This window comes from Bordetella genomosp. 8 (genome assembly GCF_002119685.1).
GTDB lineage: Bacteria > Pseudomonadota > Gammaproteobacteria > Burkholderiales > Burkholderiaceae_B > Bordetella_C.
On record NZ_CP021108.1, the window covers coordinates 4,326,005 to 4,382,757 of the forward strand.

A 56,753-nucleotide genomic window follows, 5' to 3' on the forward strand; every position below is an offset into this window, starting at 1 on the left:
AGACTACGACGAACGTTTTCAGGCCCAGCCAGATCCAGCCGGGTATCCAGGTCAGCGGCGCCACGTCGATGGGCGACGTCCAGCCGCCCAGGAACATGATCGAAGCCAGGGCCGACAACAGGATCATGTTGGCGTACTCGCCCAGGAAGAACAGCGCGAAGGCCATGCCCGAATACTCGACCATGTGGCCCGCGACGATTTCCGATTCGCCTTCCACCACGTCGAACGGCGCGCGGTTGGTTTCCGCCACGGCCGACACCACGTAGATGACGAACAGCGGCAGCAGCGGCAGCCAGTTCCAGGACAGGAAGGTCAGGCCGTGGTCCGCGAACCAGCCACGCGTCTGGCCCAGCACGATTTCGCTCATGTTCAGGCTGCCGGACACCAGCAGCACCGTGACCAGGACGAAGCCGATGGCCAGCTCATACGACACCATCTGCGCCGACGCCCGCAGCGCCCCCAGGAAGGCGTACTTGGAGTTGGACGCCCAGCCTGCCACGATGACGCCGTACACGCCCACCGACGTGATGGCCATGATGTACAGCAGGCCGGCGTTGACGTTGGCCAGCACCACCTGCGGTCCGAAGGGCACCACCGCCCAGGCGGCGAGCGCGGGCATCAGCGTGACCACCGGCGCCAGGATGAACAGGATGCGGTTGGCCTCCGTCGGCACCACCACTTCCTTGGTGAGCAGCTTGAACACGTCCGCGAAGGGTTGCAGCAGGCCGCGGTAGCCCACGCGATTGGGGCCCCTGCGCACGTGCATGAAGCCGATCATCTTGCGTTCCCAGTACGTCAGGTAGGCCACGCACAGGATGATGGGGACCGCGATGACGACCACCTTGACCAGCGTCCAGATCACCAGCCAGGGAGTTGCGCCCAGCAGCGCCTGGCCCTGGCTTTCCAAAGTGTTGAGCCATTCCATCAGGCACGCTCCACGCTGATTTCACCGAATGCGCCACCCAGGGCGGCGGTTTGTTCGAAGCCGGCGGACACCCGCACGGCACGGTCGGCCACCGTTTCGTCCTGCACCGTTTCCAGCTCGACGATTCCGGTGGCGCTGCGCACGCGCACCTTGATGCCGGCGGTCAGCCCCAGGCTGGCCAGGGTCTGGCCGTTCATGCGCGCCGAAGGCGAACGCGAAGCGGGCGCGGCCTGCAGCGAGTGCGCGCGGCGCACGATCGCATCGGTACGGTAGATGGGCACGTCGGCGACGCGCTCCAGCCCGCCCAGCGTCGCGCCCACGCCCGGCGCGGCATTGACGCGGTTGGACAGGCGCCCTTCCACGCCGCCGGCCAGCACGCTGTCGCGCACCGATTCGGACGTTTCGTCTTCGAAGCCGGCGAGTTGCAGCACGTTGCCCAGCACGCGCAGCACCTTCCACCCGGGACGGGTCTGGCCGAACGGCACGACAGTACCCTTGAAGCTCTGCGCGGTGCCCTGCGCGTTGACGAAGGTGCCCGAGGTTTCGGTGAACGGCGCGACGGGCAGCATCACGTTGGCCCATTCCTGGGCGGCGGCGCGATACGGCGTCAGCGCGACGGCGAATTGCGCGTCGCGCAGCGCGGCCACGGCTTGCGGACCGTTGTCGGCGTCCAGCAGCGGCTCGGCGTGCAGCACGATATAGGCCTTGAGGGGATCCGCCAGCATGGCGGCGGCATTCTTCCCGCCCTTGCCCGGCACGGCGCCGGCCAAGTAGCCGCCCACCGTGTTGCCGCCAGCGGTCAGGAAGCCCAGGCGCGCGCCGAGCATGCCGGCGATGGCCTGCGCGTTGGCGGCGATCGTCGCGGCCTGCGGCGACGCCACGGCCATATTGCCCAGCAGGACCGCGGTCTGGCTGCCCGACGCCAGGCTGGCCGCGATGACCTTGGCCTGTTCGCCGGCCACCACGCCGCCGAATTCAGCGGGGACGTCCACGCCCTTGGCCTGGGCCAGCGCGACGGCGACTTCGGCCAGCGCGCGCGCCAGCGCCGACGGCGCGACGGTCAGCCGGCCGGTGACGGGCATCAGCGGATCGTCCGCCAGGCTGTCGACCAGCAGGACCTGCGCGCCGCGCTTGGCGGCCTGGCGCAGGCGTTGCGCCATCAGGGGATGATCCTTGCGCAGCACCGAACCGACGACCAGCACGCGGTCCAGCGTGTCGAGGTCGGACACCTGCATGCCCAGCCAGGGCGTGCCTTCCAGCGCGGCACCCAGCGCCGCATCGGTCTGACGCAGGCGGAAATCGATGTTTTCGGAACCCAGCGCGCGGACCAGGCGGCCCAGCAGCGCGTATTCCTCGGTGGTGGCGTATTCCGCCGCCAGCGCGCCGATCTGGCCGCCGCCGAAGTTGTCGCGCACGCGGGACAGGCCCTGCGCCACGGCTTGCAGCGCGTCGGCCCAGGAGGCGGCGCGCCATTCGCCGTCGGCGCCCTTGATCATGGGCGTTTCCAGGCGATCGTCGGCGTTCAGGCCTTCATACGAGAAGCGATCGCGATCGCTCAGCCAGCATTCGTTCAGCGCCTCGTTTTCGAAAGGCACTACGCGCATGACCTCGTCGCCCTTGACCTGCACCACCAGGTTGGCGCCCAGGCTGTCGTGCGGGCTGACCGAACGGCGGCGCGCCAGTTCCCAGGTACGGGCGCTGTAGCGGAACGGCCGCGACGTCAGCGCGCCCACCGGGCACAGGTCGATCATGTTGCCGGACAGCTCGGATTCCACCGAACGGCCGACGAAGGACGTGATCTCGGAGTGCTCGCCCCGGTTGATCATGCCCAGCTCCATCACGCCGGCGATTTCCTGGCCGAAGCGCACGCAGCGGGTGCAATGGATGCAGCGGCTCATTTCCTCGGCCGACACCAGCGGGCCCAGGTCCTTGTGGAAGACCACGCGCTTTTCTTCGTGATAGCGCGAAGCCGATCCGCCGTAGCCCACCGCCAGGTCCTGCAGCTGGCATTCGCCGCCCTGGTCGCAGATGGGGCAATCCAGCGGGTGGTTGATCAACAGGAATTCCATGACCGACTTCTGCGCGGCCTTGGCTTTTTCCGAGTTGGTGAAGACCACCATGCCGTTGGTCACGGGCGTGGCGCAGGCCGGCAGCGCCTTGGGCGCTTTCTCGACCTCGACCAGGCACATGCGGCAGTTGGCGGCGATGGAGAGTTTCTTGTGGTAGCAGAAATGCGGCACGTACTGCCCGAGCTTCTGGGCCGCATGCATCACCATGCTGCCCTCGGGCACTTCTACCTTGTTGCCGTCGACGGTTAGTTCAACCATTCTTTTTTCCTGACCTACAGATAGTGCGGGACCACGCACTTTTTGTGCTCGACGTGGTACGCGAATTCGTCGTGGAAATGCTTCAGGAAGCCGCGCACGGGCATCGCGGCCGCGTCGCCCAGCGCACAGATCGTGCGACCCATGATGTTGCCCGCCACACTGTCGAGCAGATCCAGGTCTTCCGGACGGCCTTCGCCATGCTCGATGCGGTTCACCATGCGATACAGCCAGCCCGTGCCTTCACGGCACGGCGTGCACTGGCCGCAGCTTTCCTCGAAGTAGAAATAGGACAGGCGCAGCAGCGACTTCACCATGCAGCGCGTTTCGTCCATGACGATCACGGCGCCCGAACCCAGCATGGAGCCGGCCTTGGCGATGGCGTCGTAGTCCATGGTGGTGTCCATCATGATGCTGGCGGGCAGCACCGGGGCGCTGGAGCCGCCGGGAATCACGGCCTTGAGCTTGCGGCCGCCGCGCATGCCGCCGGCCAGTTCCAGCAGCTTGGAGAACGGCGTGCCCATGGGGATCTCGTAATTGCCGGGACGCTCGACGTCGCCGGTGATCGAGAAGATCTTGGTGCCGCCGTTGTTCGGCTTGCCGATTTCCAGGTACTGCTGGCCGCTGTTGCGGATGATCCAGGGCACCGCCGCGAAGGTTTCGGTGTTGTTGATCGTCGTCGGCTTGCCGTACAGGCCGAAGCTGGCCGGGAACGGCGGCTTGAAGCGCGGCTGGCCCTTCTTGCCTTCCAGCGATTCCAGCAAGGCGGTTTCTTCGCCGCAGATGTAGGCGCCGTAGCCGTGGAAGGCATGCAGTTGGAAGTTGAATTCCGATCCAAGGATCTTGTCGCCCAGGAAGCCGGCGGCGCGCGCTTCTTCCAGGGCTTCCTCGAAGCGTTCGTACACTTCGAAGATTTCACCGTGGATATAGTTGTAGCCCACCGAGATGCCCATGGCGTAGGCCGCGATGGCCATGCCTTCGATCACGATATGCGGATTGAAGCGCAGGATGTCGCGATCCTTGAACGTGCCGGGCTCGCCCTCGTCCGAATTGCACACCAGGTACTTCTGGCCCGGGAACGTGCGCGGCATGAAGCTCCACTTCAGCCCAGTCGGAAAACCGGCGCCGCCGCGGCCGCGCAAGCCCGAAGCCTTGACCTCGGCGATGACTTCTTCCGGCTTCATGCCGGTCGTCAGGATCTTGCGCAGGGCCTCGTAGCCGCCGCGCTTGACGTATTCTTCCAGGCGCCAGTTCGCGCCATCCAGGTCGGCCAGGATCTGCGGCTGGAGATGGCGGCCATGCAGGCACATCGACTGCGACAGGTCGCGCAAGGGATCGGGGTCCAGCCCCTGGGCGAAATTGCGATAAAGGTCCGGCGCGTTCATGCCGTTTCTCCTTGCGCGCGCAGGCCGTCGATCAGCTCGTCCATCCGCGCTTCGGTCATGCGTACACACATGTGCTTGTTGTTCACCAGCAGCACCGGCGAGTCACCGCAGGCGCCCATGCATTCGCCTTCCACCAGGGTGAACATGCCGTCGGCGGTGGTGCCGCGGTAGTCGACACCGAGCTTGCGCTTCAGGTAGTCGCCCGCCTTGTCACCGTCGCGCAGCGCGCACGGCAGGTTGGTACAGACCGAGATCTTGTGCTTGCCGGTCCGCGCCACGTTGAACATGTTGTAGAAGGTGGCCACTTCCTGCACCGCGATGGGCGGCACCCCCAGATAGACGGCGACGTCTTCGATGATCTCGGTCGACAGCCAGCCTTTTTCGTCCTGCGCGATGGCGAGCGCGGCCATGATGGCCGACTGCTTCTGGTCGGCCGGGAACTTCGTGAGCTCCCGGTCGATTTTCTGGTAAGCCTGTTCGGAAAGCAGCATAGTTTGAATCCGGAATATGCAAGAGGCCCGTTCGGGTCTTCTTCAAGGTCGTGCGGCGTTCCCTAGCGGTCGATTTCGCCGAACACGATGTCCTGCGTGCCGATGACGGTCACGGCGTCGGCGATCATGTGTCCGCGGGTCATTTCGTCCAGCGACTGCAGATGGGCGAACCCGGGGGCGCGGATCTTCAGGCGGTACGGCTTGTTGGCGCCGTCGGATACCAGATAGATGCCGAATTCGCCCTTTGGATGTTCGACGGCCGCATAGGCTTCGCCGGGCGGCACATGGAAACCTTCGGTGAAGAGCTTGAAATGGTGGATCAGCTCTTCCATGTTGGTCTTCATGGCGGCACGCTTGGGCGGCGCGACCTTGTGGTTGTCGATCATCACCGGGCCGGGGTTGTTGCGCAGCCATTCCACGCATTGGCGGATGATGCGGTTGCTCTGCCGCATTTCGGCCACGCGGACCAGGTAGCGGTCGTAGCAGTCGCCGTTCACGCCGACCGGCACGTCGAAATCGAGCAGGTCGTAGACTTCGTAGGGCTGCGTCTTGCGCAGGTCCCAGGCGATGCCGGAACCGCGCAGCATCGGGCCGGTGAAACCCAGGGCCTTGGCGCGCTCGGGGGTCACCACGCCGATGCCGACCAGGCGCTGCTTCCAGATACGGTTGTCCGTCAGCAGCGTTTCGTATTCGTCGACGCAGGCCGGGAAGCGGTTGGTGAAGTCTTCGATGAAGTCCAGCAGCGAGCCCGAGCGCGCGTCGTTCATGGCGCGCACTTCGCGATCGCCGCGATACTTGCTGGATTCGCCGTAGTGCGGCATGGCGTCCGGCAGGTCGCGATAGACGCCGCCCGGACGGTAATAGGCGGCGTGCATGCGGGCGCCGGATACCGCTTCGTAGCAGTCCATCAGGTCTTCCCGCTCGCGGAACGCGTACAGGAAGACGGCCATCGCGCCGACGTCCAGCGCATGCGAACCCAGCGACATCAGGTGGTTCAGGATCCGCGTGATTTCATCGAACATGACGCGGATGTACTGCGCGCGCAGCGGCGCCTCGATGCCCAGCAGCTTTTCGATGGCCATGACGTAGGCGTGCTCGTTGCACATCATGGACACGTAGTCCAGGCGGTCCATGTAGGGCAGCGCCTGGATGAAGGTCTTGTGCTCCGCCAGCTTTTCGGTGGCGCGATGCAGCAGGCCGATGTGCGGATCGGCACGCTGGATGACTTCGCCGTCCAGTTCGAGCACCAGGCGCAGCACGCCGTGCGCGGCCGGGTGCTGGGGACCGAAGTTCAGGGTGTAGTTCTTGATTTCTGCCATGATCAGCGACCGGCTCCGTAAGTATCTTCGCGCACGACGCGCGGCGTGATTTCACGCGGATCGATAGTGACCGGCTGATAGATGACGCGGCGCTGCTCGGGGTCGTAGCGCATTTCCACATTGCCCGAGAGCGGGAAATCCTTGCGGAACGGATGGCCGATGAAACCGTAATCGGTCAGGATGCGGCGCAGGTCGGGATGGCCTTCGAACACGATGCCGTACAGGTCGAAGGCTTCGCGTTCGTACCAGCCCACCGCGGGCCAGCATTCGATCAGCGAGGCGACCATGGGGAAATCGTCGTCCGGCGCCCAGGTGCGCACGCGCAGGCGCCAGTTGTGGGCGATCGACAGCAGGTGGATCGCCACCGCGAAACGGCCGCGCTGGCTACGCGTGCCGCCGCGCTCATCGGCCGCCGGGCGCGTACCGTTGCCCCAGGTCAGGTAGTCGACGCCACAGAGGTCGATACAGGTTTCGAATTGCAGGCCGGCGTCGGTACGCAGGCGGTTGCACACCGACTCCCACTGGGCGGCCGGGACTTCCAGCGTCAGTTCGCCCAGCGCCTCGGTCAGCGCGATCGTTTCACCGAACGCGGCGTGCAGATTGGTTTTCAGGGTTTCGAGCCTGGTCATCATCTTCAACGATTAGGTAAGCCGTGGCACGCAATGCAGGCAGACGCCTGATCAACGCGCGATGGTGTTGGTCAGGCGAATCTTGTTCTGCATTTGCAGCAGACCGTAGACCAGCGCTTCGGCGGTGGGCGGACAGCCCGGGACGTAGACGTCCACCGGAACGATGCGATCGCAACCGCGCACTACGGAGTACGAATAATGGTAGTACCCGCCCCCGTTGGCGCAGGACCCCATGGACACGACCCAGCGCGGCTCCGGCATCTGGTCGTACACCTTGCGCAGCGCCGGCGCCATCTTGTTGCACAGCGTGCCGGCGACGATCATCAGATCGGACTGGCGGGGACTGGGGCGGAAGATGATGCCGAACTGGTCCAGGTCGTAGCGCGCGGCGCCGGCATGCATCATTTCCACGGCGCAACAGGCCAGACCGAAGGTCATGGGCCACATCGAACCGGTCTTGGCCCAGTTGATGAACTTGTCGGCGCTCGTGGTGATGAAGCCTTGCTTGTGTATGCCTTCTTCAATAGCCATTTTGATCTCTGGTGGCGTGGATGGGAGATGAGCAGGTAGGCATCATTCCCAATCGAGCGCGCCTTTCTTCCATTCGTAGATGAAACCCACCGTCAGGACCGCGAGGAAAATCATGACGGTCCAGAAGCCGACCAGACCGACAGTCCCGTGCGCGATGGCCCACGGAAACAGGAACGCGATCTCCAGGTCGAACAGGATGAAAAGGATGGCGACGAGGTAATAGCGCACGTCGAACTTCATGCGCGCGTCTTCGAAAGCCTCGAATCCGCATTCGTAGGGAGAGAGTTTCTCCGCGTAGGGACGCCGCGGCCCGAGCAACGAACCCGCTGTGATCAGCGCAAAACCGATCAACGTCGCCACAACGATGAATAGCAGAACGGGGAAATACTGTTGCAGGTTCATTTGGGGCGCGTCCGTGAAATGCTCAAACCTTAGGATTGTAGCATTTGCGCCGTTACTTCCCGCTGAACTCTGTAGCCGTAGGAGAGGAATAAAGGGGCGCGGAACGGAGCCGTGCGGCAAGGCTCGGCGGAGGAAACAAGCCTGAGAAAACAGACTGTCGCCGAGCCGCTAACGATAGCAAAAAACAAAACAGAAAACAAAACGACAAAGAAAGCGGCAAACAAAAAAGCCACCCCAAAGGGTGGCTTTCAAAGGCCATGCCGGAATGAACCGCCATGGCCATATGCTCACGCCGCCCGGGAAGAATCCCGGTCAGACGAAACGCATCCGGTACGGAGCGACCGATCGCTCCGTACCGTGTATTGCTTAGAAGCGGTGGCGGATACCGACGCCGACCAGCGTGCTCTTCAGGCCGTCCACGAAACCGTAGTTGTTCGTGTAGGAACCCAGAGCGTACAGGTTGGTGCGCTTCGACAGATCGTACGTCACGCCCAGCGAGTAGACGTTCATGTTGCTGTCTTCGCCAGCGAACGTGCCGCTGGTGTACAGGCTGCTGTCCTTGACGTTGGCACGCTGCCACGAACCGAAGACGCTGGTAGCGCCGCCGATCGGGGCCGACAGGCCGACCATCCACTGCTGCGACTTGAAGTCGTCGCTGTAGGAGTTGGTGGGCAGGACGCTGCCACCCAGGTTGGGCGAACCGCTGGTGAACAGACCGGTCAGGTTGGTAGCCTGGATCCAGCCACCCTTGGTTTGACCGTAAGCGGCCGAGACCTTGACCACTTCGAAGTCATACGCACCACCCAGCAACCAGGCGCGGATGCGATCGCCGCCAGGGCCGCCAGCGGCGGAGTCGGCGACGGCCGAGTTGCGGTTCACTTGGTCATACGCGGCGGCCAGGTTCAGCGGGCCGTTCACGTAACGCAGACCGGTCGTGATGGCGCGTTGGTTGTTGTTGGTGTTGAAACCGGTTTGAGCGGTGTTCGTATCGTCGATGTTGAACGAGTAGCCAGCACCAACCTGGAAGCCGCCGAACACGGGCGATTGATACAGGACCATGTTGTCGTAGCGCGTCGTGTTGGACGAGCTGAACACGGTACCGATGTTGGCCAGACCGAAGCCTTCAGCGAACGGATCGATCGAACCGAAGAACTTGGAAGCGATGTTGGTCTGACGGCCGAAGTCCAGTTGACCCCAGCTGTTGCTGGCCAGACCGATCGTGGCTTGACGACCGAACAGGCGGCCGCCTTGGGCGGAGTTGCCGTCGCCGGAGTTGAAGCCGGATTCGATCGTGAACACAGCACGCAGACCGTCACCCAGATCTTCCGAACCACGCAGACCCCAGCGGGAACCGTTTTGCACGCCATTCAGCATGCCAAACTTCGACTGCTTGTCGATACCGTCGACGCCGCGAATGTTCTGGTAGCCGATACCGGTGTCCAGAATCCCGTACAGGGTCACGGACGTTTCTGCCTGGGCAACACCGGCGAAACCGGCGAGCAGGGCGGCAGCGAGCAGAGTCTTTTTCATTTAAGAAATCTCCGTTGATTTGAGTGACAAGAGCAGCAATCCAGCACACCAGCCTGCCGCCCCCCTAACTCCGCGAAGGGAAGTTGACGCTATTGCATCAAAAATCCGGGGGACTGGCTATGGTCGTGCCGCAAAACCACGGCTTTGGGCTTGGGCTCTGTTGGGTCTGTACAACATAACGGCAGGCTGCCCCAGACTTGCGTCCCCGTTTGCCGGGCCGGGCGGCACGAATGGCAAGACGCCATGAGACCGCAATGGCACGGTGGGAATGGCCCCGAAAGGCGGGAACCAGGGCGGCCGCGCCGTCACGCCGCGGCCGGCGGCTCAGAACTTCCGCCTTCCCCGGGGATCAGCGGCCGGCGGCATAGGCCTGCATCAGCCGCGGGGTGGCGGCGGCGTGCATGATGCCGTCCGCGTCCAGCGCGGCGGCCGTCAGGCGGCCGACGGACCAGGCGGGCACCTCCTCGATCACGTGGCCGCGGTCGCGCAAGGCGTCGATGGTTTCCCTGCCGAAGGAGGCTTCCACCGCCAGATGGCCGGGCTTGCGGTCGCGCGGATAGAAGGAGCTGGGGAAGTGCATGGTGTGCGACATGGGCTGGTCGACCGCTTCCTGCAGGTTGAGCCTGTGGTGGACATGGCGCAGGAAGAGCAGCAGCTGCCATTGCTCCTGCTGGTCGCCGCCGGGCGTGCCGAACACCATATACGGACGGCCATCCCGCAGCGCCAGGGAGGGCGTCAAGGTGGTGCGCGGCCGCTTGCGCGGCGCCAGGGTGCCGGGCAGCCCGGGCTCCAGCCAGAACATCTGCGCGCGCGTGGTCAGGCCGAAACCCAGCTCGGGAATGACCGGCGACGACTGGAACCAGCCGCCGGACGGCGTGGCCGAGACCATATTGCCCCAGCGGTCGATGACGTCCACATGGGTCGTGTCGCCCCGCTTGACCGTGGCGGAGGCGCGCATGTCAGCCATGGTGGGCTCGTTGGTCGGGGCGCCGGCCTGCGTGACGCGGGACAGGCGGTTCAGGACTTCCATCATGCGCGCATGCTGGGCTTCGTAGCCGGGCAACACGCCGGGACGCAGCTCATGTGACGCGCGTTCGCCGATCAGCGCGCGGCGCGGCGCGTTGTAGGCCTCGGACAGCAGGTCCGCCAGGGGCACGTCGACGAAGGCCGGATCGCCGTAGTAGATCTCGCGGTCAGCGAAGGCGAGCTTCATCGCTTCCGTCAGGCAATGGACGAATTCCGGGCTGGACGGGCCCATGGCGTCCAGGCCCGCTCCTTTCAGCAGGGCCAGGGTCTGCAGGAATACCGGCCCCTGGCTCCAGGCGCCCGCCTTGGCGACGGTGTAGTCCTGGTAATCGTAGGTCAGCGGCGATTCGTAGGTCGCCGACCACCCGGCCAGGTCGTCGGCGGTCAGGACGCCGGCGTGGGGGGCGCCGCTTTCGTCCATGCAGGGCTGGCGGACGAAACGGTCGATGGCGTCGGCGACGAAGCCGCGGTAGAACGCGTCCCGGGCCGCTTCGATCTGCCGCTGGCGGTCGGCGCCGGCGGCTTCGGCCTCGCGCAGGACACGCTCCCAGGTTTGCGCCAGCCGCGGATTGCGGAAAAGCTTGCGGGCGGCGGGCACGGCGCCGTTGGGCAGGTAGATTTCGGCGGTGCTGGGCCAGTGCTGCTCGAACCAGGCTTTCAGCCCGGCGATGGTGTTCGAAATCCGGGGCATCAGCGCGTGGCCGTTGGCCGCGTAGTAGATGGCCGGTTCCAGCACGTCCCGCAGGCGCATGCTGCCGTGGTCGCGCAGCAGCAGCATCCAGGCGTCGAAGGAACCTGGCACGACGGCGGGCAGCAGGCCGTTGCCGGGTATCAGGTCCAGCCCTTCCGCCCGGAAGCGTTCCAGGGTGGCGGCGGCCGGCGTGGTGCCCTGGCCGCACAGCACCTCTACCCCGCCCCGGGCAGCGGAATGGAAAACGATGGGGACTTCGCCGGCCGGGCCGACCAGATGGGGCTCGACGACCTGCAGCACGAACGCGGTGGCGACACAGGCGTCGAACGCGTTGCCGCCGCGCTCCAGCATGGCCATGCCGGCGGCGGTGGCAAGGTAGTGCGTCGAGGTGACGACGCCGAAGGTGCCGAGGATTTCCGGCCGGGTGGTGAACATCATGTCGGTCTCCCGGCCGCCCCGCGCGTCACCGCGGCGCGGCCGTACACGTTACAGGGGCGGCGATCGCCGTGGCGATCACCGACGGGGTGGAAACGGCGCTGCCGGAGCGCAGCGCCGCCGGATCACTTCGCGGCCATGGTCACGCCCTTCAGGCGGATCAGGCCATCCGGATAGGGCACGAAACCCTGGATCTTCTTCTGCACGCCGAAGGTCCAGGGCAGGTAGAACAGGTAGACGATGGGATCCTCGGCATGCATGATGTCCATCACCTTGCCGTACAGCGCCTTGCGCTTGGCCTCGTCGGGCTCGGCGCGGGCCTCGTTCAGCAGCTTGTCCGCCTCGGGGCTGCTGAACTTGCCGTCGTTCAGGCTGCCCTTGGTGTGCATGTACTGATAGATATTGCCGCTGGGATCGACACGGCCCGACCAGCCGCTCTGCCCTGCTTCGAAGTCGCCGCGGGCCAGCGCGGATTGCAAGGCGGCGAATTCGACCGGACGCAGGGAGATGTCGAAGCCGGCCTCGGCGCCCATGGCCTGGATCAGCTCGTAGACCTGCTGCATCGTGGTGTTGTTGCCGAAGGTGATCTCCAGCTTGACGCGATCGAAGCCGGCTTCCTTCAACAGGGCCTTGGCCTTCTTGGGATCGCGGCCGCTGCGCTCCAGGCGCTTGTCATAGGCGAAGCTGGCCGGCGGGAAAGGCTGGTAGGCGGGCTGGAACATGCCCTCGCCCACCACCTGGTTGATGGCGTCGCGATCGATGGCCAGGTCCAGAGCCTGCCGCACGCGCTTGTCCTTGGCGAAGGGGGTATTGGCGCGGGCGCCGTTGGCCAGGTTGAAGGAGAACGATTGGTAACCCAGGCCGGTGACCGGCGCCAGGCGCAGGTTGGGGTCGTCCTTGACCGCCTTGGCGTCCGAGGGCGCCACGCGCTCGATGATGTTCAGGTCCCCGGCACGCAGGTTGTTCACGCGCACGGTGGTGTCGGGAATGGGGGTGAAGACGACGCGGTCGAAGTGATAGTCGGCGGCATCCCAATATTGCGGAAACTTCTCCAGCACGATGCGATCGTTCTGCACCCGTTCCTTGAACTTGTAGGGACCGGAACAGACCGGCTTGCTGCCGGGATCCTTGTCGAAGGACGCGGGCGAGATCATCATCCCGGCGCGATCCGACAGCTGCGACAGCAGGGAAGCGTCGGGCTCGGTCAGGTGCAGGACGACGGTTTCGGCGTCCGGAGCATCGACGCTGGCCAGCGTGACGAGTTCGCTCTTGCGATTGCTGTCCGGCAGCGTGCGGGCGCGGTCCAGATTGGCCTTGACGGACGCGGCGTCGATGGGCGCGCCATCGTGATAGACGGCGCCCTTGCGCAGTTTCATCGTCAAGGTCTTGCCGTCGGCGCTGGTGGACCAGGACGTGGCCAGTTGCGGAACGATCTTCAGGTCGGGCGTGATGTCGACCAGCTTGTCGCACAGCGAAGCGAAAACGATACGGCCGACGAAGGTGCGGGCGCGCGCCGGGTCGAGGACGTCGGGATCGTCCTGCAGGCCGATACGCAGGGTGGATTGCGCCATCGCGGCGCTGCTGGCGAGCAGACCGGCCAGCGTCATGGCCAGGCAGAGTTTACGCATGAGACTTCTCCAGATCGCGATCCAGCCGCGCGCCGCGCGCGGCGTCCGGGCCGCCGACAGATCAAAGCCGGCATTGTATCCAAGCTTGATATATCAAGGCCGAAGCTTCAACGCTTTATTTGCGCGCCGCAGGCGGCCGTCGGCGCGGGGCGCCATCCGGTTGCCCACGCTCCGTGCGCGGACCGTCCGAGAAGCTGAACACGCCTTTGGCGACCAGTTCGGCGCACTCGGCCTTGACGATTTCGGTGAACAGGGCGATGCCCGGATTGGCGCCGCCGTCCCGGCGCACCGCCAGCATGAGCAGGCGGTTGAGCTGCACGCCGCTGACTTCCGACAGCGCCACGGTGCGCGCCTCGCGCTGGCGGCTGTACACGGACACCGGCATGACCGTGGCCCAGCGGCCCTGCATGACGAGTTCGCTGATGGACTCCACCGAATCGATCTCCGCATGGACGTTCAGGCGCCCGCCGACGACGCCCAGTTGGCGTTCGACCAGGTTGCGATGGAAGCGGGTCATCAGCAGCGGGATGTCCGCCAGCTCGGCGACCGTGACCGTGGAAGGATAGCGGCGCGGCGCGGCGGTGATCAGCGCGAAAGGCTCGCTATAGAGATGATGCAGGGCGAAATCGCGCGAGCCGTCCGGGTTGGTCAGGAAGGCGACGTCGACCAGGCCGCGCTCCAGCCAGTCCGACAGTATCGGCGTGAAGGACTCCCGCAACGCGATGCGAAAGCCTCCGAGGGCGCTGTCGCAGCGTTCGAACAACCCCGGCAGCAATACCCGGCCCAGGGTCGGCGAGGCACCCACCGTGATGGTGGACTGGCCCATCTGGGCGCGGGCGGTCAGTTGCGTCTTGACCTGCTCGGCCTCGGCCAGGATGCGGCGCGCCGCCTCGCACAGGGCGGCGCCCTCCTGCGTGAGCAGGGCGCCACGGGCGCTACGCCGCAGAAGCGCCACGCCCAGCTCGCTTTCCAGTTCCCGCACGTGGCGGCTGAGCGCGGGCTGGGCGATGCGGACCAGGGCCGCCGCGGCGGTGAAACTGCCCGTGTCGGCGATGGCGACGAAATAGCGCAAGGCTTTCAGGTTCATGCGGGTGTTCGCGGGTGGTCTCGAAAGGGGGCACACGGGCGGGCGCGCCGCCTCGGTAGCGGCCAGGGCAGCGCGCGGCGGCGGACGGAATCCGCTCCCTCAGTCTAGAACAGTTTGTTATAGCCGGACAGGAAAACGGCATTGGCCGCCCAAGGAAGGCCTACATATACTTCAAGTCCCCAGTTCAAAGTGATATGGCAGGACCTTGTTCCTGTACTTTCGATGCCTCAAGAAACCAGCGCCGCCGCGACCGCCACCCGGGTGCCAGCCGCCCAACTCCAGGACTTCATCGCCCGCACCCTCGCCGCCGTGGGCATGCCCGAAGCCGACGCCCGCGTGGTGGGCGGCATCATGGCCGAAGCGGATGCGCGCGGCGCGGATGCCCACGGGATCTTCCGCCTGCCGCCGTACATCAAGCGCATCCGGGCGGGCGGCATGAATATGCGCCCCGACATCCGCGTCGTTAAGGAGCGCGCCGGCTCGGCGCTGCTGGACGGCGACAACGGCATCGGCCACCTGATCATGAAGAAAGCCGCCGACCTGGCGGTGCAGAAGGCGCGCAACACCGGCGTCGCCTGGGTGGGCGCCCGCATGAGCAATCACGCCGGCCCCGCCGGGATCTATGCCCGCATGCCGCTGGAGCATGGAATGGTCGGCATCTATATGGCCGTGGGCAGCGCCAACCATATGCCGCCCTGGGGCGGCACGGAGATGCTGCTTTCCACCAACCCCATCGCCATCGCGGTGCCCGGCCATACCCGCCCGCCCATCGTGCTGGACATGGCCACGACCAATGCGGCATATGGCAAGGTCAAGGCCAAGGCGCAGCGGGGCGAGATGATGCCCGAAGGCTGGATGGTGGGACGCGACGGCAAGCCGCTGCTCGATCCCAAGCGTTCCAACGAAGGGTTCCTGCTGCCGATCGGCGGCGCCAAGGGCTACGGCCTGGCCATGATGTTCGGCCTGCTGGCCGGCACGCTGAACGGCGCGGCCTTCGGCAAGGACGTCGTCGATTTCAACCAGGACTACGCTTCGACCACCAATACGGGCCACACCGTGATCGCGCTGGACGTGGAAGCATTCATGCCGCTGCGCGAATTCGAGGAACAGGTCGACGACATCTGGGCCCAGATGAAATCGTCGCCGATGCTGCCCGGCTGGGACGAGATCCGCCTGCCGGGCGAACAATCGCACCGGACCTACGAAGAGCGCATGGCCAACGGCGTGCCCATACACGCCGAACTGCGCGCGGCGCTGGACGCGCTGGCGCAGAGCGTGAACGTGGCGCCGCTGGGCGCATGAACAACGGTCCGGGCCACGCAGGCCCGGACCGGACCGCCCCCAGGGGGGGTACGATGAAGCGCGAATGGAGACGTGGGCCGCGACGCCGAAAGACATCTGATTCAGGCGGTTGACTCAAGCAGGAGGTGACGCATGCAGTTCGCTCGCATCAGCCTTGCCGGCGTATTGGCCGCCGCCGCGATGTTCTGCGCGGCGATCGCGCTGCCTGCGGCGGCGGAAACCAACGCGGGCCAGATCAGGCCGCGCGCAGACAAACCCTTCGTCGCCACGCCTGTCGCCACCTTTGACGAACCCTGGGCGATCGCCTTCCTGCCCGACGGGCGGATGCTGATCACGGAGAAGCCCGGCCGGATGTTCCTGGTCGACGCTCGCGGGCGCAAGACCGCCCTGTCGGGCGTGCCCAAGGTGGCGTACGGTGGCCAGAACGGCCTGCTGGACGTCGTGCCGGCGCCGGATTACGCGGCCAGCCGCGCCATCTATTTCACCTATCTCGAACCGGGGCCCGGCGGCAGCGGCCTGGCCCTGGCGCGCGCCGTGCTGGACGAAAGCGGCGGGGCGGCGGCGCTGCGGAATCTGTCGGTGATCTGGCGCCAGACGCCCAAGGGCTCGGGCGGACAACCCGGGGGCATCATCGCCTTCGCGCCGGACGGCAAGCATCTTTTCCTGACGTCGGGCGACCGCATGCGGCCCGATACCGCGCAAGACCCCGAACTGGCCCTGGGCAAAGTGTTGCGGCTGAACCTGGACGGCAGCACGCCGCCCGACAATCCCTGGGCATCGTCGGGCGGCGTGCGCGCGCAGACATGGACGACCGGCCATCGCAATCCCTACGGGCTGGCCTTCGCGCCGGACGGTCGGCTGTGGATGAACGAGATGGGCCCGATGGGAGGCGACGAGCTGAACCTGATCGTCGCCGGCCGCAACTACGGCTGGCCCATCGTCTCCAACGGCGACAACTACAACGGCACGCCGATTCCCCGCCATGCGACCCGGCCGGAATTCGAACCGCCGGTGATCTATTGGACGCCCGTCATCGCCCCGGCCGGGCTGGCGTTCTACGAAGGACCGATGTTTCCCGAATGGCGCGGGTCGGCGTTCATCGGCGGCCTGCGGGCGCGCGCGCTGGCGCGCATCGTGTTCGACGGCAAGGGCGGCGCGCGCGAAGCGGATCTGTGGGATATGGGCCAACGCATACGCGACGTCGCCGTGGCGCCGGACGGCGCGCTCTGGGTGATCGAGGACGGCCCGGAAGGCCGCCTGCTGCGCCTGGTTCCGAAACGGCAAGCGGCGGGATAAGCCAGCCAATAAGTCACGCGAAAAGCCTAGCGACAAGTCAAGGGGCAATCCACGCGATGCACACGCAAAGGAGAAATCGATGAAGAGAAAGTCTCTACATGCCTCGCCCTGCGCGATCGCCAGGACACTGGACTGCATCGGTGACTGGTGGACATTGCTTATCCTGCGCGACGCCTTCAAGGGCATCGGACGGTTCAACGCCATCCAGAAAAGCCTGGGAATACCGCGCAACATCCTGACCGCGCGGCTGCGCATGCTGGTGGACCGCGGCATCCTGGCGGTCGGACCGGCAACGGATGGCAGCGTCTACCAGGAATATGTCATGACCGAACGCGGGCAGGATCTGGTGCCCGTGCTGCTGGCCCTGCGAGATTGGGGCGAGCGACACGCCTGTGCGCGGGACGACGCGACGGCGATGGATGCGGTGACGTGAACCGGCGCGGTCCCACCGCGCACGCATCCCCAGGTATGGCGCTTGCGCGCCGGCTCGGTTTTTGACTCTGGCGCCGGCATTGCGGCGCCCGCCTCCCCGGTATGCGCATGAGCGAACTCTTCAAGGCAGGCCTGGTCTGCGCCTTTTTTTCCCTGTTCATCAATAGCGCCGCCGTCGCGCAGACCGCCGTCCCGGCAGCGTCGCACGATGCGCAGACCGTCAAAGCTGTGAACGCGGCGGCCGCTCGGCAAGGCATTACGCCGGACGATGCCCGGCGCACCATCGATATCCTGCGCGACGACGTGCGGCGTTCCGAGCTGATCAAGGTGCTGAACACCATAGCCGTCGCCGCCCCGACCGTATCGGGATCGGCGCCCGCGCCGGGCGCCGGCGGCACGACGGCGGCACCCGCGGCTTCCTCGGCGACCTCGGCATCTCCGGCCTCCAGGACACCCGATGCGGCGGCCGCCCCCGCGGGCAGCCCGCCGCCGACCGAGGAGAAGGCCGACACCATCGTGCCGCTGCAAAGCGACGGACTGACGGCACGCATGCTGCGCAGCCTGGATACCTGGATGGACGGCTTCGCCACGCAGATGAGCGAGGCCGCGGACGCCCTGAAGGAAGTCCCCCTGCTGATTGCGAATTCGCGTGCCTTGACCACCGACGCCGGCCAGCGGCTGCTGGGCTTGCTCGCGATGGCCCTGCTCGCGGCCTTCGCGGTGGGGCTGCTGCTGGAATGGGGATTGCACTGGGCCCTGCGCCGCCCCCGGAAGGCCTTGCAGCAACATGCTGACCGGTTCGCCGAACGGCACACCGAACGGTACACCGAACGGTTAGCCCATCGGCTCGCGATGCGCGACGCCGCCGCGGCACGCGCACGCCCCCCACAAGAGCAAAGGGCAGACACGGCACTGGCGGACACGCCGCCCGATGCGGCCCAGGCCGGGCTGGCGCCGCCATCCGACGACGTGGCCATCATCCAGACGCATCGCGACGGCGTGGACCATGTGGAAACCGTGCGGGTGGGCAAGCAGAACGCCGCCGGCGCCACCCCGCCCGCCGCCACGCACGGCGACGCAACCCCGCCGACGGCCCAGGAACCGCGCGACACCTCGTGGGAACAGCAATCCCACCATCACTGGCGCACCCTGAGCAACCTGCCTTATGCCATCGGCGCCTTGATACTGGAAATCCTGCCGATTGCGCTGTTCTTCATCGGCGCCAGCCTGACCCTGCGCTACATGACCGTGGACCATCTACGGGTGCGCGAAGCGATCACCGGATTCATCCAGGCCTACGTGGCGCTGCGCCTGACCATGGCGGTGGTACGGCTGCTGGTATCGCCGGCCGGACAGGGATTGCGGCTGCTGAACGTGAGCCCCGCAACGGCCCACCTGCTGTTGATCTCGGTGCGCTGGATCGCCGGCCTGGCGCTGTTCGGCGTGGCCATCGCGGACACCATCCCTCTGCTGGGCACCACGCCGGCACTGCGCATGGCGTTTCTCAAGGCGGTGTCGCTGATCGTCCACCTGAGCGCCGTCGTCTTGATCCTGAAACTGCGCCGTCCGATAAGGGACGCCTTGCGTGCGGATCCGCATGCCACCGGTCCGCTGGCGGTCGCGCGCAACTGGCTGGCCGACGCCTGGGCGGTCATCGCCATCGTGGTGGTCATGGGCGTCTGGGTGATCTGGGCCATGGGCGTGCAGGACGGCTTTCCCAAGCTGATCCATTTCATCCTGATGTCGGCCGTGGTGCTGGTGGCCGCGCGCCTGCTGGCCATCCTGATCCTGGGCAGCCTGGGCCGACTTTTCTCAGCCGGCGGCCAAGGCGACCGCGGCGGCGACGGCACGCAAAACGGCGGCGTCACGCGCCTGACGGAACGCTACTATCCGTGGACGCGGGGCCTGGTGTCGGTAGTCCTGATCCTGTGCACGATCGTCGCCCTGTTCGAGGCCTGGGGACTGGACGCGCTGAGCTGGTTCGCCAGCGGAACGCTGGGACGCAGCCTGGCGTCGGCGGCGTCGACCATCGTGGTCGCCATCATCATCGCCATCCTGATCTGGGAGGCCGCGCAGTACGCGGTGGAACGCCGCCTGGCCCGCTGGACGCAGCGCGGCGACGCCGTGCGCGCCGCGCGGCTGCGCACCCTGCTGCCCATGCTGCGCACGGCGCTGTTCGTCGTCGTGGCCTTGGTCGTGGGGCTGACCGCGTTGAACCAGATCGGCATCAACACGACGCCGCTGCTGGCGGGCGCCAGCATCATCGGCGTGGCGGTGGGTTTCGGCTCGCAAAAGCTGGTGCAGGATTTCATCACCGGCATATTCCTGCTGATGGAAAACGCCATGCGCGTGGGCGACTGGGTCACCGTCGCGGGCGTGTCGGGCAGCGTCGAATACCTGTCGATACGCACGGTGCGCCTGCGCGGCGGCGACGGAGCCCTGTATATCGTGCCCTTCAGCTCGGTATCGACCGTCAGCAATACCAACCGCGGCATCGGCAACGCCGCGGTGCGCATCAGCGTCGCCTACGACACCGATATCGATACGGTGGTGAACGAACTGAAACAGATCGGCGCTTCGCTGCGCGAGGACGCCAATTTCAAGGACCAGATCCTGAACGACATCGAGGTCTGGGGCGTGGACTCGGTGGATGGCTCGATGGTGACCCTGGCCGGGCAGATGCGCTGCACCGACAAGGGCCGCTGGGGTGTGCAGCGGGAAATCAACCGGCGCATCCTGGAGCGCTTCCGGGAATTGGGCATCGAGATCGCCAACCCGCGCGCCAGCCTGCTGCTGCCCGCCGATGCCTCGCCCCTGGCCGCGCCGACCGGCGCGCAAGCCCAACCCGCGCAAGAGGCGCCCGGCAGGGCGACGGCGCCGGCCAGGCCGGCAGGCTGAAGACCTGATGTCGGGCCAGCGCGGACCCGCTTATTCCGGCATCGCCCGCGCGGCGGCGCGATCGCCAGGGTCGTCGCTGGCCGCCAGGCCGGCCGCGACGCCGGCGCGGTCTTCCGGAACCCGGTTCTGGCTCATCTTGCGCTTGGCGTCGATACGGGTAATAGGCAGGCGCACGCCGACGATCCCTCGCAGCATGGCGGCGATGTAATCCGCCGGCGCATCCGACACCGCCCAGGGCGTTTCACGATTTGATTCGTGATGTTCCGTCAGGCCGGAAACCACACGCAGCAGGCGCTCCGCGTCGTCGAAGAATTCCACCGGGCCGTACGCGTGCACGGCGATGTAGTTCCAGGTGGGCACGACCTTGCCGTCGCGCTGCTTGCTGGCATACCACGAGGGGGTGACGTAGGCGTCCGGCCCCATGAAGATGGCCAATGCTTCGCCGGCCACGGGCGTGCGCCAGTGCGGATTGGCGCGTGCCACATGGCCGTACAGCACACCCTGCTCGCCTTCGCCCGCCGCCAGCAGCATGGGCAGCGGCGTCGCCATCAGGCCGTCCGGGCCGCCCGTCACCAGTTGGACCAGACGCGCTTCCTGCATGACGCGATGGATGGCGGGCAGGTCTTCTTCGCGAAAGGCGGGCGGTACATACATGGCGGTCTCCCGTGGAATGCGCCATTATGCATCCGCCCGCCCTGGCGCCACGCATGACGGCGCCTCAGGACAAGCGCTTGCGACAACCCTTGCGACTACCCTTACGACAGCCGGGTCGTGATGGCCTTGGTTTCCAGGTAGTTGTTCAACACCGCCTGGCCCATTTCCCGACCCCAGCCGGACTGCTTGTAGCCGCCGAACGGCAAGGCGGCGTCGAACACGTGGTAGCAGTTGATCCATACCGTACCGGCGCGCAAGCGGTTGGCGATGCTCATGGCGCGGCCTTCGCTACCCGACCAGACGCCGGCGGCCAGGCCGTAGACCGTGTTATTGGCCTGCGCGATCAAGGCATCGTCGACTTCGTCGAAGGGCGTCGCCACCAGCACCGGGCCGAAGATCTCTTCCTGCACGACCTTCATGTCCGGCTTCGTGTCCACCAGGATGGTCGGCTCGACGAAGTATCCGCCGCCGCCCAGCCCCTTGCCGCCGCAAACCGCACGCGCGCCCTGGGTCTTGCCCGACTCCAGATAGCCCGTCACGCGCTCGTACTGCACCTGCGACACCAGCGGCCCCATCTGGGTGCTTTCGAGCAGGCCGTGGCCCAGCGTGATCTTGCCGGCCTGTTCGGCGATGCCCTCCACCACCTTGTCGAAGATATTGCGCTGTACGTACAGTCGCGAGCCGGCATTGCAGCATTGCCCATGGTTGAAGAAGATGGCAGCGGCCGCGCCGGGAATGGCGATGTCCAGGTCCGCGTCGCCCAGCACGATATTGGGCGACTTGCCGCCCAGCTCCAGGCTGACTTTCTTCAGGTCCCGCGAAGCGGCCTGCACGATCAGCTTGCCCACTTCCGTGGACCCGGTGAATGCCACCTTGTCGACGCCGGGGTGGGCCGCCAGCGCGGCGCCCGCGGTCTCGCCGAACCCGGCGACGATATTGACGACGCCCGGCGGCAATTCCGCTTCCATCAGCAGCTCGCCCAGGCGCAGCGCGGAAAGCGGCGTTTCTTCCGCGATCTTCAGCACCACGGTGCAACCCGTGGCCAGGGCTGGCGCCAGCTTCCACGCCGCCATCAGCAGCGGAAAGTTCCAGGGGATGATCTGCCCGACCACGCCGATGGGCTCCGGACGCGTCATCGATACGAATTCCATGCCGGGAGCCGCCAGGGCGGAAATGGGTATGGTCTTGCCTTCTATCTTGGTCGCCCAGCCGGACATGTAGTGGAACATGTCGGCCGACAGCACGACGTCGGCGACGCGGGCGACCGACCTGGGCTTGCCGTTGTCGATGGCTTCGAGTTCCGCCAGTTCGTCGGCATGCTGCAGGATCAGGTCGCCGATGCGATGGATCATCCGGCCACGCGCCGACGCCGTCATGCGCGACCACGGACCGCTTTCGAAAGCGCGGCGCGCGGCCCGCACCGCCGCGTCGACGTCCGCCTTGTCGCCTTCGGCGACCCGGGCGATGACCTCGCCGGTGGCCGGATCATGCACCTGGAAGGTCTTGCCGGAATCGGCCTGCACCCATTTCCCGTCGATCAGCATGGGCCGAGGCTGCGACAGCCACTTCTCCAGGTCCGGAGATAGGGCGGGACGGGTCTTCAAGTCTGCTGGACTGTTCATGATGGTCTCCTGGATGGGATCCCGGCGGGACCCCGCTGCGCGAATGCTGCGCGGGCCCGTACCGGCGTGGCGGTCGGGCCTCTCGTCTCTTATGCATCACGGGTATAACGCCCGGAAGGGCATGCGCACAATCCCGCCCCCTTTATGCACCCAGGAGGCGACGGACTCATCAAAACGGGACGACGGATGCGTGGGGAGGCATTCCCGGAGGCACCAAGCCCATGCGAACAGGCCCGGAAGCGGGCCGCCGCGCACCACCTTCGGGCATGGCGCCCTAGATGGACGTGCCGAGCACCCGATCCACCATATCGACCATGAGCGTCAGGTCGAAAGGTTTGGCGATGAAGGCGGAATACTGCGGGCAGGCCTTGACGATGGACTCTTCGGGCAAGCCGCTCATGACGATGACCGGGACTTCTTCCAGATAGGCGTTGTCGCGCATGGCGGTAAGCAGCGACGCGCCGCCCATGCCCGGCATCATCACGTCGGATACCACCAGGTCCGGCTGCACTTCCAGCATCCTGGTCAACGCCGTCAAACCGTCGTTCTCGACGTACACCGTGTGGCCGGCGCCGCTGAGCGCATCGTGCACTACCCTGGCGAGCGATGCCTCGTCGTCCACCACCATGATTTTTGCCATATCCACTACTCCGTGCGCGCCCATGCGCGTCCGCCATGTTCCTGCTGTCCCGCCTGCGGGTATCGACTCACGACCGAAGGAATACGCACGCAAGCATCGTGCCTGGATTGGTCGCCGCAACCGGCCGGCGCGATCGGTGACCGCAACCGGGCGCGTAAGATACAGCAAATCCCCACGCCCTACGCGCAGATCTCGAGGGGTCCTCGTTCGTCACGCGAATTTCGCGACTTGCGTGATATTCGGCGCGTTCGCGGCTTTCTGGAAGCATTGGTTGATCTGGTTGCATTTGCCGGCCTCGCGCCAGGGCGAGCGGTGGCGGCCCGGCGATTGCTAGAATGCGTTCCCATGCCCCACCCCACCCGGATGCTCCGCGCTGATTCCGGCACACGCCTGATGCTGTGCCTGCTTCTGCTCGCGGTCAGCCTGCGTGCCATGATCCCGGTGGGTTATATGCCGGACACCGCCGCACTGCGGCATGGCGTGGTGCGCATCAGCCTGTGCACGTCCACCGGCGCCGTGTCCGTCCTGCAATTGGTGACAGGCGGGCAGGCACATACGGGGCATGACCACGATTCCGACTCGAACCACATGGCCGGGGCCGAATGCCCGTTCTGGGCCTCCGCCCACCTGGCCGCGGATCTCCCTTCCCTGGCGCTGACGCCTTTCCTGGTGGCCGTCCGCGACGAAGCCGTGCGCTTCGTCGCGCCGGCCGAGCTGCCGCCCCTGCCGCCCGCCGGCCCGCCGCTGGGCTCGCGCGCACCGCCCCTGGCCTGACGATACCCCGCGTCCACCGCAGTCCGCGCACGCGCGGGACTGCGCTCGTCTGCCCAAAGCACAGGTGCATCCCATGCCAGATACTTCCTATCGCGGCGCGCCCGCGCGCGCCGGCGTCCCCCGTACGGCCGCCGGCACCGCATTGATGGCGCTCATCACGCGCTTGCATTTCTACGTCGGCCTTTTCGTCGGCCCCTTCATCCTGGTTGCCGCGGTGACCGGGACGCTGTTCGTGCTCACCCCGCAACTGGAGGACCGCCTGTACGCGGACCAGTTGTACAGCGACGCGACCGGTCCCGCTAATACGCTGACCGAACAGATCGCCGCGGCACGCGCGGTGATCGGTCCGCAAGCCAGGCTGGCCGCCATCCGCCCCGCCCCCGCGCCGGGCACCACCACGCGCGTCATGTTCGCCCAGCCGGGGCTGCAGGATTCGGAACATCGCGCGATATTCATCGACCCGGTCACGCTGGCCGTCAAGGGCGACTTGAACGTCTACGGCACCAGCGGCACCCTGCCCTTGCGCACCACGCTGGATACCTTGCATCGCAACCTCATGCTGGGTGACCTGGGCCGCAACTACAGCGAGCTGGCGGCTTCGTGGCTCTGGTTCGCCGCGCTGGGCGGGATCCTGCTATGGGCCTACGGCCGCCGCCGCAACGCAGTGCTGGCGACCGCCCGGTCCGGCGCGGCCGTTGGCCGGCCGCGCCTGCGGCGCTGGCACAGCCTGATCGGCCTGTGGATCGCCATCGGGCTGTTCTTCCTGTCGGCGACGGGATTGACGTGGTCGCGCTGGGCCGGCGGCAATATCAACGTCGTGAGGCAGGAATTGGGCTGGTTCACGCCCGGCCTGGCCACCAGCCTGAAACCGGGCGCCGCGGCCCCCACAGGCGGCGAGCACGCCGAGCACATGGCGCACATGGAACATATGGGACACATGGCGACTGGCGGCCAGGCCATGGCCATGGCGGCGCCCGTGCGGTCCGGTGACGAAACGCAGTTCGACCGCGTGGTGGCCACGGCGCGCGCGGCCGGCATCGACGCCAGCGGCATCGAAGTCCGTCCGCCGCGCAAGCCCGACCAGGCCTGGACGGTGCGCGAAGTCGACCGCTCCTGGCCCACGCAGGTCGACGCCGTCGCCATCGACGGCCGCGACATGTCCGTCGTCAGCCGCGCGGATTTTGCCACCTTCCCGCTGGTGGCCAAGCTGATCCGCTGGGGCATAGACATGCATATGGGCATCCTGTTCGGCTGGGCCAATCAGTTGCTGATGGCCGCCTTCGGCATTGCCCTCAGCACCATGGTCGTGCTGGGCTATGCGATGTGGTGGCGGCGCCGGCCCGTGCCGGGCTCCCCCGTGCTGACGGTCACCCAGGCCTGGGGCCGCCTGCCGGGATGGCAACGCGGCGTCGCCGTGCTGCTGGCCGCGGCGCTGGGGTGGAGCCTGCCGCTGATGGGCCTCAGCCTCCTGGCCTTCCTGGTGGTCGATCTGCTGCGCTGGCGCCTGGCCGCGGCGCCGCCGTCGGCCGCGCGTCGCGCTCTACGTCCTTGATGACGTCGACGAAGGCGCGCAGGCCCGCCGGCACCAGCCGGTGGCTGGGGTAGTACAGGTAGTGGCCGTCAAAGGGCGGCGTCCAGTCGTCCAGCAGGGTCGCGAGCTGGCCGCTGTCGATGGCCGGCCTGGCCGTGTCTTCCCAGACGAAGGCCACGCCCAGGCCCTTGATCGCGGCGGACACCATCAGGTCCATGCTGTCCAGGGTAATGGGGCCGTCCGCGTCGAATTTCAGTTCCTGGCCGTGACGCTTGAACTCCCAGCGGTACATCTTGCCGCTGGGCAGCCGGAAGCGGATGCATGGATGCCGGGCCAATTCATCCGGCGTGCGCGGCGTGCCGGCGCGCCGCAGATAGGCAGGCGCGGCCACGCACACCAGGCGACCATCGCCGCCGAACGGCACCGCGACCATGTCGCGCGGCAGCGACTCCCCCAGCCGCACGCCCGCATCGAAACCCTCGGCGACGATATCCACCAACCGCCCTTCGACCACCAGGTCGACGTGTATGCCCGGATAACGCTGCAGGAAGGTCGGAACGATGCGCTCCATCAGTATGCGCGCCGCCGGCTCGGCGGCGTTGATCCGCACGCTGCCGGTCGGCTGCTCGCTCAGGGTGCCGACGTCGGCCAACGCCTGGTCCAGCTCAGCCAGGATGGGCGAGAGGTTGCGGAAGAAGCGCGCGCCTGCCTCGGTCGGCGCCACGCTGCGCGTGGTGCGGTGGAAAAGGCGCAGGGCCAACCGCTGCTCCAGCGCCCGCATCATGTGGCTGAGCGTCGAGGCGGACATGCCCAATTCGTCGGCGGCGGCTCGAAAACTGGCGTGGCGCACGATCGCCGCGAAGGCGGTCAATTCGGTCAAGCTGGGACGTTGATTCATGGGATTTCGCCAGTAGGCCATGCCAATTCTAGGGCATAGACCCACTAATCGGCGCTACCTATACTGCCTGCGACGCGTCGCCGCGGCGCTGCCGGACCCCGATCCGGAAGGTGGCGGCGCCGAGCTGTCCCTCCTACACGTCCGCGCCCGGCCGGTCCCGGCCCGCCCACGAGGACGCGCATTACTCGAAGGAATCACCATGCAAACCACCAAGGCCTTTGGCGCGCAGTCGGCCACGACCCCGCTCGCCCCGTTGACGATCGAACGCCGCGAACCCGGCCCCAACGACGTCGCCATACAGGTTCTGTATTGCGGGGTCTGCCACTCCGATCTGCACACCGTGCGCGGCGAATGGGAAGGCATCCGTTTCCCGTCGGTGCCCGGCCACGAAATCGTCGGCCGCATCAGCGCCGTCGGCAAGGACGTCTCGCGCTTCAAGCTGGGCGACATCGTGGGCGTGGGCTGCATGGTCGACAGCTGCCGCACCTGCCCCTCCTGCCGCGACGGGCTACAGCAGTATTGCGAAGGCCCGCACGGATTCCAGGGCACCTACAACGGCTGGCTGGACGGCAGCGGCGAAAACACCTACGGTGGCTATTCCGCCAGCGTGGTGGTCGATGAGTACTTCGTCCTGAAGATCAGGCATGGCGAAGCCGACCTGGCCGCCGCCGCGCCGCTGCTGTGCGCCGGTATCACCACCTGGTCGCCGCTGCGTCATTGGAACACCGGGCCGGGCAAGAAAGTGGGCGTGGTCGGCGTCGGCGGCCTGGGCCATATGGGCATCAAACTGGCGCACGCGCTGGGTGCGCACGTCGTCGCGTTCACCACCTCGCCATCCAAGGTCGAAGAAGCCCGCAAGCTGGGCGCCGACGAGGTCGTGGTTTCGCGCGACGCCGGCGCCATGGCGCAGCATGCACGCAGCTTCGACTTCATCCTGAACACCGTGGCCGCGTCGCATGACCTGGACGCCTTCATGGCCCTGCTCAAGCGCGACGGCGCCATGACGCTGGTGGGCATCCCGGCGACCCCGCATCCTTCGCCCAACGTCGGCAACCTGATCATGGGCCGCCGCTCGCTGGCCGGTTCCTTGATCGGCGGCATTCCGGAAACCCAGGAAATGCTGGATTTCTGCGCCGAGCACGGCATCACGGCCGACGTCGAAATGATCGATATGCACGATATCGAAAACGCCTATGCCCGCATGCTGAAGAGCGACGTGAAGTACCGCTTCGTCATCGACATGGCGACGATCTGACGAACATGCGGCCTGTCCTTACAATCGCGGGATCGCATGAAAGGAGCAGGCCGCATGGAACCGGAATTCTGGCTGGAGCGCTGGCGCGAAGGCCGCACGCATTTCCATCAAACCCGCATCTCGCCGCCCCTCGAACGTTTCTGGCCCACGCTGGAATTCGCACGGGGCAGCCGCGTCCTGGTGCCATTGTGCGGCAAATCGCTGGACATGCTTTGGCTCGCGGAGCGCGGCCTGCACGTGCTGGGCGTCGAATTGTCGCCGCTGGCCGTGCAGCAATTCTTCGATGAGCACGGCCTGGCGCCGCGGGTGCGGCGGTCCGCGCTGGGCGAGCATTACAGCGTCGACTACGGCGCCAGCGACGACTCGCGCCATGGCCCCGGCCACATCGAAATCATCCGCGGCGATATCTTCGATCTCGACGCCGATACCCTGCGCGCCTGCGCCGGCGTCTTCGATCGGGCCGCCCTGGTCGCGCTGCCGCGCGACATGCGCGAGCCCTACGTGCGCCACATCTATGGCCAGCTCGCCGACGACTACCAGGGCCTGCTCGTCACGCTGGACTACCCACAAGCGGAGATGGACGGTCCGCCCTTCTGCGTCGACGACGAAGAAGTCCAGGCCTTGTACGCCGGTCATTCCGTGGCGGAACTGATCTATCGACGCGACATCCTGGCGCTCGAACCGAAATTCCAGAAAGCCGGCGTCAGCCGGCTTGACGCGCTCGCATATCGCCTGCGGCGCCGCCGCTGAGACCGCCGCGGCCGCCCTGTGCGTAGCCACGGCCAGGCCCGGGCTCGCCGCTTGCTTCGCTCGCCCGTTCATCTACAGATGAGCTAACCTTTGTGGAACCCGCCCAACTGACCACAAGCTGAAGGCGGGATACACCAACATGCTAGGAGGGTACAGGCATGGCCAATTCCATCGACAAACCGGTGGTCCTGGTGCTGATGGGCGTATCGGGCTGCGGCAAGACCACCGTGGCCGCTATTCTTTCGGGCCGTCTGGATTGGCCTTTCGAAGAAGGCGACGCCCTGCACCCCCAATCCAATATCGACAAGATGCATGCGGGCCACCCGCTGACCGACGAGGACCGCGCGCCCTGGCTGGAAAAGGTCGCGCAGTGGGTCGAGGCGCGCCTCGATGCCGGTGAAAACGGGCTGATCACCTGCTCGGCGCTGAAGCGTCCTTATCGCGACGTCATCAACCGGCGCGGCCATGGCGTGGAGTTCGTGTACCTGGCCGGGTCCAAGGAGACCATCGCGGCCCGCCTCGCCGCCCGCCACGGGCACTTCATGCCCCCCACCCTGCTGGACAGCCAGTTCGACGCCCTGCAGGAACCCACGGCCGACGAACCCGCCATCCGCGTGGACATCGGACCGGCGCCCTCCGCCATCGCCAACACCATCATCCAGACGCTGGGCCTGAATACGACAACGGAAAAAAAGGAAAACCAATGAGCCCGTCCACCGTATTGACGTCGCACGACACCCAGGTCCTGATCGTCGCCGCGATCGGCATCGTGCTCCTGGTCGTGTTGATCGTCTGGCTGAAGCTTCATGCCTTCATCGCGCTCACCATCGGCGCGCTGTTCGTGGGCGTCGGATCGGGCATCCCGCTGGAAAAGGTCACGGCCTCGTACGAAGCGGGTGTCGGCGGCGTCCTGGGCTACGTCGGCGTGTTGATCGCGCTGGGCGCGATGCTGGGCAAGCTGCTGGCCGATTCAGGTGGCGCCGACCAGGTCGTGGAGCGCATCCTGCGGGGCCGCCCCGCCGCCTTGCCATGGAAAATGGCGCTGGTGGCCAGCATCATCGGCATTCCCATGTTTTTCGAGATCGGGCTGGTGCTGCTGATTCCGGTCGTCATGCTGGCCGTCCATAAGTCGAAAGGACCCGCCATGCGGCTGGGCATACCCGCCTTGGCCGGCCTGTCGGTGCTGCACGGGTTCATCCCGCCGCATCCGGGCCCGCTGGCCGCCATCGCGATCCTGCACGCGGACGTCGGCGTGACCCTGGCGCTCGGCCTGCTGATCGCCATCCCGACGGTCGCCGTCGGCGGCCCGCTGTTCGGCATGCTGGCCGCGCGCATGGTCCCCATCGGCGCCGCCGGCGCGGGCCTGGCCGTGACCGGCTCCGACCGCAACTCGGCGGTGTCGGCCGACGACCGCACGGGCGTGGAGGATGCCGACGTGAAGGCGGCCCGCGCGCCTTCCTTCGCCGTCACGCTGATCACCCTGCTTTCGCCCATCGTGCTGATGCTGGTGAAGGCCGGCGCGGATATCTGGATGGACAAGAACGCGCCGGCGCGCCATGTGCTGGACTTCATCGGCGACCCGGTGTTCGCCCTGCTGGTCGCGGTCCTGCTGGCGATGGTGACCTTCGGCACAGCGGTCGGCTTCAACATTTCGGTGCTCGGCAAGAAGATCGCCGCAAGCCTGCTGCCGGTGGTGGGCGTCATGCTCATCGTCGGCGCCGGGGGCGGTTTCAAGCAGGCCCTGGTGGACGGCGGCACCGGCGCGGCCATCGCCAAGATCGCCCTCGCCACGGGACTGTCGACGCTGGTGCTGGGCTGGATCGTGGCGGTGTTCATCCGCCTGGCGACGGGTTCGGCCACCGTCGCCACCGTGACGGCCGCCGGCATCGTCGCGCCGCTGGCCGCCAACCTGCCGCCCAACCACCTGTCCCTGGTCGTATTGGCGATCGGCGCCGGTTCGCTGTTCTTCTCGCACGTCAACGACGCCGGGTTCTGGCTGGTCAAGGAGTACTTCGGCCTGACCGTGGGCCAGACCATCAAGACCTGGTCCTTCATGGAAACCATCCTGGCGGTCATGGGCCTGGTTTTGACTTATGGCCTTTCCCTGGTGATGTGAAGCATCGCAAGGCCGCGGACTGCACCGACATAGTGCAGTCCGCCCCGCCCACTGTCTGAAACGCACGACAGGGCCGACACGCGGCTATCCCCCTTTGCCGCACTGCGTTATAACTAGCCTCATAAGGTTTCAAAACGTACAAAAACCCCTTGTCCTGCGGGGCAAGCGGCGGCGCGACATCGCGCCCAACATGGGGAACGCGGCCCGGCCGCGCTTTTGGCCAAGGATGAAGCGTCATATCGTTTTTCGCCTGCTGGCGCGACTCAAGGTCGGCCGCAAGCTGTTGCTGATCTATCTGCTCGACCTGAGCGCCGTCGTTTTCATCAGCGGCATCCTGATACACGAGAAGTACCTGTCCATCGATTTCTCCAACAAGGAAATCCTGGGCAGCGCCTACGTGGCGATGGTGCGCGATGCATTGATCGACGTGTCGCTGGCGAGCACGGGACACGGCGTCGCGCCGGAAAAGCTGGCGCGGACCGCCGACGCGCTGGCCGACGCGCAGGACCGCTACGGCGCCCGCATGGAAAGCGCCCATCTGAACGAAAACCTGCGCCTGGCGCTGATCGGCCTGAACCCCGCTCCGCAGCCCGGCCAGCCGCCCATCGACCGCGCGGTGGACGCGAGCCGCGCCCTGATCACGCGAATCGGCAACCAGTCCAACCTGATCCTGGATCCGGACCTGGACAGCTACTACGCGATGTCGCTGTCCATCCTGCGCTATCCCGCGCTGCTGGATGCCCTGCATGGCATAGGCAAGCTGCTGGCCGGCGGCGACGCGACCATCCGCTCGCGCGACGACGCCCGCGCCCGCTACCTGCTGCTGGAAGGGCAATTGGACGCCGTGCTGCAAGGCCTGCGTTCCGACTTTTCCGAAGGCCGGGCCGCCAATCGCGATCTGGGACGCGCGATCGGCTCCGGCATGGATAGCCTGCTGGAGGCGATCGACGGCTACCGGCTGGCCGCGCGCGCCGCGCTGGATGGCGGCGACGTCGCCCTGGCCAGAAATGCGCAGCGCGACGTGGTGGCGTCCGTGCGCGATGTCTGGCTCACCACGGGCGACTATCTGGATACCCTGCTGCATTCCCGCGTGCGCGCCTTGTACTCGCGCATGTGGCTGCACCTGGGTACGGCGCTGTTCCTTTTGTTCTGCATCCTGGGCATGGTGTATTTCGTGGCCCAGCAGATCTCCCGCCCGCTCCGCCACCTGGCACGCGTGATGGACCGCGTCAGGCGCACCGGCGACCACACACAACGCGCGTCGTGGGACAGCCAGGACGAGATCGGACAGCTGGTGCGTGGCTTCAACGAAATGCTGGGCCAGTTGGACCGCGAGCGCGACGTCCAGAAGGAGCTGGCCGCCACGGCCCGCGCCGCCGCCGCCCAGCAATCGCTGGTGGAAGCGACCCCGGTCCCGATGATGGTCACGGCGGTGCCGGGACACGAAGTGCTGCACGCCAATCAACCCGCGCTGGCCTGGCTGGGCGGACGCACGGTGGATCCCTGGATGCACGGCATGGAATCGGCCGTGCGCGCCCGCTTTTTCCAGCAATTGTCCGACCATGATGCCGTCGATGAATTCGAGGTCCTGTGGAAGGCCGGCGCCGAGCCCACCTGGGCCATGCTGTCGGCGCGGCGGCTGCAGTTCCAGGGCCGCGATGCCGTCCTGACGGCCTTCACGCCGATCAACCAGATCAAGCTGATGGAGCAACGCCTGGAACTCTGGGCCAAGGTCTTCGAGGCCTCCTCCGAAGCCATCCTTATCCTGGACGCCGACCGCACCCTGCTCAGCGCCAACGCCTCCTTCTACCGGTCGACCGGCTTTTCCACCGCCGACGTGGTCGGCAAGACGCCGGACTTCATCGTGGCCGACAATGCCAGCGAACCCCTGCTGAAAGACCTGACGGTCAATCTGGAGCGCGCCAGCACATGGAGCGGCGAAGCGCAGGTACGGCGCCGCCAGGGCGGCGACTTTCCCGCCTGGCTGATGGTGAACGCCGTGCGCGACAAGGGCGCCGTCGTGTCGCACTATATCTGCACCGTCATCGACATCACCGACCGCAAGAAGAGCGAAGCGCGCATCCGCTTCCTGGCCGAACATGACGTGCTGACCCAACTGCCCAATCGCGCCCTCTTCACCAAGGAACTCGGGCGCGCGCTGGACGATGGCCCGCGCACCGAACGGCGTTGCGCGGTGCTGTTCATCGACCTGGACCGGTTCAAGGACATCAACGATTCGCTCGGCCACCACATCGGCGACGGCCTGCTGAAATCCGTCTCGCGCCGCCTGCTGCAGGCGGTGCGCGGGCGCGATACCGTCAGCCGCCTGGGCGGCGACGAATTCACCGTCATCCTGGCCGACGTCGGCACGCGCGCCGACGTCGAGCAACTGATTTCCGATCGCCTGATCCCGCTGGTGCGCGAGCCGCACGAAATCGGCGGCGTGACCTTGCAGGTGTCCTGCAGCGTGGGCGTGGCGATGTATCCGGATGACGGCGTCGACATCGACACCCTGATGCAGAACGCCGACGCCGCCATGTACCAGGCCAAGGCCGGCGGGCGCAACCAGTTCAAGTTCTTCTCGCCAGACATGGCCGAACGCGCGCGGATGCGGCTGGCGATCGAGGCCGGCCTGCGCACCGCCGTCGAGCATCGCGAACTCTCGCTCGTGTTCCAGCCGTGCATCGACGCCACCACCGGCACCACCGTGGGCGCGGAAGCGCTGCTGCGCTGGACCAATCCGCAACTGGGCAGCGTGCCGCCCGCGCGCTTCATTCCCATCGCCGAGGAAACCCGCCTCATCATTCCCATCGGGACCTGGGTCATCGAGGAAACCTGCCGCCATCTGGCGGCCTGGCGTGACCAGGGCATGGGCAACCTGCGCATCTCCATCAACCTGTCCGCAATCCAGTTGCGCGAACCGGAACTGCTGGAAACCCTGCGCGCCAGCCTGGCCGAGCACGAGATCGCCGGTGAATGGCTGGAACTGGAAATCACCGAAACCGTGCTGATGGGCCAGGCCGAAAGCTACCTGGACGCCATCCACGCCCTGCGCTCGCTGGGCGTGCGGCTGTCGCTGGACGATTTCGGCACGGGCTATTCCAGCCTGAGCTATCTGAACCGCTTTCCGCTGGACCGCCTGAAGATCGACAAGACCTTCGTGCGCGACATGATCGACGCGCCGGCGGACATCGCCGTGGTCAAGGCCATCATCGAGCTGGGTCACGAACTGGGGCTGCGCGTGGTGGCCGAAGGCGTGGAAAGCGAACAGGAAGCGACGACGCTACGCCGCATCGGCTGCGACCAGTTGCAAGGCTACCTGTACGGACGGCCGATGCCCGGCTCGCAACTGCCCGCCTGGGTCGCGGCACGCGAGCGCGAGCCGGTGTGGGCAACGGCGTAGGGCTCAGACGCCGCGCACGAAGGCCGCCAACTCCTGGTTGAACCGGTCCGGGAATTCCTGGAACGGCGAATGCCCGCAGTCCTCGTACCAGGATATGCGCGCGTGCGGAATGGCCTCCGCGATCATGCGGGCGGCCTCGGGGAGCACCACGGCATCCTGCGTTCCCTGCGTGACCAGGACGGGAACGCGCACCTGGCGCAGCGCCTGGATGGTCTCCACCGGATCGGTGTGCCAGGCGGCCGCCGCGCGCCGCACCGGCACCGGCACGATGGCGTTGTAGCAGAGCGCCCGCTCGTACAGGCTACGGGCCGGCCGGCGGTGGTAGCACGCATCCAGGAAGGCGATCGTGTGCTCGACCTCCTGAGACACCGTCGACGCCGCCACGCGCTGCGCCGTGGGCGTGGCCGGACCGACGGCGCGTGCGTCTTCGATCACGCGCGAGCCGACGAAGTTGACGCCGCCCAGCGCGCGGTCGCCATGGCGCATCAGGTATTGCCGCAGCACGCGGCCGCCCATGGACCAGCCGACGGCCACGGGCCGCCGCAAGCGTTTGGCCTCCAGGACCGCCGCGATGTCGTCCGCCCAGTGGCTGTGATGCTGGTACGCCGCGGCATCCTGCGGCTTGTCGGCGGCGCCATGGCCGCGCAGATCAACGGCCACGATGCGGAACTCGCTGGCGAGTTCGCTGGCAATCTGCGGCGCGAAGCACAGGTGGCACTGGGCCACGCCATGTATCAGCAGCATCTCCTTGCCATCCGGATTGCCCCATTCGTAGGCCGCAAGCCGCACGCCGCCGGCGCCCGTCACCATCAGCGGCGCGACGTCCGGCACCATCCAGCGTCGATCTTCGTCGTGCGTATCCATCAGCTCGATATCTCCTCCAGCGGGCGGCGCAAGGTGCGCGGGCCGAATATGGCGATGACCAGGATCATCAGCACCATGGCGACGCCCATGAAGGCCGCCACGCCGGGCGTACCGCCGACGCCCAGGAAAAAGCCGATCAACAGCCCCACGATGGCGGCGCTGGCGCGCCCCCAGCCATACACGAAACCCACCGCGCGGCCGCGAAGGCGCGTCGGAAACTGCTCCGCCTGGTAGCTGTGGAAGATAAACGAGAGCCAGTTGTTCGACAAGGTGACCAGCACGCCGAACACGATCACCGCCGCCGGACTGACCTGCATGGCGAACAGCACCATGAACGCGCCGATGCCCACGCCCGCGCAAACGATCTGCCACTTGGGCTCCATGCGGTCCGCGACGAGCAGGCCCAGCAGCGGGCCGAAAGGATTGGCGATGGCAATGATGAAGGCATACTGCAGGCTCTTGGTGATCTCCACGCCCTTGGCGATCAACAGCGTGGGCACCCAGGCGCTGAATCCGTAGAAGCCGATCACCGCCAGCAGGTTGAACACCGACATGACGATCAGCCGCTTGCGATGCGGTGGCCGCAGCAATTCGGAAAAATGTCCCTTGGATTCGACGCGCGCCGAAGCCGGCACCTGAGCCGGCGGCAGCGGATGTCCCAGCTCGCGTTCGGCGCTGGCTTCGATCTGCCGCATGATGCGCTCGGCACGGTCCCGCTGGCCGTGCATCGCCAGCCAGCGTGGGCTTTCCGGCAGCGCGCGACGCAACCACCAGGCCGCCAAGGCGCCCACCGACGCGATGATGGCGACCCAGCGCCAGCCATCCAGGCCGAATATCTGCAGCGGCACCAGCAGCCATCCCAGCAACGCGACCACCGGCACGATCAGGAACTCGATGAACTGGTACAGGGCGAAGGCCCGTCCACGCGCATTTGGCGGTACCAGCTCGGGGATGAAGGTGTCGATGGTCACCTGCTCCAGGCCCAGGCCGATGGACGCGATGAAGCGGAACAGGTCGACGCCGCCGGCCGTATGCTGGAAGGCCATCAGCAAGGTTGCCAGGGAATACCACACCAGCGATACGGTGAAGATCGCGCGGCGGCCCGCGCGGTCCGCGATGAAGCCGAAGAAGATGGTGCCGACGAACATCCCGGCGAAGGTGCAGAACACGAAAAAGCCGACGCCGCTCAGGCCGAAGAAGTGCAGCGAACTGGTGGCGAACAGCCCGCTCTTGACCAGTCCCGGCGCGATGTAGGCCGTCATGAACAGGTCGTACAGCTCGAATATCGCTCCGATCGAGATCAGGAAGACGAAGTGCTTGGCCGTCTTCGAATACGGCAGGCGATCCAGGCGCGCCGCGACCTGCAGCGCGTATTCATCGTTGGCGGGGTCGTGGGATGCGGCGGCCGGCATGGCGGCGGATGACGGGGGTGTCGCGGCTTCGGCGGTGGGCGGGCGCGCGGCAGCCCGCGCCGCGCCGTCGGGGGCGTGGGTGTCCATATGCTCTGTCTCCGGAATCGTTATTGTTGTGATGCGTGGCGAATATTCCGGCTACATCGCAGGGGACGCAAGCCAAATAAACGCAGGTGCCGCATGACAAAAAATCATGTCTTGCCGGCGGAGCGCCTGCCGGGGCCGGCTTCCTCATAAGGCGTGGTCTGCACCATGGCCAGCAGATTGGCCACCGCGGGCGCGAGAGGGCCCGATCGATACGCGATGCCCAGCGTGGCCCGCAAGTCCGTTTCCTTGAGCGGTACGTAGCGGACGTCGTCGATGCGCGCGTGGCGCATGCATGCGGGCACCACCGTCACGCCCAGCGAGCTGGCCACCAGGTTGATGGTGGAAGAAATCTGCGGCGCATGTTGCACGATCCTCGGACTGAAGCCGAGCGCTTCGCAGGCCGTGACGATCATGTCGGACAGGCCGAACCGCGTCGCCCGCGGATAGAGCAGAAACGGCTCGTCTTTCAGTTCTTCCAGGCCCAGGGCCTTGCGCCGCGCCAGGCGGTGCTTGCGCGGCAACGCCACCACCATGGGCTCCGTCGAGATCAACCGGAAGCGCACCGTATCGTCCATGCCTATCGGCAGGCGCACGAAAGCGATATCGATCCGGCCCTGCCGCAGCGACTGCACCAGTTGCACGGAACGATTTTCCTCCAGGGTCATCTCGACATTGGGATAGCGGTCCCGGTATCGATGCAGCGCGGTGGTGACTTCCGCGCAAAAGGAAGCCGATTCGGTAAAACCGACGCCTATGCGCCCCACCAGGCCCTGCGCGCTCTGCTTGCACCGCAGCGCGGCCTTGCCGACACGATCCAGGATTTCGCGCGCATCTTCGAGCAGCACGCTGCCGGCCTCGGTGAGGCGCACGTTGCCGGGCTGCCGATCGAACAGGCGCACGCCCAGTTCACGTTCCAGCATCTTGATCTGGTACGTCAGCGGCGGCTGGGCGATACCGATGCGCTGCGCCGCGCGGGTGAAATGCAACTCCTCCGCCGTGACGACGAAATAACGAAGATGACGCAGGTCCATGGCGGCGGCGGCTCCATACAAAACATGTATTGCGGAAGGGTGCTCAATATATTAGACAGGCAGAAAGTGGGTGTCTAGACTGCATTCCGGTCCAGAGAGGAGACATCCCATGAATAAAGAATCGACCGGCATCCCGGCATCGGCGGCCCACGAACAACCGGCGTCCACGCGGCGCGCTTTCCTGCAGGCGGCGGCTGCCGCACTGGCGCTCCCGGCCGCGCAGTTTCTTCCCGGCCTGGCTCGCGCCGCCGACAATTGGCCGGCCCGGCCCATCCGCTTCGTCGTGGGTTTTCCGCCCGGCCAGACCACCGACGTCATCGCGCGTGCCTACGCCGCGGCACTGCAGCAGAGCCTGGGCACACCCATCATCGTCGACAACAAGGCGGGCGCGAACGGCATCGTGGCGGCGCAGTTCGTCAAGGCGGCCGAGCCGGACGGCTACACGCTGCTGTTCGGCACGTCGGGGCAGATGGTCATCAATCCTTCGCTCTATGCGCATTTGAGCTATGACACCGCAAAGGACTTCGTGCCCGTCGCTCCGATCGCTCGCGGGCGGCTGTTCCTGGTCGTCAACAATGACCTGCCGGTGCGGACGCTGCCGGAACTGCTGGCATACGCCAAGGCGCATCCCGGCCAATTGCGCTTCGGCTCCGGCGGGATAGGCATCACGTCCCATCTGGCCATGGAAATGCTGAAGTCGGCGACCGGCCTCGATGCCTTCCACGTGCCGTACAAGGGTTCCCCCGCCGCGCTGAATGGATTGATCGGCGGTGAAGTCCAGACCCTGTTCGATTCCGGCGGATCGCTGTTGCCGCTCGTCAAGGCGGGCAAGATGCGCGCCATAGCGGTGTCGACGCTGGATCGCGACCCGGGCTTGCCCAACGTCCCCACCGTGGCCGAACAGGGCGTGCCGGGCTTCCAGGTGTATGCCTGGAACGCGGTCCTGGCGCCGCTCGGAACGCCGGCGGCGGTCGTGCAGAAGCTCACCGCCGCCTTCGGGCAGGCGGCCGGCACCAGGGTCGTCGAATCGTCGCTCGCCGCGGCGGCGCACGACCCCTTGCCCGTCAAGCCGGCCGACCTGGGCCAGTTCATCAAGACGGAAACGGCTCGCTGGCACGAGGCAGTCGCCGCCGCCGGCATCAAGCCCGAATAAACCCAGGCAGGCCGCGTTATCCCGCCACACCGGCCCATGCTCAAACACCACGCGGACACACGGATTCCCATGCACATCACCCCGCCCGTTTCCACACGACCCGCCGCTGCCGCCAACCCGCAGGATGGCGCCTCGCCGACCCGGCGCCTGGCGGCGTTCGCCGCCAGCCTGCGGTTCGAAGACCTGCCGCGCGCGCTGGTCGAACAGATACGCCTGCACGTCCTGGACGGCATCGGCGTAAGCCTGCATGGCGCAACGCTGCCATGGACGCGCCACGTCGCCGACATGGTGATGGCGGAAGGCGGCCATCCGGTCGCATCCTTGTGGGGCCACCAGGGCGCACCGGAAGCACGCACGTCGGTGTCGCAGGCTGTCCTCGTCAACGCCACCGCGGGCCATGCCTTCGAGATGGACGACATCCACAAGGAGTCGATCCTGCATCCCAACTCGCTGGCCGTACCCGTCGCGCTGGCCTTGGCCCAGGCCCTGCCGGGCGTGAGCGGCCGGGAAGTGCTGGCGGCCATCGTCGCCGGCTATGAAGTCGGCACCCGCGTCGGCAATGCCGCCACCACACGGCTGTTCCTGAACGGATTCCACCCGCAGGGCGTCACCGGCACTTTCGTGGCCGCCGCGACGGCGGGCCGGATGCTCGGCCTGGGCGCGGACGCTATGACGCACGCCCTCGGCGTCGCGGGCTCCATGGGGGCGGGCCTGATGGCGGCGCAGGAAGGCGCCATGGTCAAGCGCCTGCATGCCGGACGCGCGGCGCAAGGCGGCGTCCATGCCGCCTATCTGGCGCAGCGCGGGTTCACGGGTATCGAGAACATCCTGGAAGCGGACTACGGCGGCTTCCTCAGCAGCTTTTCGACGGCCCCCCGCAACGAGCGGCTGACGGAAGGCCTGGGCACGCAATGGGAAGCCGGCGAGGTCGGCTTCAAGATGTACCCCAACGTCACCAGCATGCATGCCGCGCTGGATGCCTACAAGGATCTGCAGGCCGCGCACGGACTGCGTCCGGACGATGTCGAGCGCATCGAGGTCGGCTGCGGCCATATGACCTACGTCCATGTCGCCTGGCCCTACCGCCCCGTCAGCGTCACGGCGGCGCAGATGAACCTGTTCTACGGCCTGTCCGTGCTGGCCATGCGCGGCAGCCTGACGGTCGCCGACTACGACGACGCGCGCATCGGCGACCCGGCGGTGATTGCGTTCATGCAGCGCATCCATCCTTTCGAGGACGAGCGGATCGAAAGCAAGGGACCGGCCTTCCGCCACGCGGCCACGGTCCGGGTGCTGACCCGTGCCGGTGCCGTGCTGTCGCGCGAGGTATGGAATCGCCGCGGCAGCCCGGAGAATGCGGTTTCGCGCGAGGAAGTCGAAGAAAAATTTTTCGCCAACGTGGCCGGCCGCCTGCCGGCGCAATCCGCGCAACGCATCGCCGGCCTGGTCAACGCGCTTGACACGCTTCCCGCCATCGACGAACTTACCGCGCTGCTGTAGACCAACGCCAACGACGGAGCCCCCACACCATGACCACCACCATGCGCGCCATCACCATCGACACCTACGGCGGTCCCGAGGTCGTGCGGATGCGCGACGACGCGCCGGTCCCCACTCCACAGGCGGGGGAAGTCCTGGTCAAGGTCGCCTGCGCGGGCGTCAACTTCATGGACATCCATACCCGTCAGGGCAAGTACGCGGACTCGCGCACCTATCCGGTCCGCATCCCCTGCACGCTGGGCATGGAAGGCGCGGGCGTCGTGGTGGCCACCGGTCCGGGCGTGACGCACCCCGCCGTGGGACAACGCGTGGCATGGTGCATCGCCTGGGGCAGCTTCGCCGAATATGCCGCCATTCCGGCCCGCCTCGCGGCCGTCATCCCAGACGCCATCGGCTTCGATACGGCGGCATCCGCCATGTTCCAGGGATGCACCGCCCATTACCTGGTCCACGACGTGGCCCGGCTGGAGCGCGGCGGCAGCTGCCTGGTCCATGCGGCCTCCGGCAGCATCGGGCAGATCCTGATCCAGATGGCCAGGCGCATCGGCGCGTCCGTGTACGCCACCGCCAGCACCGACGACAAGCGTGCCGTGGCGCTGCAACGCGGTGCCGACAAGGCCCTGCCGTATGCCGATGGCGGCTTCGCGGACCAGGTGCGGGCGCTGACCGGCGGACGCGGGGTCGACGTGGTGTTCGACTCCCTGGGCAAGGCGACGCTGCGCGACAGCATGCGCGCAGCACGCACCCGCGGCTTGATCGTGAACTACGGCAACGTCTCCGGGTCGGTGAAGGACCTGGACCCCTATGAACTGGGCGAGGCTGGCTCGCTATACCTGACGCGGCCGCGGCTGGCCGACCATATGGCCGACGCCGCCACCGTGCAGCGGCGCGCCGACGCGGTGTTCGACGCCATCCTGGACGGCAGCCTGACGATAGCGATCACCGACCGCTATGCGTTCGAAGACATTCCCAAGGGGCACGCGCGCATCGAGGCCCGCGAACAGATTGGCAAGGCCGTGGCCTGGATATAAGGCGGCGGCACGCCGGTTCGCCGGGCGCGGCACCCTGCGCCGCCCCCGCACGCCGCCCGCCGAGGTCAATGCGCCGCCGAGGCGTCGGCGCCGCCGCCGCCCTTGGCCGGCCGCGTGATCCAGATCAGGGGGATGATCAGCAGGAAGATCAGGGCCGACACGTAGAAGATATCGTTCAGCCCCATCATCGCCGCCTGCGCGTTCAGGTTCACGTCGAACAAGGTCTGCGCCGCCCGCGTGTCCAGGTGCAGCAGCGAACGCAGCGATTCGATCTCGTGGCTGAAAAGAGGATTGGTCGAATTGGCCACCTCGGTCAAGCGCTCGTGATGCAGGACGGTGCGGTTGTTCCACACCGTCCCCGCCACCGACGTGCCGACCGCGCCGCAGAATACCCGCACGAAGTTGGACAGGCCCGCCGCTGCCGGCACGCGAGACGGCGGCTGTCCCGACAGGATGATCGCCGTCAGGGGCACGAAGAACAGCGCCATCGGTATGCCTTGCAGCAGCGTGGGCCACACCAGGTGCCAGACGTCGATGTCGGTCACGTAGAACGACCGCATGTAGAACACCCCGGCAAAGCAGATGAAGGCGACGGTGGCGATGATGCGCGCGTCCGACTTCGGCAGCAGCCTGCCGACGATCGGCGACAGCACCAGCGCGAAGATGCCCAGCGGCGCGATCGCCAGGCCGGCGTCGATGGACCGGTAGTTCAGGTACTCCTGCATCCACTGCGGCAACAGCACCAGGTTGCCGAAGAAGACCCCGTATGAAATGGAAATCGCGATGGTGCCGCCGCTGAAGTTACGCTGCGCGAACAGGCGCAGGTCGACGATCGGGTGGTCCTCCGTCAATTCCCAAATCAGGAAGAAGGTGAAACTGACCACCGCCGTGACGCCCAGCCCGACGATCAGGGACGAATTGAACCAGTCCAGGTCCCGTCCCTTGTCCAGCATGATCTGCAGCGCCGCGACCCAGGTGATCAGCAGCAGCAGTCCCACCAGGTCGATAGGCAGCTTGCGTGTCGGCGTCTCGCGGCGACGATAGATGCTCCACGTCACCAGGGCCGCGAATATCCCGACCGGGATATTGATGTAGAAGATCCACGACCAGCTGTAGCTGTCGGTGATCCATCCGCCCAGCGACGGGCCGGCGATCGGCCCCACGGTAGCCGTCATCGCCCACAGGGCGAGCGCCATGGAGCTCTTCTCCTTGGGATAGGATCCCAACAGGATCGCCTGCGACATGGGGATCAGCGGACCGGCCACGGCGCCCTGCAGGACGCGCGCGAACAGCAGCACCGGCAGGCTGGGGGCGATGCCGCACAGCCAGGACGCCAGCGTGAACAACACGATGGACGCCACGAACAGGCGGATCTGCCCCACCCGCTGGGTCAGCCAGCCGGTCAAGGGAATGGAGACGGCGTTCGACGCGGCGAACACGGTGATCACCCAGGTGCCTTCGTCAACGGACACGCCAAGATTGCCGGAGATCGTCGGTATCGCCACGTTGGCGATAGACGTATCCAGCACGTTCATGAAGGTGGCGAGCGCCACCGCCAGGGTCGCCAGCACGAGCTGGCCGCCCTGCAGCGGAGGCAAGGGGGTCGGGGTGGAGGTTGGAGTGGAAGCGGGGGTGGGATCTTGCGGGGTGGCCATGGGACCTGCCTGGGGTAAACACGTAACCGTAGGTTCTCACGCGAAGCTGAACACAGCCTGATGACGTGGCGGTTTCATGCAAAAAGACCCGATCGACCCGGCTCCGGGCGGAAAAACTTGTTGCATGGCGGGGTGACAGCTATCCTTCACGCGCGGCGGACGCCATATTTGTTCCACAGTTGTAGCTTCCCCCCGATCCTCCGCCCGACAACCTCCTGGAAACGGACACGGTGGATACTTTCCGGAAATTGAGCGCAGGGGAAACCGGCCCCCGTTTCTGGCGCGCCCAGGTCATCGGCTGGCTCTGCCTGGCCGCGATCGGCTTCTTCATCCGCTGGGGCGCCTTCGGCCACGCCGGCTTGTCGCTGGTCCTGACGCTGGTGTTGGACAGCCTGGGATTCCTGGCCACCAGCGCCGGCGCCATCTTCCACGCGCGGCATCCCGGCCCCGGCAAGATGCAGGCCATCGCCATCGCGGCGCTGCTGTGCACGGCGGCCGCCTGCGTCAACGCCTTGATCGCCGATGCGATCCATGGACTGTTCCCCGCCAGCGCCGTCACCTATGTGCCGCGCAATGGCTTTTCCATGGGTTTCATCTATTACCTGGGGATTTTTTCCATCTGGACGCTGGTGTATTTCGGCGTCAGCGCCGAACTCGACGCCCGCACCCAGCGCATGTCCACCATGCAGGCCGAAACGCGGGCGCTGCAGCTCAAGCTCGAACACCTGCAGCTGCAGATCGAGCCGCATTTCCTGTTCAATACCCTGAACACCATCGTGGCGGAGATCGCCGACCGCCCCGCCGTCGCCGAGGAAATGACGCGGCGCCTGGCCTCCTACCTGCGTTACTCGCTAAACGCGCGCGGCAGCGCCATCTGCCGCCTGCGCGACGAGGTCGCCGCCCTGGAAACCTATATCGGCATCCAGGCCCTGCGCTTCGGCGACCGGTTCGAATACCGCTGCGAAGTCGAGCCGGCGTCCCTGGACGCCCGTATCCCGCATATGACGCTGCAAGGCCTGGCGGAGAACGCCATCAAGCACGGCATGCGCGGTGAAACGCCGCACTTCTCCATCAATCTGCGGGCGTGGCGGGAAGGCGACGCCCTGATCGTGGAGATGGACAATCCCGGCATGCTGAACGTGCCCTTCGACTCCGGCGCTATCCCGGGCGGGATGCCTCCTGCGCCGGCGCACGACGCCGTGGCGCCCGCCGGCCAGGCCAGCCGCGTCGCTGCCGAAGCCGCCCAGACTTCCAACGGCGTGGGGCTGCGCAACCTGAGCCAGCGCCTGGCCCTGCACTATCCCGGCCGCAGCCGCTTTTCGCTGGTGCAACGCGCCGATCGCACCGTCGCCCGGCTCTACATGACGGGAGAGCCATGCTTCGCGTCGTGATCGTCGACGACGAAACTCCCGCGCGACGCTACCTGCGACGCTTGCTGGAAACCCATGCCGACGTCGCGATCGTCGGCGAGGCGGCCACCGGCGACGAAGCCGGACGCGCCATCCGCATGCAAAAGCCGCATGCCATTTTCCTGGACATCGACCTGACCCGCGGCACCGGTTTCGATGTGCTTGAAACCCTGGAGGAGACACCCGCGGTCGTCTTCGTGACGGCGCATGCGGACCATGCACTGCGCGCCTTCGACGTCGCCGCCGTCGATTACCTGCTGAAGCCCGTGGACGCGCCCCGCCTGGCGCAAACCCTGGCCCGGCTGCGCCAGGCGGCCGGGCCCGTCCCGCGCTTGGACGCCGCACGCCAGGACGACACGCCGTCGCCGGGTCACCTGCTGGCGCGCACCCGGCAAGGACTGCGGCGCATAGACATGAGGATGCTGTCGGCGGTCCTGGCGCAAGGCGATTACGTCAGGCTGTGCTGCGCCGACGGATCCACGGAGCTTATTCATGCGACGCTCAGCGGCCTGCGGCCGCAACTGCCCGCTCCGCCATTTTTCCAGGCGTCGCGGTCGCTCATCCTGAACCTGGATCATGTCGCCCGCGTCGGCGGCGACGCCCGCAAGTTCGTCGAGTTCACACGGCAGACCGCGCCTGTGGAACTGGGCAATACCGCGTATGAGCGACTGAAGAAAGAACTGTCGGCGCAGTCGCCCGGCCGTGCCGCCCGGCCCTGAGTCGCCCCCGGCTATCTTCGCCGCGACGCCGCGCCCCCCCCCGCCGCGCGCCTGCCTCGCCAGCCCCCACAAGCGGCAGTTGGTTACTCTTTGCTACACATCGCTGTTACCGGATGTTATAAATAGAGGAAATTGCGGTGATTGAGACCCGCCGCAGAGGGCCAGATAAAGCAGCAGATTCGCGCGCCGGCGGACGGCAAGGGAGAATCCGATGAAGTGCCCCGAGATACCTGCGGCGGAGGGCGCCAGGCTCCAGGCATTATCCGAATATGGCCTGGGCAGCGAGCGTGCCCTGCCCAGCCTCGATCCGGTCGTGCAGATCGCGGCGCGCATGTTCGGCATGCCGGTGGCGGCCGTCAACATGATAGGCAGCGATCACGTCTTTCTGGCCGCCCAGACCGGCATTCCCGAGGACGTCGACAAGGCGCGCGATGTTTCCTTCTGTGCCCATGCCATCAACCAGGACGACGTCATGGTGGTGGCGGACGCGGCCCTGGACGATCGTTTCCACGACAACCCGCTCGTCACCGGCTCCGCCGGTGTGCGGTTCTATGCCGGCGTGCCGCTGCGCTCGCCGTCAGGCCATGCCCTGGGGGCGCTGTGCGTCATCGACGGCAAGCCTCATCACGATTTTTCGGAGGACGACTGCCAGCGTTTGCGCGAACTCGCGACGATGGCGGCCGACCGCCTGGAGCTGCGCCGCATCGAGGTATCCGCCGAGACCACCCGTCGGCCTTTCGACGCCTATGCCAAGGACTCGCCCACCGCCGTCGTATGGTTCGACGAGAACCGCCGCATCGTCTCGTGGAACGCCGCGGCCGCCGCGCTCCATGGATATGACGCGGGCGGCGGCAATGCTCAGCCGCCGGACCTGACGTTCGATACGCTGCTGGCCGACGACAGCGCCGCCATCTTTCGCGATCTGGTGCGGGGCGCGCTTGCCGCCGGCTCGGTCGAAGACCTGGTCATGCCCGACATGCTGCATGCCCGGCGCCGCGATGGCAGCCGCTTCCTGCTGGGGCTGTCGCTGTTCTGCTGGCGCGAAAACGGCCGCCTCACCTTCAATGCCCATCTGCAGGACATGACCGCGCGTCACCACGAAGAAGACAGCCTGCGCCGCCTTGCGCACACCGACCTGCTCACCGGCCTGGTCAATCGCAATCAGTTCTACCGCCAGGTCGAGGCAACGCTGACGCATCCGCGCGCGGCCACGGTGGTGATGCTGGACCTGGACAACTTCAAGGACATCAACGATACGCTGGGCCATGCGGTCGGGGACGAGTTGCTGCGTGAAGCGGGCCGCCGCCTGCAAACGCTGGCCGGACCGGGCGCCACCGTCGCCCGGCTGGGCGGCGACGAATTCGGCATCCTGCTGCCTGACGTCGACGCCCGCGAGCCGGCGATGGCGCTCGCAAGCAAGGCCGTGGCAGCCCTGTCCGAGCCGGTGACGGCGGAAGGCCAGCAGGTACACCTGGGCGCCAGCTGCGGCGTGGCGGTCGCGCCGCTGCAGGCGCAGGAAGCGCTGGAGCTGATCGGCGATGCCGACCTGGCCCTGGCGCGGGCCAAATCGGTGGGCCGCGGCCAGGCCTATCTCTTCGTGCCCGCGCTGCGCATGGAAGCCACTTCGCGCCGCCTGCATGGCATGGAGCTGCACCGCGCCGTCACCGATGGCGAGTTCGTGCTGTTCTACCAGCCACAGGTGCGCCTGAGCGACGGCGCCCTGGTCGGCGCCGAGGCGCTCATCCGCTGGCGCCATCCGCGGCGCGGACTGCTGGCGCCCGCCGCCTTCCTGCCGGCCCTGGAAGGCGGTCCGCTGGCGGCGTCGGTCGGCGCCTGGGTGCTGGACGAAGCCTGCGCGCAGGCCGCACGCTGGCGCCACGCCGGGGCGCGGAGCTTTCGCATGGGCGTCAACCTGTTCAGCGCCCAGTTCCACGTCGGCGACCTGGCACGAGAAGTCCTGCAGGCGCTCGACCGCCACGGCCTGCCGCCGGATGCGCTGGAACTGGAAATCACCGAGAACATCGCGCTCGATCACGACGACGTGGTGCTGGACATGCTGCGCCGCCTGCACGACGAAGGCGTATCCATCGCCTTCGACGATTTCGGCACGGGCTACGCTTCGCTTGCGGTGCTGAAGCGCTATCCGCTGAACCGGCTGAAGATCGACCGTTCCTTCGTCCATGGCATGCTTGAATCCGAACGCGACGCGTCCGTGGTGCGGGCGGTACTGGACATGGCGCGGGCCTTCAACGTCCATGCCATCGCCGAAGGCGTGGAGACCCGCGAGCAGCGCGACGCCCTGGCGGCGGGCTGCGCCGAAGGCCAGGGTTATCTGTTCAGCCCGCCGATCCCGGCCCTGGATTTCGCGCGCGCCTACGGCATCGGGCGGGACGCCGGCATGGCCCGCTGCGCCTGACAGCTCCGTTTCCGCCGACGTTTTTTTCATCTTCCCTGTAACCGGCTCTCCAGCACGGGCGAACTAGCTTATGTATCCGCGACGGATACCTGCTTATCGAACCCACTGGAGAGCTCGAATGTCCGCAAAAACCACCGTTACGTCCGCCATGCTGGCCACCGCCGTCGCCAGCATCTTCGCATCCATCGCCCACGCCGCGCCGCTGACGCAGGCCGAGGCCAACGCCGCCGTGGCCGCGCACAAGGAAAAGTGCTACGGCGTCGCCCTGAAGGGCCAGAACGATTGCGCCGCCGGTCCCGGAACGACGTGCCAGGGTACGTCGACCATGGACTTCCAGGGCAACGCGTGGAAGTTCGTGCAGGGCGGCACCTGCGCCAGCATCCAGGTGCCCGGCGGCGGCCACGGCTCGCTGACCCCCATCAAGTCCTGATCGCAGGCGCAACGGGGATGGCCATGAACGCCCTTACCGGTTCGACGGCGACGCGCGAGCGTGGCCGTCCCCAAAGCCCCGCCACGCAGGGCGGTGCCATGCTTGCCGGCACCAGCTTCAAGCACGGACATCTGGAGGCCATCCTCGCCGATGCCCCGCGACAGGCCTTCTTCGAAGTCCATGCCGAGAACTACATGGGCGCCGGCGGCCCCCCGCATCGGATGCTGACCGCCATCCGCGACCGGCATCCGGTGTCGCTGCATGGCGTGTGCATGTCCATCGGCGGGCCGGAGCCGCTGGATCTCGCGCATCTGGCGCGTTTCCGGGACCTGGTGGCGCGCTACGAGCCGCTGCTGGTCTCCGAGCATCTCGCCTGGTCCACGCATGGCGGCAGCTTCTTCAACGACCTGCTGCCGCTGCCCTACAACGCGGCGACGCTGCATCAGGTATGCGCGCACATCGAGCAGGTGCAGGATGCGATCCGCCGGCCCCTGCTGCTGGAAAACCCATCGACTTACGTGGCCTTCGCGTCGTCGACGATGAGCGAGACGGACTTCATACGCGCGGTCGCCGACCGCACGGGATGCGGCCTGCTGCTGGACGTCAACAATGTCTTCGTATCGGCGACCAACCACGGTTATTCCGCGACGGCCTATCTGGACGGCTTTCCCCTCGATCGCGTGGGCGAGATCCACCTGGCCGGCCACGATGAACAACGCGACGACGAAAACGAAATCCTGCTGATCGACAGCCATGACCGGCCCATCGCCGACGCGGTGTGGGATCTGTATCGCCAGGTGTTGGGGCGCATCGGCCCCACCCCCACGCTGGTCGAGTGGGACAGCGACCTGCCGACCTGGGCCGTGCTGCGATCGCAGGCGGCACTGGCGCTCGACATCATGGCGGTTCACGCGTCGGATTGCACGTCGGTTCACGCACCGGCATACACCCGGGAGGCCAGCCATGCGGGCTGATCCGCGATCCCCGGACCATGCCGGCGTTTTCGCGCCGGGCTTGACCGACCCCGGCTACGCCCCGCCCGCGGACCTGATCGCGCGGCCCGGCAAGGGTGTGGAGAAGCGCTACAACGTATACCGCAACAACGTGACCGTCAGCCTGATCGATGCGCTGGCCGCCATCTACCCGGCCGTCCAGCGCATCACCGGCGTGGACTTTTTCCGCGCCATGGCGCGCTTCCACGTGCGCGCCGCGCCGCCCGCCTCGCCCCTGCTATTCGAGTATGGACGGGACTTTCCCGCCTTCATCGCCGCCTACGAATATGCGCGCGACATGCCTTGGCTGGCCGACACCGCGCGTATCGAACGCGCCTGGCTCGATGCCTACCACGCCGCCGACGCGGCGCCGCTGGCCGCCGACAGCCTTGCCGCCATCCACCCGGCATCCCTGGCCGAACTCCGCTTCGCGCCCCACCCGGCCACACGCATCGTGCGGTCGCCCTACCCGGCCCTGTCCATCTTCACCATGAACAAGGCCGAAGGCCCGATCACGCCGCTGTGTTCGAGCGAACCGGAAGACGCCCTGATCACGCGTCCCGCCCACGACGTCATCGTGACCCGCCTGCCGCCCGGCGGCGCGGCTTTCCTCGATAGCCTGCTGGCCGGCAATACGCTGGGCCTGGCGGCATCGGCCGCTTTCCATGCCGAGCCCGCGTTCGACCTTGCCGCCAATCTGGCGGGGATGATCAACGCGGGGGTATTCACGGCTATCCAATACGGAGATTGACGACATGGCAGCCCTGCAAGACACACCACAGGCCCCCGCCACGCCCCCTGCCCATGGGCGTGCTTCCGCCCTGCTCGCGGCGATCGCCGCGGTCCGGCGCGGCATCGAGAAGTTCGCTCAGCCCTGGCTCGTGCAGCTGCTGCTGCGCATTGCCCTGGCCGTGCCTTTCTGGAAATCCGGCATCCTCAAATGGCAGGGGTTCCTGCAATTGAACGACACCGCCATCACGCTGTTCACCGACGAATTCCAGCTGCACCTGCCCGGTGGCCCCTACCCCTTCCCCGCGCCCGCGGTCTTTGCCTTCCTGTCCGGGTGCGGCGAGGTCATGTTCCCGGTCCTGCTGGTGCTGGGCCTGGGTACCCGCTTCGCCGCCATCGGACTGCTGCTGATGACCTGCATCATCGAGTTGACCGTGCCCGATGGCTGGCCGGTGCATCTGACCTGGGCCGCCATGGCGCTGGGCATCGCCGCCTGGGGGCCCGGCCGCATTTCCATCGACTATGCGCTCGGCGATCGCCGGCCGCGGTCCTGATACGGAACCGCCATGCGAACCCAGGACCTGGTAACGCGGCTGGCCGGCAACCTCGCCCCTGTCCCCCGCAATGCCGTACCGCGCACCCTGAACCGTGCGTTGATGGCGGGGTTGGCCGGCAACACGGCGCTGCTCGTCGCGCTCTATGGCTTCGGCAGCGATATGCCCGAACAGTTGCTGACCTCCATGTTCTGGATCCGGCTGGCCTTTCCGCTGGCCATCATCGCGGCCGCGCTGAAACTCACGGAAAGGCTCGCACGTCCCGGCGCGCCGTCCGCGCTGGCCTGGCTGACGGCGATGGCGCCGATCGCCACCATGCTGCTGGTCGCCGCCGGGTTCCAGGCCGCGACGCCACCCGACTATCGCCTGCAACTGGTGGTCGGCGTCGGTTGGCGCACGACCACCGCCTGGGTCGTGCTGCTGTCCTTGCCATCGCTGGCCACCGCCATGCATGCGCTCAAGACCCTGGCCCCGACCCGGCTGGTCGCGGCGGGCGCCGGCGCGGGCGTGCTGGCCGGTGCGCAAGGCCTGCTCGTCTATTCGCTTTATTGCCCGGAGATGCCGGTGTCTTTCTGGAGCGTCTGGCACGTCCTTGCCATCGCGGTGACCGCGGGCATCGGCGCCGCCATGGCGCCGCAGTACCTGCGTTGGTAGCCATCCGCCCTTATCCATGCACGCCGAACGTCGTCAGCCTCCCGCCGCCCGCCTTTTCGACCTCCCGCGTAGAATCACGCAAACTTTCCAGGCAACAGTCTCCACGTCATGAACCCAGCCGCGCAGAACGGATCGCCGGAGTCCGCCGAAGCCAAGCTCAGAGCCCTGTTGCTGGCCGGGCTCGATGGCGACGCCAGGGCCTATCATGCCTTCCTGCAGGCGCTAGGCAGCCACCTGCGCGCGTTCCTGCGCAAGCGGCTATACCGGCTGCCGGACGACATCGAAGACATCGTGCAGGAAATCCTGATCGCCGTGCATAATGGCCGCCATACCTATCTGCCCGATCAGCCGCTGACCGCATGGACCCACGCCATCGCGCGATACAAGGTCGCCGACTACCTGCGGCATCGGTCCCGGCACGAAGGACGCCATGAACCGCTGGACGATCAGCAGGACATCTTCGCGGAATCCGACGAGGAAGCCACGCAGGCGCGCCGCGACGTCGACAAGCTGCTGGCGCAATTACCGGATCGGCATCGGCTGCCCATCCTGCATGTGAAATTACAGGGGCTGTCGGTCGCCGAAACCGCGCAGCTCACAGGCTTGTCCGAGTCCGCGGTCAAGGTGGGCGTGCACCGTGGGCTGAAGGCGCTGGCCGCGAAAATAAGAGGCTCGCTATGAAAACCGATGACATGATCTCGCTGCTCGCGGCGAACGTGGCGCCCGTGGATCGCGGCGCGCTCGCGCGACGCTATCGCTGGGCGGTGCTGCTAGGTGGACTCGGCTCGGTGCTGCTGATGTCGATGGTCTTCGGCATACGCCCTGACATCCGCGAAATGCTGGTCACGCCGCTGTTCTGGGCAAAACTGGCCTTTCCCGCATGCGTCGCCGCGGCGGCCCTGATGACGGCCGCGCGCCTGTCGCGCCCCGGCATGCCGGCAGGCCGTGGCTGGCAGTTGCTGGCGATATCGTTGGCCGTTCTGTGGGTCGCGGCCGCGCTGGCCTTGGCCATGGCGCCGGCGCCTGAACGCCTGCCCATGATCCTGGGGGCGACGTGGCGCAAATGCCCGTTCAACATCGCTTTGTTGTCGGTCCCCACCTTTCTCGCGGTGTTCTGGGCAATGAAAGGCCTGGCGCCCACGCGGTTGCGCCTGGCCGGCGCGATTGCGGGACTGCTCGCCAGCGCCATCGCCACGGTCGCCTACTGCCTGCATTGCCCCGAGATGGGCGTGGCTTTCTGGGCGGTCTGGTACGTGGCGGGCATGGCGATTCCCGCACTGCTGGGCGCCTTGCTGGGCCCCCGGCTGCTGCGCTGGTAGCCCGCCACGTCCTCCCGCCTATTTGCCCTTGGCGGTTTCGTTGACCTTGCCCGCCAGCACCGTCAGCTTTTCATCGGTCGCCTTTTCTTCCTGCAGCGTTTCCAGCAGCAGCTTCATGGCGTCCTGATGGCCCAACTGCTTCGCGAACGCGGCCAGCGTGCCGTAGGTGGCGATCTCGTAGTGCTCCACCTTCTGCGCGGCGCCGATCAGGGCGGCGTCGAGCACCGGGCCCTTTTCGACCTCTTCGATGATTTCCTTGCCTTCTTCGACCAGGCCTTCCATGGCCATGCACTTCACGCGCTTGAGCTTCAGGCCGGCCGATTCGACGATCTGATCGATACGCTCGATCTGGCCCTGCGTTTCCTGCAAGTGCGTCTCGAACGCGGCCTTCAGGTCCGGATGGGTCGCGGCTCGCGCCAACCTCGGCAGCGCCTTGGTCAGTTGCTTCTCGGCGCTGTAGACGTCGGACAGTTCATGCAGAAAGAGATCTTCAACGGTTTTCGCAGCCATGAATGTGCTCCTGTACTTGATCGGATATTGGATTGAGTTGCGTGTCGAACCGGGCTCGGCCGACGCCTCGCGTCATGCCACGCGACCCGCTGGTTCGCGGCTACGTTATGCAATCCCTATGCCCACTTGGCGATACGACGATAGCGCTGAGCACGGCTTCGGCCACACCGCGCATAGCGCAGAGCTGACGTCGCGAACAACGCAGAGCACGCATGCGGACCGGGTATAGGGGTTGCTCTGTGCAGCACCGATCGCGAGCAGCGGGCTCGCGGCACAGACCAACGTGGAGGTTTTATGTTCGCTCACAACAAGCGGCTGCAATACACGGTTCGCGTCGCGGGTGGCAATCCCGGCCTCGCGAATCTTCTTCTGGAGCAATTCGGCGGGCCTCAGGGCGAACTCGCGGCCGCGATGCGCTACTTCACCCAATATGTCGCCGAAGAAGATCCCGGCCGCAAGGACATGCTCATCGACATCGCCACAGAGGAGCTCAGCCACCTCGAGGTCATCGGTACGCTGGTCGCGATGTTGAACAAGGGTGCGAAGGGCAAACTGGCCGAAGCCGTGGACCAGGAAGCGGAGATGTACCGCGCGCTGCATGGCGCCGGCAACGACTCCCACGTGACCCAGGTGCTCTACGGCGGCGGCCCGGCGCTGACCAACTCCGGCGGGCAACTCTGGAATGCGGGCTATATCGACTCGATCGGCGATCCGTCGTGTGACCTGCGCTCCAACATCGCGGCGGAATCGCGCGCCAAGATCATCTACGAGCGCCTCATCAACGTGACCGACGATCCCGGCGTCAAGGACGCGCTGACCTTCCTGATGACCCGCGAGGTATCGCACCAGAAGTCCTTCGAAAAAGCGTTGTACTCGATGCAGCCCAATTTCCCGCCGGGCAAGCTGCCCCCCGACCCGCGCTTCGCCAACACCTACTTCAATATGTCGGAAGGCGAAGGCGATATGCGCGGCCCGTGGAACAGCGACGAAAACTTCGAGTTCGTGGCGACCGCCGCCGAAGCCGGTCCGCAGGATGGCGACGGCATGGCGAGCGTGAAACTGGCGAAGGACGAAGTCACCGCGCTGCAAGGCCTGGTGGCACGCACGGCCTCCGATCCGGAGTCCAATCCGGAGACCGGCGCCGAGCTGGGCGCGGGCAACGCGACCCGATAGGCGCAAGCGAGCATCACCCGGCACAGCACCATCGTGCCAACGCGGCCGGCAGCACGCCCGGCCGCGTTTTTTTGTGCGTGGTGCAAGCTTCCGCTCAGCACAAGGCATCTGGTTTGCACTACCATGGCCGCCACTTCGGGAGACGACCATGGACCGCTTGTTCGCCAAATTCGCCAATGCCACGGCCCGCGCGGCCGGCAGCCCGTACACGTTCATGCTGTGCGTTATGCTGGTGGTCATCTGGGCAGCCACGGGCCCCCTCTTCCACTATTCCGAAACCTGGCAGCTCATCATCAATACCAGCACGACCATCATCACCTTCCTGATGGTCTTCCTGATCCAGAACACCCAGAATCGCGATGGTCACGCCTTGCAGACCAAGCTCGACGAACTCATCCGGACATCCAACGCGGAAGACGAGTTCATGGGCATAGAGAAGCTCTCGGACAAGGAACTCGACGTCCTGCATGCGCGCTGCGAAGCGGCCGCCAAGACCTTCCAGGTCGGATTGGAGAAAACCCGCGGCGAACGCGAGAAGCGCTCGCGCAGGCGATCCAGCCATCATCACCAACACGGCAAATAGCCGCGCACGCAAGGCATGCCGATTGCGCTTCTCCCCGCCATTCAAACGGGAGAACGCCATGGCACTCAAACTCAAGCCGATCGCGGAACAGGTCATCGTGGTCACGGGCGCCTCCAGTGGCATCGGACTGGCCACCGCCATGCTGGCCGCGCATCAAGGCGCGCGCGTGGTCATGGCGGCGCGCAGCCGCAGCACGCTGGAGCACATTGCCGCCGAACTCAGGAAGGATGGCTTCGACGCCATCGCCGTGGAAGCCGACGTGTCGGTACGCGAGGACATGGACCGCGTCGCGCGCACCGCCATGGCCGAGTATGGCCGCGTCGACACCTGGGTCAACAACGCGGGCCTGTCCATCTACGGCCGGCTGGACGAAACGCCGGAAGAAGACGCCCAGCGGCTGTTCCAAATCAACTTCTGGGGCGTGGTGCACGGATCGCTGGCGGCGCTGCCACTGCTCAAGGCGCACGGCGGCGCGCTGATCAACGTCGGCAGCGAGGTCTCCGACGCATCCGTGCCGCTGCAGGGCATGTACTCCGCCAGCAAGCACGCGGTGAAAGGTTTTACTGATGCATTGCGCATGGAGCTGGAGGCGGACAAGGCGCCAGTGTCGGTCACCCTCATCCAGCCGACGGCCGTGGACACGCCCTTCCCCGAACATGCGGCCAATTACATGGACCAGGTGGCCAAGCTGCCTACCCCGATGATCCCGGTGGACAAGGTGGCCAGCGCCATTCTGAACGCGGCGACCAGCCCCGATCGCGAGGTCAAGGTCGGCAGCATGTCGGTGATCAATACCACCATGTTCAAGCTGCTGCCTGGCCTGGCCGACCGCATGGCCAGGAAGCAGATGGGACGCCAGCAACGCAACGCACCGTCCGAGCCGCATCCAGGCACCCTGTACGCACCCGGCGAAAGCGGCGAAACCACCGGCTTCGGCGACAGCAACTCCGCCGATCCCGACGACGCCATGCGGCGCAACACCCGCCCGGCACATTGAAGATCGCCGGCATGGCGACGCATCACGAGGCCGGCGCGGACTCGCCGCATCTTTCGCGCGACGAGCAAGGGCAGGCTTCGCAGCATGCCAACCCGCAGGCGCCGGTCATCCACGAAGTCGTACGCGAGGAAGGCGAACACGCGCTGCGGCGCCCGGTGCCGGCGCTGGCGTGGTCCGCGCTCGCGGCGGGGCTGTCCATGGGGTTTTCCTTCCTGGTGCAGGCGGTGCTGGCCGCGGGCATGCCCGACGCGCCCTGGCGCCACCTGGTCGCCGGACTGGGCTATTGCACCGGTTTCGTCATCGTGATCCTGGGGCGGCAGCAGCTGTTCACCGAAAGCACGCTGACCGTCGTGCTGCCCGTCCTGGAGAATCGCGACGTCCGCACCGTCATGCTGGCGCTCAGGCTTTGGGTCGTCGTCCTGGCGGCGAACGTGGCAGGCACCTTCGCATTCGCGGCGCTATTGCTCGTGCCCGGTGTCTTCGAGCCGGAAGTCGTCCGCAGCCTGCAGGCATTGGCGATCGAAGCGATGCCCGAACGTTTCTGGCCCACGGTGCTGCGGGCGGTGTTCGCCGGCTGGTTGATCGCATTGATGGTCTGGTTGTTGCCCAGCGCCCGCGCGGCCAGGCTGATGACGATCCTGTTCATCAGCTACATCGTCGGCATTGCCCATCTCGCGCACATCATTGCGGGTTCGGTCGAGGCCGCGTACGCCGTGATGACGGGCCATGCCTCGCCCGGGGATTTCCTGCTGCGATTCTTCGCGCCGACCTTGCTCGGCAACATGATAGGCGGCATTTCGCTGGTGGCCATGATCAACCATGCCGCGGTGGCGGCGGAGCTGCAGGACCGCAAGCAAGGCAAGGGCGGAGCCGGGCGGCAGGGCTAGATCATGCGGCTCTCGGTCCGATCAGGGCCGCTATCCGGTCCAGGTCGGCCGGCGTCGCCGGGTTGTAGACGACCATGCCGAGGTCCGGCCGGCCATCCACCGCAAAAACGGAATATTCGAACGAGAGCGGGCCCAGCACCGGGTGTTTGATGTGCTTGACGGCATCGCCGTGCGGCCCCTGTACATCGTTGGCCAGCCACATGGCCTTGAACTCCGGACTCTGGCGGCAGAGGTCTTCGACCAGCGGCGCGACCGCATCGGCAGCCCCCGCGCGCGCGGCATCCACCCTGAACGCCGCCACCACGAAACGCGCGACGCTTTCCCAGTCGTACTGCAGCGCGCGTGCGCGAGGGTCCAGGAACACGATGCGCAGGATATTGCGCGCTTCCGGCGGCAGCGCGCCGTAATCGGTCAGCATTACCGTGGCACCGCGATTCCAGGCCACGACGTCCCAGGTCGCCGTGCGGATCAACGCCGGACTCGGATCGAGCGCGTCCAGCACGCGCTGCAGGCGCGGGGTCACGCCCTCGTCCTTGCGATAACGCACTTCCGGCGGGCGACCCAGGCCGAGCAGAAACAGATGCTCGCGCTCGACATCGGTCAACATCAGCGCGCCGGCGATCCGGTCCAGCACGTCCGCGGAAGGCGCGCCGCCCCTGCCCTGTTCCAGCCAG

The 56,753-nt window shown here is 66.7% G+C and carries 50 protein-coding genes (2 of these 50 running past the window's edge); 28 read left to right on the forward strand and 22 right to left on the reverse strand.

What is annotated here, in order from left to right; all coding sequences use genetic code 11:
• The 12 genes from nuoH to CAL12_RS19730 form a co-directional block, all read right to left on the reverse strand.
• Positions 1-925: the 5' portion of an NADH-quinone oxidoreductase subunit NuoH gene (gene nuoH, locus CAL12_RS19675; protein ID WP_086066168.1), read on the reverse strand. Its footprint begins 149 nt before the window's first position; the window shows 925 of its 1,074 coding nt (coding positions 1-925); its start codon is at positions 923-925; the stop codon falls past the left edge of the window.
• Positions 925-3,252, reverse strand: a complete 2,328-nt coding sequence (gene nuoG / locus CAL12_RS19680) for an NADH-quinone oxidoreductase subunit NuoG (protein WP_086066169.1) — start codon at positions 3,250-3,252, stop codon at positions 925-927. Before nuoG ends, nuoH begins: the two co-directional genes overlap by 1 nt.
• A 14-nt stretch (positions 3,253-3,266) precedes the next feature.
• Entirely contained in the window at positions 3,267-4,634 is a 1,368-nt protein-coding gene (gene nuoF, locus CAL12_RS19685) for an NADH-quinone oxidoreductase subunit NuoF (protein WP_086066170.1), read from the reverse strand.
• The gene (gene nuoE / locus CAL12_RS19690) at positions 4,631-5,125 is read right to left on the reverse strand and encodes an NADH-quinone oxidoreductase subunit NuoE (RefSeq protein WP_086066171.1); all 495 of its coding nucleotides are present in this window, start codon (positions 5,123-5,125) and stop codon (positions 4,631-4,633) included. The genes nuoF and nuoE overlap by 4 nt, the downstream gene beginning before the upstream one ends.
• Before the next feature lie 62 nt (positions 5,126-5,187).
• The gene (locus CAL12_RS19695) at positions 5,188-6,444 is read right to left on the reverse strand and encodes an NADH-quinone oxidoreductase subunit D (protein ID WP_086066172.1); all 1,257 of its coding nucleotides are present in this window, start codon (positions 6,442-6,444) and stop codon (positions 5,188-5,190) included.
• A 2-nt stretch (positions 6,445-6,446) separates the two neighbouring features.
• Entirely contained in the window at positions 6,447-7,076 is a 630-nt protein-coding gene (locus tag CAL12_RS19700; protein WP_086067998.1) for an NADH-quinone oxidoreductase subunit C, read from the reverse strand.
• A gap of 48 nt (positions 7,077-7,124) precedes the next feature.
• A complete protein-coding gene (locus CAL12_RS19705; RefSeq protein WP_066353485.1) occupies positions 7,125-7,604 on the reverse strand; it encodes a NuoB/complex I 20 kDa subunit family protein in 480 nt (159 codons plus the stop codon).
• A 42-nt stretch (positions 7,605-7,646) separates the two neighbouring features.
• Positions 7,647-8,006, reverse strand: coding sequence for an NADH-quinone oxidoreductase subunit A (locus CAL12_RS19710; RefSeq protein ID WP_086066173.1), 360 nt, complete (start codon positions 8,004-8,006; stop codon positions 7,647-7,649).
• Positions 8,007-8,372: 366 nt separating this feature from the next.
• On the reverse strand, positions 8,373-9,536 hold the full coding sequence (locus tag CAL12_RS19715) for a porin (protein WP_086066174.1): 1,164 nt from the start codon (positions 9,534-9,536) through the stop codon (positions 8,373-8,375).
• A 349-nt stretch (positions 9,537-9,885) separates the two neighbouring features.
• Positions 9,886-11,688 (reverse strand): gamma-glutamyltransferase family protein, encoded by a 1,803-nt coding sequence (locus tag CAL12_RS19720; RefSeq protein WP_086067999.1) that lies wholly within the window; start codon positions 11,686-11,688, stop codon positions 9,886-9,888.
• 125 nt (positions 11,689-11,813) lie between these two features.
• On the reverse strand, positions 11,814-13,316 hold the full coding sequence (locus CAL12_RS19725) for an ABC transporter substrate-binding protein (protein ID WP_086066175.1): 1,503 nt from the start codon (positions 13,314-13,316) through the stop codon (positions 11,814-11,816).
• 115 nt (positions 13,317-13,431) lie between these two features.
• A complete protein-coding gene (locus CAL12_RS19730) occupies positions 13,432-14,403 on the reverse strand; it encodes a LysR family transcriptional regulator (RefSeq protein WP_086066176.1) in 972 nt (323 codons plus the stop codon).
• Positions 14,404-14,625: 222 nt separating this feature from the next.
• Between CAL12_RS19730 and CAL12_RS19735 the strand changes: the two genes are divergently transcribed.
• From CAL12_RS19735 to CAL12_RS19750, 4 genes are all read left to right on the forward strand, one after another.
• On the forward strand, positions 14,626-15,705 hold the full coding sequence (locus tag CAL12_RS19735; RefSeq protein ID WP_086066177.1) for an Ldh family oxidoreductase: 1,080 nt from the start codon (positions 14,626-14,628) through the stop codon (positions 15,703-15,705).
• Positions 15,706-15,837: 132 nt separating this feature from the next.
• The gene (locus CAL12_RS19740) at positions 15,838-17,001 is read left to right on the forward strand and encodes a PQQ-dependent sugar dehydrogenase (RefSeq protein WP_086066178.1); all 1,164 of its coding nucleotides are present in this window, start codon (positions 15,838-15,840) and stop codon (positions 16,999-17,001) included.
• Positions 17,002-17,080: 79 nt separating this feature from the next.
• On the forward strand, positions 17,081-17,434 hold the full coding sequence (locus tag CAL12_RS19745) for a winged helix-turn-helix transcriptional regulator (RefSeq protein ID WP_086066179.1): 354 nt from the start codon (positions 17,081-17,083) through the stop codon (positions 17,432-17,434).
• Between the two features lie 107 nt (positions 17,435-17,541).
• On the forward strand, positions 17,542-20,331 hold the full coding sequence (locus CAL12_RS19750; RefSeq protein ID WP_086068000.1) for a mechanosensitive ion channel domain-containing protein: 2,790 nt from the start codon (positions 17,542-17,544) through the stop codon (positions 20,329-20,331).
• 30 nt (positions 20,332-20,361) lie between these two features.
• Here CAL12_RS19750 and CAL12_RS19755 read toward each other — a convergent pair whose 3' ends face one another.
• The 3 genes from CAL12_RS19755 to CAL12_RS19765 form a co-directional block, all read right to left on the reverse strand.
• Positions 20,362-20,985, reverse strand: a complete 624-nt coding sequence (locus CAL12_RS19755; protein WP_086066180.1) for an FMN-binding negative transcriptional regulator — start codon at positions 20,983-20,985, stop codon at positions 20,362-20,364.
• A 101-nt stretch (positions 20,986-21,086) separates the two neighbouring features.
• On the reverse strand, positions 21,087-22,607 hold the full coding sequence (locus CAL12_RS19760; protein WP_086066181.1) for an aldehyde dehydrogenase family protein: 1,521 nt from the start codon (positions 22,605-22,607) through the stop codon (positions 21,087-21,089).
• A gap of 274 nt (positions 22,608-22,881) precedes the next feature.
• Positions 22,882-23,247 carry a response regulator gene (locus CAL12_RS19765; RefSeq protein WP_157793037.1) on the reverse strand — a complete coding sequence of 122 codons (366 nt, stop codon included), beginning with the start codon at positions 23,245-23,247 and terminating at the stop codon, positions 22,882-22,884.
• Positions 23,248-23,592: 345 nt separating this feature from the next.
• On the opposite strand from CAL12_RS19765, the gene CAL12_RS19770 reads away from it, so the two are divergent.
• Together CAL12_RS19770 and CAL12_RS19775 are read left to right on the forward strand one after the other, a co-directional pair.
• Positions 23,593-24,021, forward strand: a complete 429-nt coding sequence (locus CAL12_RS19770; RefSeq protein ID WP_086066183.1) for a DUF2946 family protein — start codon at positions 23,593-23,595, stop codon at positions 24,019-24,021.
• Positions 24,022-24,094: 73 nt separating this feature from the next.
• Positions 24,095-25,573: a PepSY-associated TM helix domain-containing protein gene (locus CAL12_RS19775; protein ID WP_086066184.1), complete on the forward strand. Its 1,479-nt coding sequence runs from the start codon at positions 24,095-24,097 to the stop codon at positions 25,571-25,573.
• Here the strand turns inward: CAL12_RS19775 and CAL12_RS19780 are convergent.
• The gene (locus tag CAL12_RS19780; RefSeq protein ID WP_086066185.1) at positions 25,482-26,450 is read right to left on the reverse strand and encodes a LysR family transcriptional regulator; all 969 of its coding nucleotides are present in this window, start codon (positions 26,448-26,450) and stop codon (positions 25,482-25,484) included. The genes CAL12_RS19775 and CAL12_RS19780 overlap by 92 nt on opposite strands.
• A gap of 199 nt (positions 26,451-26,649) precedes the next feature.
• On the opposite strand from CAL12_RS19780, the gene CAL12_RS19785 reads away from it, so the two are divergent.
• The 5 genes from CAL12_RS19785 to CAL12_RS19805 all read left to right on the forward strand — a co-directional run bounded on the left by CAL12_RS19785 (position 26,650) and on the right by CAL12_RS19805 (position 33,974).
• Positions 26,650-27,705: an NAD(P)-dependent alcohol dehydrogenase gene (locus CAL12_RS19785; protein WP_086066186.1), complete on the forward strand. Its 1,056-nt coding sequence runs from the start codon at positions 26,650-26,652 to the stop codon at positions 27,703-27,705.
• 54 nt (positions 27,706-27,759) lie between these two features.
• On the forward strand, positions 27,760-28,455 hold the full coding sequence (locus CAL12_RS19790) for a thiopurine S-methyltransferase (RefSeq protein ID WP_086066187.1): 696 nt from the start codon (positions 27,760-27,762) through the stop codon (positions 28,453-28,455).
• Between the two features lie 158 nt (positions 28,456-28,613).
• On the forward strand, positions 28,614-29,162 hold the full coding sequence (locus tag CAL12_RS19795) for a gluconokinase (RefSeq protein WP_086066188.1): 549 nt from the start codon (positions 28,614-28,616) through the stop codon (positions 29,160-29,162).
• Positions 29,159-30,571 carry a GntT/GntP/DsdX family permease gene (locus tag CAL12_RS19800; protein WP_086066189.1) on the forward strand — a complete coding sequence of 471 codons (1,413 nt, stop codon included), beginning with the start codon at positions 29,159-29,161 and terminating at the stop codon, positions 30,569-30,571. Before CAL12_RS19795 ends, CAL12_RS19800 begins: the two co-directional genes overlap by 4 nt.
• A gap of 226 nt (positions 30,572-30,797) precedes the next feature.
• The gene (locus CAL12_RS19805; RefSeq protein ID WP_086066190.1) at positions 30,798-33,974 is read left to right on the forward strand and encodes an EAL domain-containing protein; all 3,177 of its coding nucleotides are present in this window, start codon (positions 30,798-30,800) and stop codon (positions 33,972-33,974) included.
• Positions 33,975-33,977: 3 nt separating this feature from the next.
• Here CAL12_RS19805 and CAL12_RS19810 read toward each other — a convergent pair whose 3' ends face one another.
• The 3 genes from CAL12_RS19810 to CAL12_RS19820 form a co-directional block, all read right to left on the reverse strand.
• Entirely contained in the window at positions 33,978-34,838 is an 861-nt protein-coding gene (locus tag CAL12_RS19810) for an alpha/beta fold hydrolase (RefSeq protein WP_086066191.1), read from the reverse strand.
• A complete protein-coding gene (locus CAL12_RS19815) occupies positions 34,838-36,337 on the reverse strand; it encodes an MFS transporter (protein ID WP_232464572.1) in 1,500 nt (499 codons plus the stop codon). The genes CAL12_RS19810 and CAL12_RS19815 overlap by 1 nt, the downstream gene beginning before the upstream one ends.
• Positions 36,338-36,441: 104 nt before the next feature.
• Positions 36,442-37,368: a LysR family transcriptional regulator gene (locus CAL12_RS19820; RefSeq protein ID WP_086066192.1), complete on the reverse strand. Its 927-nt coding sequence runs from the start codon at positions 37,366-37,368 to the stop codon at positions 36,442-36,444.
• A gap of 109 nt (positions 37,369-37,477) precedes the next feature.
• On the opposite strand from CAL12_RS19820, the gene CAL12_RS19825 reads away from it, so the two are divergent.
• The 3 genes from CAL12_RS19825 (at position 37,478) to CAL12_RS19835 (ending at position 41,052) form a co-directional block, all read left to right on the forward strand.
• Positions 37,478-38,521, forward strand: coding sequence for a Bug family tripartite tricarboxylate transporter substrate binding protein (locus CAL12_RS19825; RefSeq protein ID WP_086066193.1), 1,044 nt, complete (start codon positions 37,478-37,480; stop codon positions 38,519-38,521).
• 69 nt (positions 38,522-38,590) lie between these two features.
• Positions 38,591-40,021 (forward strand): MmgE/PrpD family protein, encoded by a 1,431-nt coding sequence (locus CAL12_RS19830; protein ID WP_157793038.1) that lies wholly within the window; start codon positions 38,591-38,593, stop codon positions 40,019-40,021.
• Positions 40,022-40,062: 41 nt separating this feature from the next.
• A complete protein-coding gene (locus CAL12_RS19835; RefSeq protein ID WP_086068002.1) occupies positions 40,063-41,052 on the forward strand; it encodes a quinone oxidoreductase family protein in 990 nt (329 codons plus the stop codon).
• 65 nt (positions 41,053-41,117) lie between these two features.
• On the opposite strand, the gene CAL12_RS19840 is transcribed toward CAL12_RS19835, so the two are convergent.
• On the reverse strand, positions 41,118-42,707 hold the full coding sequence (locus tag CAL12_RS19840) for a DHA2 family efflux MFS transporter permease subunit (protein WP_086066195.1): 1,590 nt from the start codon (positions 42,705-42,707) through the stop codon (positions 41,118-41,120).
• Positions 42,708-42,937: 230 nt separating this feature from the next.
• Here CAL12_RS19840 and CAL12_RS19845 point away from each other — a divergent pair, with 230 nt between their 5' ends.
• From CAL12_RS19845 to CAL12_RS19890, 10 genes are all read left to right on the forward strand, one after another.
• Complete coding sequence (locus CAL12_RS19845; protein ID WP_232464573.1) at positions 42,938-44,098, forward strand: sensor histidine kinase; 1,161 nt, start codon at positions 42,938-42,940, stop codon at positions 44,096-44,098.
• Positions 44,083-44,835, forward strand: a complete 753-nt coding sequence (locus CAL12_RS19850; RefSeq protein WP_086066197.1) for a LytR/AlgR family response regulator transcription factor — start codon at positions 44,083-44,085, stop codon at positions 44,833-44,835. Before CAL12_RS19845 ends, CAL12_RS19850 begins: the two co-directional genes overlap by 16 nt.
• Positions 44,836-45,046: 211 nt before the next feature.
• A complete protein-coding gene (locus tag CAL12_RS19855) occupies positions 45,047-47,251 on the forward strand; it encodes a putative bifunctional diguanylate cyclase/phosphodiesterase (RefSeq protein ID WP_086066198.1) in 2,205 nt (734 codons plus the stop codon).
• Between the two features lie 118 nt (positions 47,252-47,369).
• Positions 47,370-47,681 (forward strand): BufA1 family periplasmic bufferin-type metallophore, encoded by a 312-nt coding sequence (locus CAL12_RS19860; protein ID WP_086066199.1) that lies wholly within the window; start codon positions 47,370-47,372, stop codon positions 47,679-47,681.
• A gap of 98 nt (positions 47,682-47,779) precedes the next feature.
• Entirely contained in the window at positions 47,780-48,655 is an 876-nt protein-coding gene (bufB, locus tag CAL12_RS19865; RefSeq protein WP_198298514.1) for an MNIO family bufferin maturase, read from the forward strand.
• Positions 48,645-49,424 carry an HvfC/BufC N-terminal domain-containing protein gene (locus CAL12_RS19870; protein ID WP_086066201.1) on the forward strand — a complete coding sequence of 260 codons (780 nt, stop codon included), beginning with the start codon at positions 48,645-48,647 and terminating at the stop codon, positions 49,422-49,424. The genes bufB and CAL12_RS19870 overlap by 11 nt, the downstream gene beginning before the upstream one ends.
• Before the next feature lie 4 nt (positions 49,425-49,428).
• The gene (locus CAL12_RS19875; RefSeq protein ID WP_086066202.1) at positions 49,429-49,956 is read left to right on the forward strand and encodes a DoxX family protein; all 528 of its coding nucleotides are present in this window, start codon (positions 49,429-49,431) and stop codon (positions 49,954-49,956) included.
• A gap of 12 nt (positions 49,957-49,968) precedes the next feature.
• Positions 49,969-50,610 carry a DUF1109 domain-containing protein gene (locus tag CAL12_RS19880; RefSeq protein WP_086066203.1) on the forward strand — a complete coding sequence of 214 codons (642 nt, stop codon included), beginning with the start codon at positions 49,969-49,971 and terminating at the stop codon, positions 50,608-50,610.
• 108 nt (positions 50,611-50,718) lie between these two features.
• The gene (locus CAL12_RS19885) at positions 50,719-51,291 is read left to right on the forward strand and encodes a sigma-70 family RNA polymerase sigma factor (RefSeq protein ID WP_086066204.1); all 573 of its coding nucleotides are present in this window, start codon (positions 50,719-50,721) and stop codon (positions 51,289-51,291) included.
• Positions 51,288-51,929 carry a DUF1109 domain-containing protein gene (locus CAL12_RS19890; RefSeq protein ID WP_086066205.1) on the forward strand — a complete coding sequence of 214 codons (642 nt, stop codon included), beginning with the start codon at positions 51,288-51,290 and terminating at the stop codon, positions 51,927-51,929. Before CAL12_RS19885 ends, CAL12_RS19890 begins: the two co-directional genes overlap by 4 nt.
• 18 nt (positions 51,930-51,947) lie before the next feature.
• On the opposite strand, the gene CAL12_RS19895 is transcribed toward CAL12_RS19890, so the two are convergent.
• Positions 51,948-52,439, reverse strand: a complete 492-nt coding sequence (locus CAL12_RS19895) for a YciE/YciF ferroxidase family protein (protein ID WP_086066206.1) — start codon at positions 52,437-52,439, stop codon at positions 51,948-51,950.
• 294 nt (positions 52,440-52,733) lie between these two features.
• Between CAL12_RS19895 and CAL12_RS19900 the strand changes: the two genes are divergently transcribed.
• From CAL12_RS19900 to CAL12_RS19915, 4 genes are all read left to right on the forward strand, one after another.
• Complete coding sequence (locus CAL12_RS19900) at positions 52,734-53,612, forward strand: manganese catalase family protein (protein WP_086066207.1); 879 nt, start codon at positions 52,734-52,736, stop codon at positions 53,610-53,612.
• A gap of 148 nt (positions 53,613-53,760) precedes the next feature.
• Positions 53,761-54,195, forward strand: a complete 435-nt coding sequence (locus CAL12_RS19905; protein WP_086066208.1) for a low affinity iron permease family protein — start codon at positions 53,761-53,763, stop codon at positions 54,193-54,195.
• A gap of 58 nt (positions 54,196-54,253) precedes the next feature.
• Positions 54,254-55,192 (forward strand): SDR family oxidoreductase, encoded by a 939-nt coding sequence (locus CAL12_RS19910; RefSeq protein ID WP_086066209.1) that lies wholly within the window; start codon positions 54,254-54,256, stop codon positions 55,190-55,192.
• Between the two features lie 11 nt (positions 55,193-55,203).
• Positions 55,204-56,079 (forward strand): formate/nitrite transporter family protein, encoded by an 876-nt coding sequence (locus tag CAL12_RS19915; protein ID WP_086068003.1) that lies wholly within the window; start codon positions 55,204-55,206, stop codon positions 56,077-56,079.
• A gap of 1 nt (position 56,080) precedes the next feature.
• Here CAL12_RS19915 and CAL12_RS19920 read toward each other — a convergent pair whose 3' ends face one another.
• Positions 56,081-56,753 carry the 3' portion of a helix-turn-helix transcriptional regulator gene (locus tag CAL12_RS19920; protein ID WP_086066210.1) on the reverse strand. It continues 224 nt past the right edge of the window, so the window shows 673 of its 897 coding nt (coding positions 225-897); its start codon lies beyond the right edge, outside the window; the stop codon is at positions 56,081-56,083.

What these genes read in the sequence shown, in the direction of transcription:
- nuoG (WP_086066169.1), bottom strand. Translation starts at nt 3,252, where the DNA reads ATGGTTGAACTAACCGTCGACGGCAACAAGGTAGAAGTGCCCGAGGGC.
- nuoF (WP_086066170.1), bottom strand. Translation starts at nt 4,634, where the DNA reads ATGAACGCGCCGGACCTTTATCGCAATTTCGCCCAGGGGCTGGACCCC.
- nuoE (WP_086066171.1), bottom strand. Translation starts at nt 5,125, where the DNA reads ATGCTGCTTTCCGAACAGGCTTACCAGAAAATCGACCGGGAGCTCACG.
- CAL12_RS19695 (WP_086066172.1), bottom strand. Translation starts at nt 6,444, where the DNA reads ATGGCAGAAATCAAGAACTACACCCTGAACTTCGGTCCCCAGCACCCG.
- CAL12_RS19700 (WP_086067998.1), bottom strand. Translation starts at nt 7,076, where the DNA reads ATGATGACCAGGCTCGAAACCCTGAAAACCAATCTGCACGCCGCGTTC.
- CAL12_RS19705 (WP_066353485.1), bottom strand. Translation starts at nt 7,604, where the DNA reads ATGGCTATTGAAGAAGGCATACACAAGCAAGGCTTCATCACCACGAGC.
- CAL12_RS19710 (WP_086066173.1), bottom strand. Translation starts at nt 8,006, where the DNA reads ATGAACCTGCAACAGTATTTCCCCGTTCTGCTATTCATCGTTGTGGCG.
- CAL12_RS19715 (WP_086066174.1), bottom strand. Translation starts at nt 9,536, where the DNA reads ATGAAAAAGACTCTGCTCGCTGCCGCCCTGCTCGCCGGTTTCGCCGGT.
- CAL12_RS19720 (WP_086067999.1), bottom strand. Translation starts at nt 11,688, where the DNA reads ATGTTCACCACCCGGCCGGAAATCCTCGGCACCTTCGGCGTCGTCACC.
- CAL12_RS19725 (WP_086066175.1), bottom strand. Translation starts at nt 13,316, where the DNA reads ATGCGTAAACTCTGCCTGGCCATGACGCTGGCCGGTCTGCTCGCCAGC.
- CAL12_RS19730 (WP_086066176.1), bottom strand. Translation starts at nt 14,403, where the DNA reads ATGAACCTGAAAGCCTTGCGCTATTTCGTCGCCATCGCCGACACGGGC.
- CAL12_RS19735 (WP_086066177.1), top strand. Translation starts at nt 14,626, where the DNA reads ATGCCTCAAGAAACCAGCGCCGCCGCGACCGCCACCCGGGTGCCAGCC.
- CAL12_RS19740 (WP_086066178.1), top strand. Translation starts at nt 15,838, where the DNA reads ATGCAGTTCGCTCGCATCAGCCTTGCCGGCGTATTGGCCGCCGCCGCG.
- CAL12_RS19745 (WP_086066179.1), top strand. Translation starts at nt 17,081, where the DNA reads ATGAAGAGAAAGTCTCTACATGCCTCGCCCTGCGCGATCGCCAGGACA.
- CAL12_RS19750 (WP_086068000.1), top strand. Translation starts at nt 17,542, where the DNA reads ATGAGCGAACTCTTCAAGGCAGGCCTGGTCTGCGCCTTTTTTTCCCTG.
- CAL12_RS19755 (WP_086066180.1), bottom strand. Translation starts at nt 20,985, where the DNA reads ATGTATGTACCGCCCGCCTTTCGCGAAGAAGACCTGCCCGCCATCCAT.
- CAL12_RS19760 (WP_086066181.1), bottom strand. Translation starts at nt 22,607, where the DNA reads ATGAACAGTCCAGCAGACTTGAAGACCCGTCCCGCCCTATCTCCGGAC.
- CAL12_RS19765 (WP_157793037.1), bottom strand. Translation starts at nt 23,247, where the DNA reads ATGGCAAAAATCATGGTGGTGGACGACGAGGCATCGCTCGCCAGGGTA.
- CAL12_RS19770 (WP_086066183.1), top strand. Translation starts at nt 23,593, where the DNA reads ATGCCCCACCCCACCCGGATGCTCCGCGCTGATTCCGGCACACGCCTG.
- CAL12_RS19775 (WP_086066184.1), top strand. Translation starts at nt 24,095, where the DNA reads ATGCCAGATACTTCCTATCGCGGCGCGCCCGCGCGCGCCGGCGTCCCC.
- CAL12_RS19780 (WP_086066185.1), bottom strand. Translation starts at nt 26,450, where the DNA reads ATGAATCAACGTCCCAGCTTGACCGAATTGACCGCCTTCGCGGCGATC.
- CAL12_RS19785 (WP_086066186.1), top strand. Translation starts at nt 26,650, where the DNA reads ATGCAAACCACCAAGGCCTTTGGCGCGCAGTCGGCCACGACCCCGCTC.
- CAL12_RS19790 (WP_086066187.1), top strand. Translation starts at nt 27,760, where the DNA reads ATGGAACCGGAATTCTGGCTGGAGCGCTGGCGCGAAGGCCGCACGCAT.
- CAL12_RS19795 (WP_086066188.1), top strand. Translation starts at nt 28,614, where the DNA reads ATGGCCAATTCCATCGACAAACCGGTGGTCCTGGTGCTGATGGGCGTA.
- CAL12_RS19800 (WP_086066189.1), top strand. Translation starts at nt 29,159, where the DNA reads ATGAGCCCGTCCACCGTATTGACGTCGCACGACACCCAGGTCCTGATC.
- CAL12_RS19805 (WP_086066190.1), top strand. Translation starts at nt 30,798, where the DNA reads ATGAAGCGTCATATCGTTTTTCGCCTGCTGGCGCGACTCAAGGTCGGC.
- CAL12_RS19810 (WP_086066191.1), bottom strand. Translation starts at nt 34,838, where the DNA reads ATGGATACGCACGACGAAGATCGACGCTGGATGGTGCCGGACGTCGCG.
- CAL12_RS19815 (WP_232464572.1), bottom strand. Translation starts at nt 36,337, where the DNA reads ATGGACACCCACGCCCCCGACGGCGCGGCGCGGGCTGCCGCGCGCCCG.
- CAL12_RS19820 (WP_086066192.1), bottom strand. Translation starts at nt 37,368, where the DNA reads ATGGACCTGCGTCATCTTCGTTATTTCGTCGTCACGGCGGAGGAGTTG.
- CAL12_RS19825 (WP_086066193.1), top strand. Translation starts at nt 37,478, where the DNA reads ATGAATAAAGAATCGACCGGCATCCCGGCATCGGCGGCCCACGAACAA.
- CAL12_RS19830 (WP_157793038.1), top strand. Translation starts at nt 38,591, where the DNA reads ATGCACATCACCCCGCCCGTTTCCACACGACCCGCCGCTGCCGCCAAC.
- CAL12_RS19835 (WP_086068002.1), top strand. Translation starts at nt 40,063, where the DNA reads ATGCGCGCCATCACCATCGACACCTACGGCGGTCCCGAGGTCGTGCGG.
- CAL12_RS19840 (WP_086066195.1), bottom strand. Translation starts at nt 42,707, where the DNA reads ATGGCCACCCCGCAAGATCCCACCCCCGCTTCCACTCCAACCTCCACC.
- CAL12_RS19850 (WP_086066197.1), top strand. Translation starts at nt 44,083, where the DNA reads ATGCTTCGCGTCGTGATCGTCGACGACGAAACTCCCGCGCGACGCTAC.
- CAL12_RS19855 (WP_086066198.1), top strand. Translation starts at nt 45,047, where the DNA reads ATGAAGTGCCCCGAGATACCTGCGGCGGAGGGCGCCAGGCTCCAGGCA.
- CAL12_RS19860 (WP_086066199.1), top strand. Translation starts at nt 47,370, where the DNA reads ATGTCCGCAAAAACCACCGTTACGTCCGCCATGCTGGCCACCGCCGTC.
- bufB (WP_198298514.1), top strand. Translation starts at nt 47,780, where the DNA reads ATGCTTGCCGGCACCAGCTTCAAGCACGGACATCTGGAGGCCATCCTC.
- CAL12_RS19870 (WP_086066201.1), top strand. Translation starts at nt 48,645, where the DNA reads ATGCGGGCTGATCCGCGATCCCCGGACCATGCCGGCGTTTTCGCGCCG.
- CAL12_RS19875 (WP_086066202.1), top strand. Translation starts at nt 49,429, where the DNA reads ATGGCAGCCCTGCAAGACACACCACAGGCCCCCGCCACGCCCCCTGCC.
- CAL12_RS19880 (WP_086066203.1), top strand. Translation starts at nt 49,969, where the DNA reads ATGCGAACCCAGGACCTGGTAACGCGGCTGGCCGGCAACCTCGCCCCT.
- CAL12_RS19885 (WP_086066204.1), top strand. Translation starts at nt 50,719, where the DNA reads ATGAACCCAGCCGCGCAGAACGGATCGCCGGAGTCCGCCGAAGCCAAG.
- CAL12_RS19890 (WP_086066205.1), top strand. Translation starts at nt 51,288, where the DNA reads ATGAAAACCGATGACATGATCTCGCTGCTCGCGGCGAACGTGGCGCCC.
- CAL12_RS19895 (WP_086066206.1), bottom strand. Translation starts at nt 52,439, where the DNA reads ATGGCTGCGAAAACCGTTGAAGATCTCTTTCTGCATGAACTGTCCGAC.
- CAL12_RS19900 (WP_086066207.1), top strand. Translation starts at nt 52,734, where the DNA reads ATGTTCGCTCACAACAAGCGGCTGCAATACACGGTTCGCGTCGCGGGT.
- CAL12_RS19905 (WP_086066208.1), top strand. Translation starts at nt 53,761, where the DNA reads ATGGACCGCTTGTTCGCCAAATTCGCCAATGCCACGGCCCGCGCGGCC.
- CAL12_RS19910 (WP_086066209.1), top strand. Translation starts at nt 54,254, where the DNA reads ATGGCACTCAAACTCAAGCCGATCGCGGAACAGGTCATCGTGGTCACG.
- CAL12_RS19915 (WP_086068003.1), top strand. Translation starts at nt 55,204, where the DNA reads ATGGCGACGCATCACGAGGCCGGCGCGGACTCGCCGCATCTTTCGCGC.